The 56,762-nt window shown below is 49.1% G+C and carries 46 protein-coding genes and 2 pseudogenes; 34 read left to right on the top strand and 14 right to left on the bottom strand.

Features of this window, described 5'->3' with window-relative positions; all coding sequences use genetic code 11:
• Positions 1-114 precede the first annotated feature (114 nt).
• Positions 115-756, top strand: a pseudogene (locus NDI52_RS24995) (pirin-like C-terminal cupin domain-containing protein); the annotation flags it as partial.
• Positions 749-1,147 (top strand): hypothetical protein, encoded by a 399-nt coding sequence (locus tag NDI52_RS24990; protein ID WP_190774931.1) that lies wholly within the window; start codon positions 749-751, stop codon positions 1,145-1,147. The pseudogene NDI52_RS24995 and the gene NDI52_RS24990, both read left to right, overlap by 8 nt.
• 296 nt (positions 1,148-1,443) lie before the next feature.
• Here NDI52_RS24990 and NDI52_RS24985 read toward each other — a convergent pair whose 3' ends face one another.
• Entirely contained in the window at positions 1,444-3,189 is a 1,746-nt protein-coding gene (locus NDI52_RS24985; protein ID WP_242035563.1) for an ATP-binding protein, read from the bottom strand.
• Between the two features lie 429 nt (positions 3,190-3,618).
• On the opposite strand from NDI52_RS24985, the gene NDI52_RS24980 reads away from it, so the two are divergent.
• From NDI52_RS24980 to NDI52_RS24970, 3 genes are all read left to right on the top strand, one after another.
• On the top strand, positions 3,619-4,410 hold the full coding sequence (locus NDI52_RS24980) for a response regulator (protein WP_190774930.1): 792 nt from the start codon (positions 3,619-3,621) through the stop codon (positions 4,408-4,410).
• 417 nt (positions 4,411-4,827) lie between these two features.
• A complete protein-coding gene (gene cynS / locus NDI52_RS24975) occupies positions 4,828-5,277 on the top strand; it encodes a cyanase (protein WP_190774929.1) in 450 nt (149 codons plus the stop codon).
• 270 nt (positions 5,278-5,547) lie between these two features.
• Positions 5,548-5,970, top strand: coding sequence for a nuclear transport factor 2 family protein (locus NDI52_RS24970; RefSeq protein ID WP_190774928.1), 423 nt, complete (start codon positions 5,548-5,550; stop codon positions 5,968-5,970).
• Positions 5,971-6,182: 212 nt separating this feature from the next.
• Here the strand turns inward: NDI52_RS24970 and NDI52_RS24965 are convergent, their stop codons facing one another.
• A complete protein-coding gene (locus NDI52_RS24965) occupies positions 6,183-6,503 on the bottom strand; it encodes a hypothetical protein (RefSeq protein WP_190774927.1) in 321 nt (106 codons plus the stop codon).
• Between the two features lie 276 nt (positions 6,504-6,779).
• On the opposite strand from NDI52_RS24965, the gene NDI52_RS24960 reads away from it, so the two are divergent.
• Entirely contained in the window at positions 6,780-6,983 is a 204-nt protein-coding gene (locus tag NDI52_RS24960) for a hypothetical protein (RefSeq protein ID WP_190774926.1), read from the top strand.
• A 150-nt stretch (positions 6,984-7,133) separates the two neighbouring features.
• Here the strand turns inward: NDI52_RS24960 and NDI52_RS24955 are convergent, their stop codons facing one another.
• Positions 7,134-7,460 (bottom strand): winged helix-turn-helix transcriptional regulator, encoded by a 327-nt coding sequence (locus NDI52_RS24955; RefSeq protein ID WP_190774925.1) that lies wholly within the window; start codon positions 7,458-7,460, stop codon positions 7,134-7,136.
• 162 nt (positions 7,461-7,622) lie between these two features.
• Here NDI52_RS24955 and NDI52_RS24950 point away from each other — a divergent pair, with 162 nt between their 5' ends.
• Together NDI52_RS24950 and NDI52_RS24945 are read left to right on the top strand one after the other, a co-directional pair.
• Complete coding sequence (locus NDI52_RS24950; protein ID WP_190774924.1) at positions 7,623-8,360, top strand: SDR family oxidoreductase; 738 nt, start codon at positions 7,623-7,625, stop codon at positions 8,358-8,360.
• A gap of 7 nt (positions 8,361-8,367) precedes the next feature.
• Entirely contained in the window at positions 8,368-8,868 is a 501-nt protein-coding gene (locus NDI52_RS24945; protein ID WP_190774923.1) for an MFS transporter, read from the top strand.
• Positions 8,869-8,870: 2 nt separating this feature from the next.
• Here NDI52_RS24945 and NDI52_RS24940 read toward each other — a convergent pair whose 3' ends face one another.
• Complete coding sequence (locus tag NDI52_RS24940) at positions 8,871-9,584, bottom strand: LuxR C-terminal-related transcriptional regulator (protein WP_190774922.1); 714 nt, start codon at positions 9,582-9,584, stop codon at positions 8,871-8,873.
• Between the two features lie 97 nt (positions 9,585-9,681).
• On the opposite strand from NDI52_RS24940, the gene NDI52_RS24935 reads away from it, so the two are divergent.
• A complete protein-coding gene (locus NDI52_RS24935) occupies positions 9,682-10,389 on the top strand; it encodes a DJ-1/PfpI family protein (protein WP_190774921.1) in 708 nt (235 codons plus the stop codon).
• Between the two features lie 298 nt (positions 10,390-10,687).
• Here NDI52_RS24935 and NDI52_RS24930 read toward each other — a convergent pair whose 3' ends face one another.
• Positions 10,688-11,068 (bottom strand): hypothetical protein, encoded by a 381-nt coding sequence (locus tag NDI52_RS24930; RefSeq protein ID WP_190774920.1) that lies wholly within the window; start codon positions 11,066-11,068, stop codon positions 10,688-10,690.
• Positions 11,069-11,405: 337 nt separating this feature from the next.
• On the opposite strand from NDI52_RS24930, the gene NDI52_RS24925 reads away from it, so the two are divergent.
• The 4 genes and pseudogenes from NDI52_RS24925 to NDI52_RS24910 all read left to right on the top strand — a co-directional run.
• Positions 11,406-13,946 carry an ATP-binding protein gene (locus tag NDI52_RS24925; protein ID WP_190769907.1) on the top strand — a complete coding sequence of 847 codons (2,541 nt, stop codon included), beginning with the start codon at positions 11,406-11,408 and terminating at the stop codon, positions 13,944-13,946.
• A 20-nt stretch (positions 13,947-13,966) separates the two neighbouring features.
• Positions 13,967-14,380, top strand: a complete 414-nt coding sequence (locus NDI52_RS24920) for a pentapeptide repeat-containing protein (RefSeq protein ID WP_190769908.1) — start codon at positions 13,967-13,969, stop codon at positions 14,378-14,380.
• 405 nt (positions 14,381-14,785) lie between these two features.
• Complete coding sequence (locus tag NDI52_RS24915) at positions 14,786-19,033, top strand: PAS domain-containing protein (protein WP_190789174.1); 4,248 nt, start codon at positions 14,786-14,788, stop codon at positions 19,031-19,033.
• Positions 19,014-19,485, top strand: a pseudogene (locus NDI52_RS24910) (transposase); the annotation flags it as partial. The gene NDI52_RS24915 and the pseudogene NDI52_RS24910, both read left to right, overlap by 20 nt.
• A gap of 242 nt (positions 19,486-19,727) precedes the next feature.
• On the opposite strand, the gene NDI52_RS24905 reads toward NDI52_RS24910, so the two are convergent.
• The 3 genes from NDI52_RS24905 to phaA all read right to left on the bottom strand — a co-directional run bounded on the left by NDI52_RS24905 (position 19,728) and on the right by phaA (position 22,632).
• Entirely contained in the window at positions 19,728-20,573 is an 846-nt protein-coding gene (locus tag NDI52_RS24905; protein ID WP_190769910.1) for an alpha/beta hydrolase, read from the bottom strand.
• A 107-nt stretch (positions 20,574-20,680) separates the two neighbouring features.
• Positions 20,681-21,403, bottom strand: a complete 723-nt coding sequence (locus NDI52_RS24900) for an SDR family oxidoreductase (RefSeq protein ID WP_190769911.1) — start codon at positions 21,401-21,403, stop codon at positions 20,681-20,683.
• 38 nt (positions 21,404-21,441) lie between these two features.
• Entirely contained in the window at positions 21,442-22,632 is a 1,191-nt protein-coding gene (gene phaA, locus NDI52_RS24895) for an acetyl-CoA acetyltransferase PhaA (protein WP_190769912.1), read from the bottom strand.
• A 350-nt stretch (positions 22,633-22,982) separates the two neighbouring features.
• Here phaA and NDI52_RS24890 point away from each other — a divergent pair, with 350 nt between their 5' ends.
• On the top strand, positions 22,983-23,246 hold the full coding sequence (locus NDI52_RS24890; protein WP_190769913.1) for a hypothetical protein: 264 nt from the start codon (positions 22,983-22,985) through the stop codon (positions 23,244-23,246).
• Between the two features lie 173 nt (positions 23,247-23,419).
• Here the strand turns inward: NDI52_RS24890 and phaC are convergent, their stop codons facing one another.
• From phaC to NDI52_RS24875, 3 genes are all read right to left on the bottom strand, one after another.
• Positions 23,420-24,493, bottom strand: a complete 1,074-nt coding sequence (phaC, locus tag NDI52_RS24885; RefSeq protein WP_347279991.1) for a class III poly(R)-hydroxyalkanoic acid synthase subunit PhaC — start codon at positions 24,491-24,493, stop codon at positions 23,420-23,422.
• A gap of 132 nt (positions 24,494-24,625) precedes the next feature.
• A complete protein-coding gene (locus tag NDI52_RS24880) occupies positions 24,626-25,114 on the bottom strand; it encodes a poly(R)-hydroxyalkanoic acid synthase subunit PhaE (protein WP_190769915.1) in 489 nt (162 codons plus the stop codon).
• On the bottom strand, positions 25,111-26,121 hold the full coding sequence (locus NDI52_RS24875) for an SDR family oxidoreductase (protein WP_190769916.1): 1,011 nt from the start codon (positions 26,119-26,121) through the stop codon (positions 25,111-25,113). The genes NDI52_RS24880 and NDI52_RS24875 overlap by 4 nt, the downstream gene beginning before the upstream one ends.
• A 640-nt stretch (positions 26,122-26,761) precedes the next feature.
• On the opposite strand from NDI52_RS24875, the gene NDI52_RS24870 reads away from it, so the two are divergent.
• Complete coding sequence (locus NDI52_RS24870) at positions 26,762-28,483, top strand: R3H domain-containing nucleic acid-binding protein (protein ID WP_190769917.1); 1,722 nt, start codon at positions 26,762-26,764, stop codon at positions 28,481-28,483.
• Positions 28,484-28,810: 327 nt separating this feature from the next.
• On the opposite strand, the gene NDI52_RS24865 is transcribed toward NDI52_RS24870, so the two are convergent.
• Complete coding sequence (locus NDI52_RS24865) at positions 28,811-29,788, bottom strand: tyrosine-type recombinase/integrase (protein WP_190769918.1); 978 nt, start codon at positions 29,786-29,788, stop codon at positions 28,811-28,813.
• A gap of 569 nt (positions 29,789-30,357) precedes the next feature.
• On the opposite strand from NDI52_RS24865, the gene NDI52_RS24860 reads away from it, so the two are divergent.
• From NDI52_RS24860 to NDI52_RS24825, 8 genes are all read left to right on the top strand, one after another.
• Positions 30,358-30,855, top strand: a complete 498-nt coding sequence (locus NDI52_RS24860) for a hypothetical protein (RefSeq protein ID WP_190774278.1) — start codon at positions 30,358-30,360, stop codon at positions 30,853-30,855.
• Complete coding sequence (locus tag NDI52_RS24855; protein ID WP_199307559.1) at positions 30,816-31,559, top strand: hypothetical protein; 744 nt, start codon at positions 30,816-30,818, stop codon at positions 31,557-31,559. The genes NDI52_RS24860 and NDI52_RS24855 overlap by 40 nt, the downstream gene beginning before the upstream one ends.
• 265 nt (positions 31,560-31,824) lie before the next feature.
• Entirely contained in the window at positions 31,825-34,578 is a 2,754-nt protein-coding gene (locus NDI52_RS24850) for a hypothetical protein (protein ID WP_190774279.1), read from the top strand.
• Positions 34,579-34,991: 413 nt separating this feature from the next.
• Positions 34,992-36,326, top strand: coding sequence for an SWIM zinc finger family protein (locus tag NDI52_RS24845; protein ID WP_190774280.1), 1,335 nt, complete (start codon positions 34,992-34,994; stop codon positions 36,324-36,326).
• Complete coding sequence (locus NDI52_RS24840; protein WP_190774281.1) at positions 36,310-37,908, top strand: DUF5691 domain-containing protein; 1,599 nt, start codon at positions 36,310-36,312, stop codon at positions 37,906-37,908. Before NDI52_RS24845 ends, NDI52_RS24840 begins: the two co-directional genes overlap by 17 nt.
• A 132-nt stretch (positions 37,909-38,040) precedes the next feature.
• Positions 38,041-39,129 (top strand): AAA family ATPase, encoded by a 1,089-nt coding sequence (locus tag NDI52_RS24835; protein WP_242035564.1) that lies wholly within the window; start codon positions 38,041-38,043, stop codon positions 39,127-39,129.
• An 89-nt stretch (positions 39,130-39,218) separates the two neighbouring features.
• Positions 39,219-41,540 carry a DUF5682 family protein gene (locus NDI52_RS24830; protein WP_190774283.1) on the top strand — a complete coding sequence of 774 codons (2,322 nt, stop codon included), beginning with the start codon at positions 39,219-39,221 and terminating at the stop codon, positions 41,538-41,540.
• Positions 41,537-42,706: a VWA domain-containing protein gene (locus NDI52_RS24825; protein WP_190774284.1), complete on the top strand. Its 1,170-nt coding sequence runs from the start codon at positions 41,537-41,539 to the stop codon at positions 42,704-42,706. Before NDI52_RS24830 ends, NDI52_RS24825 begins: the two co-directional genes overlap by 4 nt.
• A 252-nt stretch (positions 42,707-42,958) precedes the next feature.
• Here NDI52_RS24825 and NDI52_RS24820 read toward each other — a convergent pair whose 3' ends face one another.
• Entirely contained in the window at positions 42,959-43,153 is a 195-nt protein-coding gene (locus NDI52_RS24820) for a hypothetical protein (RefSeq protein WP_190774285.1), read from the bottom strand.
• A 387-nt stretch (positions 43,154-43,540) separates the two neighbouring features.
• Here NDI52_RS24820 and NDI52_RS24815 point away from each other — a divergent pair, with 387 nt between their 5' ends.
• The 3 genes from NDI52_RS24815 (at position 43,541) to NDI52_RS24805 (ending at position 47,092) form a co-directional block, all read left to right on the top strand.
• Positions 43,541-44,332, top strand: a complete 792-nt coding sequence (locus tag NDI52_RS24815) for a hypothetical protein (protein WP_190774286.1) — start codon at positions 43,541-43,543, stop codon at positions 44,330-44,332.
• A gap of 147 nt (positions 44,333-44,479) precedes the next feature.
• Positions 44,480-45,175, top strand: coding sequence for a hypothetical protein (locus NDI52_RS24810; protein WP_190774287.1), 696 nt, complete (start codon positions 44,480-44,482; stop codon positions 45,173-45,175).
• Positions 45,176-47,092 (top strand): DUF1350 family protein, encoded by a 1,917-nt coding sequence (locus NDI52_RS24805; RefSeq protein ID WP_199307560.1) that lies wholly within the window; start codon positions 45,176-45,178, stop codon positions 47,090-47,092.
• A 47-nt stretch (positions 47,093-47,139) separates the two neighbouring features.
• Here the strand turns inward: NDI52_RS24805 and NDI52_RS24800 are convergent, their stop codons facing one another.
• A complete protein-coding gene (locus NDI52_RS24800) occupies positions 47,140-47,379 on the bottom strand; it encodes a glutathione S-transferase domain-containing protein (protein WP_347279992.1) in 240 nt (79 codons plus the stop codon).
• 288 nt (positions 47,380-47,667) lie between these two features.
• On the opposite strand from NDI52_RS24800, the gene NDI52_RS24795 reads away from it, so the two are divergent.
• From NDI52_RS24795 to NDI52_RS24760, 8 genes are all read left to right on the top strand, one after another.
• Positions 47,668-48,573 (top strand): pre-peptidase C-terminal domain-containing protein, encoded by a 906-nt coding sequence (locus NDI52_RS24795; RefSeq protein ID WP_190774288.1) that lies wholly within the window; start codon positions 47,668-47,670, stop codon positions 48,571-48,573.
• Complete coding sequence (locus tag NDI52_RS24790; RefSeq protein ID WP_190774289.1) at positions 48,570-50,870, top strand: hypothetical protein; 2,301 nt, start codon at positions 48,570-48,572, stop codon at positions 50,868-50,870. The genes NDI52_RS24795 and NDI52_RS24790 overlap by 4 nt, the downstream gene beginning before the upstream one ends.
• Before the next feature lie 41 nt (positions 50,871-50,911).
• Positions 50,912-52,270: a glycosyltransferase family A protein gene (locus NDI52_RS24785; RefSeq protein WP_190774290.1), complete on the top strand. Its 1,359-nt coding sequence runs from the start codon at positions 50,912-50,914 to the stop codon at positions 52,268-52,270.
• The gene (locus NDI52_RS24780) at positions 52,267-53,214 is read left to right on the top strand and encodes a galactosyltransferase-related protein (protein ID WP_190774291.1); all 948 of its coding nucleotides are present in this window, start codon (positions 52,267-52,269) and stop codon (positions 53,212-53,214) included. Before NDI52_RS24785 ends, NDI52_RS24780 begins: the two co-directional genes overlap by 4 nt.
• Entirely contained in the window at positions 53,114-53,878 is a 765-nt protein-coding gene (locus NDI52_RS24775) for a galactosyltransferase-related protein (RefSeq protein WP_190774292.1), read from the top strand. The genes NDI52_RS24780 and NDI52_RS24775 overlap by 101 nt, the downstream gene beginning before the upstream one ends.
• Positions 53,879-54,373: 495 nt before the next feature.
• On the top strand, positions 54,374-55,063 hold the full coding sequence (locus NDI52_RS24770) for a phosphodiester glycosidase family protein (protein ID WP_190774293.1): 690 nt from the start codon (positions 54,374-54,376) through the stop codon (positions 55,061-55,063).
• Between the two features lie 135 nt (positions 55,064-55,198).
• Positions 55,199-55,720: an exonuclease domain-containing protein gene (locus NDI52_RS24765; RefSeq protein ID WP_190774294.1), complete on the top strand. Its 522-nt coding sequence runs from the start codon at positions 55,199-55,201 to the stop codon at positions 55,718-55,720.
• A 621-nt stretch (positions 55,721-56,341) separates the two neighbouring features.
• The gene (locus NDI52_RS24760; RefSeq protein ID WP_190774295.1) at positions 56,342-56,554 is read left to right on the top strand and encodes a hypothetical protein; all 213 of its coding nucleotides are present in this window, start codon (positions 56,342-56,344) and stop codon (positions 56,552-56,554) included.
• Positions 56,555-56,762 lie beyond the last annotated feature (208 nt).

Raw genomic sequence — 56,762 nt, 5'->3', positions numbered from 1 at the left:
TGGCTCAAACGTGGGTGTTAAACGTTCAGCTTTTAGAATAGAAGCCTGAAAGCCAGTGATAACAGGGATGATAGAAAATATTAAGAAGCTCTCAAATGACCTTTAGAGGGCTGGGATTCCGAAGGCAATGCAGGGCTCCTGCAAGCTGGGGATGTGCAGTGGATGACGGCCGGAGCTGGAGTTGTCCATTCTGAAATGCCTGAGAATGAGTTTGCGCGTACTGGAGGTCGTTTGCATGGTATTCAGTTGTGGGTCAACTTGCCCCAACGTGACAAGATGATTCCACCCCGGTATCAGGAGATCCCAGCCTCTCAAATTCCTGTGGGGCGCACCAAAGATGGTTCCGTTACCGTGCGCGTAATCGCAGGTGAGTCTTTAGGCGCAAAAGCGGTCATTGAAACGCGCACGCCTATTATTTACCTGCATGTAACGCTCCAACCGGGAGCAAAGCTCGTTCAGCCTGTACCCCGCGATTACAATGCTTTCGCTTATGTTCTGGAAGGTTCTGGCCTGTTTGGTGCCGACCAGGAACGGGGAGAGGATGGACAGATGGTAATGTTTGCACCTGATGGCGATGAAGTGGCGATCGCCAACCCTCCCGAAGTTCAACAACCACTGGACTTACTGCTGATTGCAGGCGTACCCCTCAACGAACCCGTGGTACGTTACGGCCCCTTTGTCATGAACACCGAAGCTGAAATCCTCCAAGCTATTCGCGACTATCAATCTGGAAAAATGGGACGAATTTATGCCTAACACCCTGCAAAACCGGATCAACCAACATCAACTTCTGAGCGAGTTACGCATTAAACTGCTGCATCTTCACAAACAACTCCTGGATACCGAGCGCATCACCTACGAACAAGTACGCGGGCAAGTTTCTCCACGGGAGCTACTCCATCTCGCCATCAACCATGATCAATTCGCCTGGCTCCATCGGCTATCCGAACTGATTGTGCAAATGGATGATCTACTTCATGCCGACGAACCTGTGACAGCAGAAGCGATCGCCGACCTCATCGGTGATGTTCGTACCCTCCTCACCCCCGACACCCTGGGTAGTGACTTTGCTGTGAAGTACGATGCTGCCCTTCAACGTAACCCCGATGTTGTGTTAGCGCACGCGGATGTTGCAAACTTGTTGTAGCGATCGCCAGCTTGACTAAGAATACTGAGGGGTTGAAGACCCTTTAGTATTCTTATACCTTGCACCAAAACCCCTATTTTTTGGTCACTTTGTGACCGAAAATAGGGGTTTTGTGCAAGAGGTAGGTATTTCTATCTGGAAAGTGGGGTTGGCTTTGGATACCCTGCTTGGGGACGCGTCGCTCCCCAAACCCCTAGACTGGGGGAACGGGGCGCCGTCCCCCAGTCCCCCTTACGCTAAAGGGTTGTCGGTGGGAGGTGAATGTGGCGCTTCGCATCGGTGGGTTAGGATCAGGTTTACACAGAATTTTTGCCATGCATCGGTAACGTTACCCGAAATGTAGTTCCCTTGCCAAGTTGACTTGCTACATCAATCTGTCCACCCTGCAAATCCACAAATCGCTTCACAATATTCAATCCCAAACCTGTTCCCGCAATATTACTCACATTGCGCCCTCGATGAAATGGTTCAAATAAATAGGGCAAATCTTCTGGCGGAATACCAATGCCCTGATCCACAATACAAAAGGTCACCTGATCCTTCTGCTTGAGCAGTTTGAACTGAATACAACCTGGTGCAGGAGTGTAACGCAAAGCATTCGCAAGAATATTAGTCAGAATCGAGCGAAGCAACCGTGGATCAAGTGTGATGAGCAATCGTTTGAAGCGACACTTAAACTGAATTCGCTTGTCCTGATCATCATAAGCATTCTCTGTTTCACCTAGCAGAATTTCCGCAACCAGTTCCTGACAAAACGGAATTAAATCAAATTGATTGGGTTGAACTTCAATCCCTTTCGTTTCAATTCGGCCAATCATTAAAATGGCATCAATCATCTGAGTCATGCGCTCAACATTATTCTGGATGCCTGCCAGATAGGTTTCTTTTTGGTCATCTGTGAGCTGCATGTTATATCGTTCAAGTGATGATGCTGATAGAGAAATGTTGTTCAACGGATTGCGGAATTCGTGGCAAATCATTGTGATCACACGCGATCGCAACTCACTCAACTCCTTCAACTGCTCATTCGCCTGCTGTAGCTCAAGGGTGCGATCGCACACCCGCTGTTCCAATTCCTCGTTTGTACGCTGCAAAACAGCCTCAGCCCATTTGCGCTGGGTAATATCGCGAAACGCGACCACTGCTCCCACCAGCTTTCCCTGCTCATCCCGCATCGGCGTACTGATATATTCAACCGGAAAGCTCGTACCATCCTTGTGCCAAAACACCTCCTCTGCGACCCGATGGACAATTCCATCTTGAAACGCCGCATAAATCGGACATTCTTCCTGGGGATAAGGCGAACAATCCGGACGGGAATGATGCAAGATTTGGTGCATTGACTTACCAATTAACTCCTGCGGTTCCCACCCCACCATTTGAGCCCCAGCCGGATTCACAAATGTTGCATTTCCCTGCAAATCAACCCCGTATACCCCCTCCCCAATGGCATTGAGAATAAGCTGCTGCTGCCGACGTAGAGTCGCGATCGCAGGCCTGGTTGAAATCATCTGCTCGGTCTGCGTTAATCGAGTGTAGGCCAGTAAAAATTGCTGGCTATCGCAGAGATACACTCCTATTGAAGTTGAAATGACAATGGGTTCTGAAGCCATATTGGCATCTCGCATCAGCAGTTGCTCGATCGCCTCCTGTAAGGGCAATCGCTCATCCATCTGCATATAATCCCTGGCAATCTGCCACCAGTGAAATTGTTGCGGCAGGGATTGCTCCAGTACGCTTCGCCAGATAGAGCGGTGCGATCGCCACTCCATAACCCGTTGCCGCGATACCATGGCCAGGGCTACTCCGGTTGTCTCCCCATGAACTAGCACACCAGCTGCATCGTGCTGAGCCCGAAAATGACGGGTTAAATCTCGATAGGTTGCCTGGCTTGAAACCGCATAGGTTTTTAGAGGAAGCTGCGGGACAAGGTCATGAATCGTCAAGGAAACCTCTGCAAGAAGTGCATCATTGGCCGGTAGAACAGATGAGAAAGGCAACGAATCTGAAAGGTTGGCTAACTTTTGAGGTGAAGAACGCATACCATCGCCAATAAGTTCTACCAAAGAAGAGATTGAGTCATGAGTACCGTTGGTGTGAACGCGAGAACCATGGGTAAACCCGACAGACGCTGTAAGCTCAAATTACAATACTCTGGACAGTTTTTCTAAAACCTTTGATTTTGCGTGCGCGAAGCGCACGCAAAATCAAAGGTTTTAGAAAAACTGTCCGCACTAATGAAATTACAACTCGAGACGAATCTTGAAAAATATGTAGTCTCCTACACCACAGACATACTCTAAAAAAATTATCAAGGATAAGGGCTCAGTTAAAACCCGGCCTATTCCTGTCAATAAGTACTCTTAGTCTTGGATAGGTTCTATATCTTAGGTAACAAGGTTGGGCGATCGCCTTCATCCTAAAAATCTTAGTTTTCCAGCATCCATTTGTCCAGCAAACCAACAGCCGCGATGAAAACCATTTTGGTTATTGAAGATGAAGCACAACCCCGCGAGATTTTCTCGCGATGCTTACACTTTGAGGGCTTTCACGTTTTGACGGCAGAAAGTGGCACTGTAGGAGTCGAGTTGGCTCAGAAATATATTCCCGATTTGATCGTGTGCGACATCATGATGCCGGATCTGGATGGCTATCAGGTGTTGTCAACGCTGCATCAAAAACCAGCAACAGCCGCCATTCCCTTCATCTTCTTGACGGCGAAAGTAACGATGGCAGACTTGCGACAGGGTATGGAACTGGGAGCCGATGATTACCTGACCAAACCCTGTACGGTGGAGCAATTGCTGGCGGCCATTAATACCCGCTTAGCTCGCCAGGAAATGCTAAAACGCTGGTCAGCAAACAATCCTCAGACGAATGAAGAATTATCAAAAACGACGTCGAGCCCACCCTCCATATTTCCCAGTAACCCCAAACTCGATCCCGTTTTTCGCTTTATCGAAGCTCATTACACCCAACCCATTAGCCTCACAGACGTAGCTCAGGCAGCAGGCTACTCCCCAGCATACCTGACTCACCTGGTTCAAACGCAAACAGGCCGCACTGTCAAACGGTGGATTATTGAGCGGCGCATGGTCCAAGCTCGATTACTCCTGACAAGCACTGCTCAAACCGTCAATCACGTTGCAGAGGCCGTAGGCTATGCCGATGTCAGCTACTTCGTACGCCAATTTCGGCAGTTCCATAATGCATCTCCTCAAGCCTGGCGAATAGCGACAGAAGTTCAGGTTGCAATGTCGTAAACGCTTTATTCTCCGCTTTAAGGCTTGCTAATACGCTGGTGTTCTTGTGTCAGTAATGTAGCATGCTACATTACTGACACAAGAACACCAGCACTTGAATTATCTCTGATGAATTATGCGGATTATGCGGATTGCATCATGGGTAAGTGTCAACCGTACCCATCTCACTGCTTTTAAGGCTACTAATGGTAAATAAATATTCTGTATCAAAATACTCAATTTGACAAATTTTGTATTTCTAGAACATAGTAAATTTCTTTATAGCTATATGAAACAAGATGCTTTTTAAAAGCATCAAAAGAAAGTCCTACTCTTGCCAAAGAAGTTTCAATGTCTTTTCTAAAAAGTCTTGATAAGTTGTTTGCATGAATTTCGAGTTGTGCGAATTACACAGTCTGTATTTCAAGGAGATTAGTCATGCCTGCAATCGAAATTCCCGAAATCACGAAGAAATTACTTGCCGCCAAGGAAGCAACGGGTGTTACCTTTGCCGAATTGGAAAAGAAATTAGGTCGCGATGAAGTGTGGATCGCAGCAGTGTTCTACCGGCAGGCTAGCGCATCCATGGAAGAAGCTACCCAAATTCTAGAAGCTTTAGGCTTGAGTGCCGATTTAGCTTCTGAATTAATGGAATATCCTGCGAAAGGCTTAGGACCATTGGTCCCAACCGATCCGTTGATCTATCGCTTCTATGAAATCATGCAAGTGTATGGAATGCCTTTAAAAGATGTTATTCATGAAAAATTTGGCGATGGCATTATGAGTGCAATTGATTTCACATTAGATGTGGAAAAAGTAGAAGATCCCAAGGGCGATCGCGTCAAAGTCACTATGAACGGCAAATTCCTTCCCTATAAAAAGTGGTAAGACACTTAAGGACATGAATAGTTGTACACATTATCAACACAACTATTCATGCCATTTCACGTTCTTCTCAAGCATTGAGAAATTTCAGAATGAAGCGATCGTCAATTTAACGTAAACGCCAAATTAGCCTTATTGGCCGGGCATACTATATTAGTATTCTACTAATTCGCCCCTTAAACAAATACCACCAAACATAAGGGCTGATTTGAAGAATAATCCCGCTTGTTTCGTCATTATTTCTTCTCCAGATCGCAAGCAGAAAGTCTAGCTATGGAAAGTAAACCTCCCTTCCCTCCCTTTACCCTGGAAACAGCCAAAGCCAAAGTTCAGGCTGCCGAGGATGCCTGGAATACTCGCGATCCCGATCGCGTCGCTCTAGCCTACACTGAAGACTCTGAATGGCGAAACCGCGCCGAATTTGTTACCGGACGAGATGCTATCCGCGAGTTTCTCAAGCGCAAGTGGGCCAAAGAACTCGACTATCGTCTGAAGAAAGAACTGTGGTGCTTCATGGATAACCGCATCGCGGTGCGTTTTGAATACGAATGGCATGATGACTCGGGGTTCTGGTATCGTTCCTACGGCAACGAAAACTGGGAGTTTGCTGAAAACGGTCTCATGATGCGTCGCTTCGCTAGCATTAACGATGTTCCCATTAAAGAATCCGATCGCAAATTTCTTTGGGAAAGATAGCGGTGGGTGTGAAATTTAAAGACGTTCAACAATTTGAAACACGGTTCAACGATTGAGATTTCTGCTTGCTCCAACATGAATCTATTGAGCTTAGTAATCGGTTGTGCCTCAAAGAAGTGTGGGATAAATTGCGAGCTTATGAATTTTGAGATGTCCACAGAAGGAACATTGCATCGCTAAGATACCCTTGACACGATCAACCGATTTAAGTTTTAAGATTTCAAGATTTGTTCCCAGTTATGTTCTGTGTTGTCATTAGCTGGGAACAAACACTCAATCCTCAGTTCTTGCAAGGTAATGTCATAGGGAGTGCCGAGAGTAGCGATCGTTGAGAAAAACTCTAATTCTAGATCCCCTCGTTTGAGATGAACGGTTAACAGCATAGTATTTTGAGTTGTTCGAGCGGAAGGATGCCAAACCTCAGCAATGCCGGGATAACTCATCAACTCATTCAGTAATGCTTTGGATTGTTCGCTTTCACCCTCAGCGCTTCCTTCGGAGTTGCGCTTTGTGCTAATCGCTTCTCGGTGCAAGCGTTGTAGTAAATGACCTGAAAGATCGTCCCGGGGCGTACCATTGCATCAGCGAGCCACTTCTGTTGGGGAACGAATGCGGCAACTTGAACAGAACACAAATCTGATCACTCCACACATTAAACACGTTTGAAATCAAGCGCTAGATGCACCAATAGATGTTGAAGTAACCTGGATATATGGCGATCTCCATCCCTGCAATGTGTTGGTTGAAAAGGGCGTGATCACAGGCATATTGATTGGGGAGATATCACAGCAGGAGATTGTGCAACAGACTTGGCGGCAATCTGGATGCTCTTTGCTGATGCAAAAGTGCGTCAACAGATTACTGTAGAATACAGTGCTTCTGAAGCAACTCTGCAACGTGCTAAAGGATGGGCAGTATTCTTTGGTGCCATCCTACTGGATACGGGATTAGTTGGTAACCCACGGTATGCTGCGATCGGAGATAAGATATTGCGGCGTATTGCTTCTTTGTAAATGGAGCGATCGCCCCTGTCACAAGCAGAACACATTGCCATAGTTCTAACTGCTATTGGGTTATTGAGCGACAAATTGCTTCCCACAAGCGCTACAGAGATAGCACTGCTCACCCCGACAATTACCATTTCTCGGATTGATAGTATTGCTTTATTGACTACGCTTCAAGTGATTTTCTCCCCAATTACAAAGTACTTGCAGCACAGGTTTGAGCGTCAGACCATACTCTGTAAATGAGTATTCTACTTTAGGTGGCACTCCTGAATAGACATTGCGATTCACAATTTCATCTTTTTCTAGCTCTCTCAATTGTTGAATCAACATCTTTTCTGTGATTTCTGGCATCAATCGTTTGAGTTCACTAAATCGCTTTTTCTCATCTTTGAGATGCCACAGGATCAAAATTTTCCATTTTCCACCTAACACTTTTAGGGTGGTTTGTACAAACACAGTGCCTTGGGTGGGTGCATTGGTCATCTAGGCTACTTTCCGATTTCTTAAGGGAGCTTACAAAAAAGTAAGTACTTCCGAAAAAGTTAGTAGGAGTATACCCTGGTCATGGTCGTTGGTCATGGGTCTTGCTTGCTCAGGATGGCAAATCACCAATGACAAATAACATCCCCATGAGGATAAGACACAATGCAAGTTCAAGGTGCGATCGCATTAGTGACCGGTGCAAACGGTGGCATTGGGCAATACTACATCCAAGGCTTACAAGCGGCTGGAGCCAGTCGAATTTATGCAGGGGCACGCAATCCAGATAGCTTGAAGGACATTGTTGCAACAGACCCCGATCGCATCATTCCCATTCCCCTCGATATTACGGATGAAGCTTCGGTTGAGACCGCAGCTAAGACGTACTTGGATGTGAATCTTCTCATCAATAATGCCGGAGTGGGGTTCAATCAGCGGTTAGTTGCGGATATTAACTTTGACAAGGTACGATCGGAGATTGAGGTCAACTACCTCGGTACATTGCGAATGTGTTTGGCGTTCGCTCCAATTTTGAGAGCTAACGGGGGTGGGGCGATCGTCAATATGCTCACCATCCTGGCAAAGATTAATTTTCCGTTGAATGCGTCTTACTGTGCATCTAAAGCAGCAGCTCTACTGGCAACACAGGGGCTTCGAGCTGAGCTTGCCTCACAAAAAACATTGGTGGTTGGGGTGATGCCCGGAACAGTAGACACCGGGATGAGCAAGGATTTTCCACCGCCCAAAGTCGTGCCTGAAGAGGTCGTGCGGGCAGCACTTCAGGCAGTTATTGATGAGGTTGAGGATGTTTATCCTGGTGAACAAGCACAGGAGATGCAGGCTCAGTTACTTCAAAACCCGAAAGCTGTTGAAAAATGGATGGCAGGCATTTTAGCAAGTTAATCCATTTATGCCCCTCAAAGCAAACACTCTTCTTGTCAAAGCAACGCTGCTTTTGAGTAGTAGCCTCACAGTCATGGCAGGAGCGACGATCGCCCTTGCTACATTGCTTAGTGCGGCCAGTGCCATCGCTTACAAACAAATCAAGGCGAGATTGTCATTCATAGGCATTTACGCGATCGCATTTCTGGCAATGGCGGTTGGCTACCTCGTCATTAGCATTTCGCCTACCTACGCAATGGTTTTAGTGGGATTAGCCATTGCTGGAGCGGGGCTAGGCTTACTGATGCCCAATATCAATGTTTGCTTAACCTCAGTAGCTCCTGCAAGTTTCAGAGGTCGAGTGTTGGGCGGATTAACGACAGCATTTTTTCTCGGTCAGTTTGTTTCGCCCATTCTCAGCCAACCTTTGAGCAGCGTTGTTGGTTTAGATGTGACCTATCGATTGGCAGGTGGATTGATGGCTGCAATGGGAGCGATCGCACTGGGATTCGGTTGGCGTTGGCAGTAAACTTATTCTTGCAGGATATCTCTCAACTTTGCGACCATTTCTGTACGGGCAGAAACCTCTAGCTTCCGAAACATCCGCTTCAACGCCTGTTTCACCGAATTCTGAGTAATCCAAAGTTCTGCCCCAATCTCAGCATTGGTTAACCCTTTAGCAACCAGCTTGGCAATTTGAACTTCGCGTGGCGTAAGACGGTGGGATAAGCTTGAAGGGGGTAAGGATGGTTTTCGTAGCCCAGCAAGACAGGTAGAGAGATGGGTGCAAACAGCTCCCAAGTTTGCCAACTCGTGAAGATTAAAGGCAGGTGTATGCCCTACACGAGCAAAGTGAACTGTACCAATCAACTGACCATTTCCCACGATTGGTCCTGTCATGATGTGCTCATGGTCATACTCAGCACAACATCGCTGATATAGTTCACTTTGCTTCCACATCCCTATTGGTAACACTAACTCCTCGTGGGCTGGAGCGTGATTCTCCAGAACGTACTGCAATACTGGATCAACGGTTCTGCCAATTTGCTCATATCGCTCTACAAAAGCGTCAGAAACCCCAACGACATCAAAACTGGCTAGATGCTTCTCATCGTCTAGAAGGTAAATGCCCCATCGTTGCACCCCAAAATAGTCGCTAACGCCATCCATAAATTGATGGCGCAACGCCGCCTCGGTAGAGGCTGTGGCGATCGCTTGAAACAAAGGGTGTAGAGAACGCGCCATTGTTGTACTGAAAGTGTACCCACTTGAGGACTATCTAAGCCGAGAAGCTCTCCCTACAATGTTTCACAATCAAGACACCTTAGGCAACTGTGGAATCATGAATCAGCTACAAATCGGCTTTTTGATCTATCCCGGAGTCATTCAGCTGGATGTGATGGGTGCTTATCAAGTTCTGGCATTTCCACCCAATACGCAGGTGCATCTCATTTGGAAAACATTGGCTTCTGTGGTCAGCAATGAAGGGTTGATTCTGACTCCAACGACGACTCTAGCGGAGTGTCCACCGTTAGACGTGATTTGTGTTCCTGGGGGTGGCATTGGGCAAGTCGAGGTGATGCAAGATGCTGAAATCTTAAACTTTTTGAGGCAACAAAGCATCACAGCCCAATATGTTACGAGCGTCTGTACAGGCTCACTGATTTTAGCGGCGGCGGGTCTACTGCAAGGTTACCAAGCTACGTGTCATTGGGCATTTCGAGAACAACTGGCGATGCTCGGCGTTGAGGTTGTCCCGCAACGAGTGGTGATCGATCGCAACCGAATCACAGGGGCAGGAGTCACTTCAGGGATTGATTTTGGCTTGACCTTATTGGGGTTACTGTGCGGAGAGCAAGTTGCAAAGATGACTCAACTCATGATGGAATACCACCCTGAACCACCTTCTAACGCGGGTACTCCGGAGACAGCAGGTGAGGAGGTTGTGCGATCGCTCATACAGCTTGGTAAACCGCTTCTGGATACGTTCTTGGTTCAGACACAGAAGGTTGCTGCTCATCTAAACACGGAAAACAAATTGAATCGTTGAAATCTATTGGCGATTAACAGATTACTCCTCTGGAAAAGGTTCTAGAGCTTTGAACGCGATCACATTCGCATCATCGTTATTAACTCCCAAAGATTTGAGAATTAACTTTGTCACTTGTTCTGGATAGTTGGGTTCGCTATGTCCTTATAGCATTGAGCGCTCGGCCTGAAACAACGAGCTTTTTCTGCGGTGTTCCGGATTCACAGCAATTGCGTAACAGATGAACGGTCAACAGGTTTTTTAGCGATTCCGCAAAAAGATTTCCGCCCAGTCCCTCATTCAACAGTTCACCTTTGAATCAGTGAGTAACTTGTGTAATAGTGGGGTCGGGAAAAATCACCCGATGCGTCAGTCTTGTCTCAGAAGGCAAATTGTTTTCTACCGCCGTCTGCTTCAAATAATCCGGATCAAGGTAAAGGGTGACGTACTCACTCGCCTTCTCCCGATGATGCCATACAAACTCGCGATCGCTATACAAAAACGCACTCCCCGCAGGCAAAGCAGTGGTTTGTTTTCTGCCATCAACAGACCATGTAACGCGATCGTGCGGGATAAATGCCACACTAATCGCGTGTTTGGGCATGGCAAACTCAAAATCTCCCACGCTCTCGAGCAGACCATATTCAACCGTAATGTCCTGCCACTCCTTCTTGAGGAAAAGGGAAGGTTGATCCGTCATCTGGCACCACTTCAGAAAACGTTACTGCCCCTATCCTATCGAAATACGTTTCATTTGCTGATAACTCTAATGCTTTTAACTCAATTTGGATACCTCTAAGGGAGGAGGAGCACTGAATTGGAAAAAAAAGTGGGGTATGCCTTTGCTATTTGTTCAGGTCGCTCTCAAGGCTGACCAGAAGAACATTTTGGCCGTGAAAGAATATGGAGAAGGGGAGATGTTTTCTTTAAAGACACTCGCTAAATTAACTAGCATTAACGTTCTTTAACGTTATTTGCTGTTGCCAGGGGTTTTCTGTTTTACTGAATGCCTTCTCATTAGTAAACTGTATGGTCTGATGATACTCCATGTTCTTGATGCTCTTTCAGATGGTATTGCAATCTGCGATCGCACCTGGCGTTTAAAGTTTGTCAATCAGCGAGAAGCTAACATCATTGGTCGTCTGCCTGAGGAGCTTTTGGATCAAGTTCTGTGGGACGTCTACCCAGAAGCGAAAAACTCAGCTTGTTTTCATGAATTAAATCGGGTTTTAACAGAGCAAGTAGCGGTTCGTTTTCAGTCTTTTTATATGTCCTCGGGGTATTTAGAAGTACGAGCATATCCTATCCCCGAAGGTATTCTCATACTGCACCAGGACATTACTCCTTGGAAGCAGAAGGAAACCGAATTGCAGCAAACTTGTAATGTGCTATCCCAGCAAATTGCAGAACAAGTGGTTCAACTTGAGCACACTCGCACAGAACTAGAGAAACAAGCTCTGCAACGACAGCAGGCAGAAGAAGCCCTACAAGCGACAAACGAAGCCTTTGCTTTCCTACTAGAAAGTATTACCGATGGATTTTATGCCGTTGATACTCAATGGAAGTTCACTTATATTAATCGTCGGGCTGAACAATTATTACAGAAGCATGCCAGTGAATTGCTCGGTCGAGGAATTTGGGATGTTTATCCGTCTCTAATAGATTCAGAATTCTATCAAAGCTGTTACGAGGCTGTTCATCAGGCTACCTCTTTGCAGGTAGAAACTGTGTTTCCTGGCTTAGATCGTTGGTTTGAAGTTACCCTCTATCCCTCCAATCGGGGGTTGTCCATCTTTTTTCAGGACATCACCGCTCGCAAACATATGGAGCAGGAGCGGAGCAAGCTATTGCAACAGGCGCAAGCGTCTCGTAGCCAGGCTGAATTCGCCCATCAGCGTTGTCTATTTCTTGCCCGTGCTAGCCAAGTCCTGGCCAGTTCTCTCAATTACGAGACAACGCTGACGAATGTAGTACAGCTGACAGTTCCCCTCCTGGCAGACTTCTGCCTTCTTCACAAATATGAGGATGACGGTAACCTGCATCCTATCGTTGCCTGCCACAGTAATGAGTATAAGCAATCCCTAATTAATGGCCTGGAACCTGGCCTGGTTTCTTCTAGAAATTGCAGCACTGCCATGAAACAGGTGTTGCAAACTGGAGAACCCTTGTTAATCTCCGACCTTTCGGACCTGGAGTTATTGGCGCATGATGCTCAAACTTTAAACATTTATCATCAACTTGCACCACAATCGCTGATGATCGTGCCCCTCATTGCACGAGGGCAAAAATTTGGTACCCTGACGCTGGCAATGGCCGAGTCAGACCGCCAATACGATATGCTCGACCTGGCCGTGGCAGGGGATTTAGCGCAGCGGGCCGCGATCGCCATCGATAATGCACATTTGTATCAGCAGGCCCAGGAGGCCAGTCGACTCAAGGACGAGTTCCTGATGACCCTCTCCCACGAACTGCGATCGCCTCTCCACGCAATTACTGGATGGGCGCAGATGCTTCACCATCGCCAACTGAGTCAAAGAACAACGGAACAAGCCCTGGAGGTGATTGAGCAGAAGGCAGGAAAACTGACCCAACTCGTGTATGACCTGTTGAGCCTTTCCCGAATTGTGACTGGCCAATTGCAATTGCGGCCCGGTTTGGTCAAATTGGACGACATCGTTCAAGAAACCCTCCAATCCCTAAACCTTGCAGCAGCCGTTAAAAGGGTTGAGTTGGTCAGTGATATTGATGAAGAATTGGCTCCAATTCAAGGAGACGGACGTTATTTGCGTCAGGTGATCTGGAATCTTGTATCTAACGCTATTAAGTTCACGCCACCCAAAGGTCATATAGAAATTAGTCTACGCCCCGTGGAACAAGCTCTACAGTTGACAGTGCGCGACACGGGCAAAGGCATTTCTCCAGATATTTTACCGTATATTTTTGATCCCTTCCGACAAGCGGATAGTTCCAAAACGCGCTCCTATGAAGGGTTGGGTGTGGGGTTGTCATTAACGCAGCATCTCATCGAATTGCATGGAGGAACAATTCAGGCATGGAGTGAAGGAAACGGCAAAGGAGCTACATTTGTGGTCAACTTGCCTGTTATAAGCCATCTCGCCATTCCTGAGGCTTCTGTAACGACCATTGCCAATTCAATCCATGAGCCGCTGCTAGCCGAAGAATCTCCTATTCTGGAGGGTCTTCGCGTTCTACTGCTGGATGACGAGCTCCAACAGGATGATCTCTTTATGCAACTGGAGCAGGATGGAGCTGAGGTGATGGGTGTCGCTTCGGCAGCTGATGGGATACAGATTTTAGAACCCTTTAATCCTCATGTTCTCGTGGTTCATTTACGACAAACGATTGGGCCTGGGGAAGTGAAGCTGCTGGCTAAGACCAAAGTTTTTGCCGCTGAGCGGGGTAACTGTTTGCCCGCGATCGCCCTTACCGCTTGTAGCAGCAAACAACGGGCGCAGGCATTAGCGTTAGGTTTTCAAGCGTGTCTTTCACGGCAGAGCCCAGCAGAGGATCTGGCCATGATGGTTGGAGCGATCGCGAGACAAAGCCAAGATATGTAGGTGCAAGGAGCAAGTGATCCATGACTAAGGAAGAGTTATTACAACGATATGCCGCTGGAGAACGAGAGTTTGAGGCGGTTAACCTGGCAAGGGTTGATCTATCAGGCGCAGATTTGGCAGGAATTAATTTGAGCCGTGCAAACTTGGCAGATGCCAACCTGAGCCGTACCAATCTTACCCAGGCCAACCTGCGGGAGGCCAATTTGGCGCGAGCTAATTTTACGGAAGCAAATCTCGAACGTGCCGTCCTACTGAAATCAAACCTGACGGAAGGACAACTGAGTGCAGCGAGACTAACAGGTGCCATCTTGCTAGAAGCTAACGTATGTCATGCCTTCTTGTTTGAGGCTAATTTAGACGGGGCTAACCTGACGGACGCTTTTCTGCTTGGTGCCACCATGCCTGATGGTTCTCAGTGCAACTCAATAGCCTAGTAGGCTGCGGCCTAAGTTCACAACCTATGTTTTGTGTGGGGTGCGAAGCACCCCACACAAAACATAGGTGATGGATTTCCGCCTCAGCGTATTAGGGTTTTAAAAGTCATTTTTTAGGAGAGGGGCTAAGCCGCCCCCCTTCTTAAAAGGAATGGCAGGTGATTCCATATCTTGCACCAAACTCAGAACCGTTGTTTTTTAGTCGTGAAGCGACGAAAAAACAACGGTTCTAAGTTTGGGTTTTAGAATACGAGATGTGAGTAGAGTACTTTTTTCTGGGTAGAGAAAGCCGATATCTCTCCTTAGGTAGTCGTTGTAGGTCTGCCTAAAGTCATAAATTATCCCTTATCTCTATTTTTTCCCTCTAAAGCAATCAAGTCTCTTCACTAGATTGCGCCCCTTAATATGGCTCAAAACAACCGTTTCGTCTCCCTGGCGAACCTCCTATCGCTCCTCATTTATGGAACAGGGCTGCTTGGCTTATCACAACTGATCGCTTCTGGGTGCTCCTCATCAGATTGGCTAATTGTCTTAAGTAGTGGAGTCGGCGCGATCGGATTGTTTGGCCTGGTGACAACAATACTGCTTCTACGTCGCATAAGCGCTGCTCCTACACCACCTGCTGTGCTTAATGAAAAGGTACAGTCCCTGAGCCATCAGCTTTTGTCTGTGAACCAGCAACTCCAGGACAGTGAGGCGCGATTTCGCACCTCCATTGAGACGATGCTGGATTGCTTTGGAATTTACACTGCCATCCGGGATGAGCAGGGGCAGATCCTGGATTTTCGAGTCCAGTTTGTGAACCAGTCGGCCTGCTTGAATCATCAAATGACGCTTGAGGAGCAAGTGGGAAAAGGGCTATGTGAACTGCTACCCGTCCATCGAGGCAGCGGCCTATTTGACGAGTATTGTCGGGTTGTTGAGACTGGGCAGCCACTCGTGAAAAATGCTCTGTTTTATGAGGATCAGGATGGAGAATGCCGTTTAGCCCGAGCCTTTGACATTCGAGTTGCAAAACTGGGAGATGGTTTTGTCGCGACTTGGCGGGATGTGAGCGCTCGCCAGCAGATTGAGGAGGAATTGCGCCACAGTGAGGCTCGTCTGCGCTCCATTCTAGAAAATATGCCCGTTATGCTTGATGCCTTTGATGACGCTGGCACTATCATTGCCTGGAATCAGGAATGTGAGCGTATCACTGGATATACCGCAGCAGAGGTCATTGGCAATGTTGGCATTATGGAGCAACTTTATCCGAATTCTCAATATTGTCAGCAGCAAACTGCCCAATGGAATCAACGCGGAGATGACTACCGTAACTGGGAGTGGGATCTGACCTGTAAGGATGGCAGTACTCGGACAATTGCCTGGTCGAATATTGCAGCCGCATGTTCTGTACCCGGATGGGCAACCTGGGGTGTTGGGGTGGATGTGACAGAACGCAAACAAACTGAGCAGGCTTTGACTCAAGCCAATGAGCGGTTTCGTTTAGCCATGGCAGCCATTAATGCGGCAGTGTATGACTGGGATCTGGAACACGACCGGGTAGACCGCAGTGAGGGGATGAGTCATTTGTTTGGCTTCTCGGAAGAGGCGATCGGTGCAGAAAGCGCGTGGTGGATGCAGCTTATTCATCCAGAAGACGTCGAGGCTACCAGACACAAATTGCAGCAGGCTCTCCAGCAGGACGAACGTTATAGCCTCGAGTATCGAGTTTGCAATCAGCAGGGCGAGTATATCGATGTGCATGATCAGGGACTGATCCTACGGGATGCAACGGGACGAGTGGTGCGGGTCGTGGGTAGCACGACCGACATTCGTGAACGGAAACAGGCAGAAGCGGCTCTGAGGCAAAGTGAGGCAACAGCACGAGCCAGGGCAGCAGAGCTAGAAGCCTTTATGGAAGCAGTTCCAGCGGGTGTTTGGATTGCTCATGATCCTCAGTGTCATCATGTCACGCCAAACCGAGCTGCTTATGAAATGATGCGGCGATCGCCCGATTCCGTGATGACAGCGACTCCATCCGATGGTGAATATCCTTTCCAGTTCAAAATTCAACAGGCTGGCCAGGACGTTGGTCCGAATGACTTGCCAATGCAATTAGCAGGACGTACGGGACAATTAGTTTCAGGGGAATTTGAGTTTGTTTTTGAAGACGGTGATGTCTGTTCCCTCTATGGCAAAGCTGTTCCTGTCAGATATGAATCCGGAGAAATTCGTGGCGTAATTGGTGCATTTCTGGACATCACATCCCGCAAGCAGGCAGAAGCTGCGCTTCAACAGAGTGAGGAACGGCTACAACTGGCCTTGAGAGGCGCAAAACAAGGCATTTGGGATTGGAATTTACAAACACAACAGTTAACCTGGGACGACCGCTGTAAAGAAATTTTTGGCTTTCCATCCGATTTTCCCATTACGTATGAAGGGCATATCCATGCCCTTCATCCAGACGACCGTGAGCGCGTTATTGCGGCCACACTGGATGCGTTACGTAACAGCGGTGAATTTGAGCAAGAGTATCGCACCTTTTGGCCAGATGGCACCATGCGATGGATATTGGCACGGGGGCAATGCTTCTGTAACGCCGCAAAAGAACCGTATCGGATGTCAGGAACAGTAGCAGATATTACTCAACTGAAACGGAGCGAAGCGATCCGGAAACAAGCGGAAGCATCTCTGCAGGAAAGCCAGGAACGTCTGGAACTCGCCCTTGATGCGGCTCGTATTGGTTGCTGGGATTGGGATTTACGCACCAATGCAGTTATTTGGACGCCCTACCATGAAATGATTTTGGGATATGAACCGGGAACCCCACAACGAACTTATCAGGAGTGGTGCGAGCGGGTACACCCCGAGGATTTATCGGCTGCTAAGCTCACGCTTCGTCAAGCAATGGAGGAAAAGCGGGACTATTCGGATGAATATCGGGTGATCTGGCCCGATGGAAGTGTGCATTGGGTATCGTCCTATGGTCGTTTTCATTACGGCAGTAATGGGCAACCCAAGCGTATGTTAGGAATCCTGTTTGATATTAGCGATCGCAAACAAACGGAAGCGGCTCTACAAGAGAGCGAATTTATGTTCCGTACCCTGGTAGACACGATGCCCCAACTCTTCTGGGTAATTCGGCCAGATGGGTATCACGACTATTGCAATCAGCGTTGGTACGACTACACTGGATTGTCGTTAGAACAGGCCCATGGCACTGGGGTGCATCAAATGATGCATCCAGATGATGTTCCCAATACCATCAAAGCTTTTGAAGATGCTTTGGCAACAGGTACGCTATTTGCCACCGAGCATCGTCTACGTCGAGCAAGCGATGGGGAGTATCGCTGGCATTTATCCCAGGCTCTGCCGCTTTGCGATCAGAGTGGCCAGATGGTGAAATGGTTTGGGTCTTCGACTGATATTCATGATCAAAAATTATTAATCGAAGAACGAGCCCGAGCCCTCGACCGTGAGCGGGCAGCCCGTATGGAACTGGAACGGGTTAGCCAGATGAAGGACGAATTTTTGGCGGTGGTTTCGCACGAGTTGCGATCGCCCCTCAGTGCAATTCTGGGATGGTCTCGCCTGCTCCGTACCCGTGCCTTTGACCCCCAGAAAACAGAGCAGGCACTGGCTTCCATTGAGCGAAATGCTCAAGCGCAAACTCAGTTAATTGAAGACTTACTCGACATCTCCCGTATCATTCGTGGAAAGATTCGGCTGGATCTCCGTCCAACGAATTTGATCCCCTGTATTCAGGCAGCGATGGATACCATTCGTCCGGCTGCCGCAAACAAATCCATTACCCTCGCATTTCACTCGACCCGCGATCTGGTCATTGTTTCTGGTGATCCTGATCGATTACAACAAGTGGCCTGGAATCTGCTTTCGAATGCTGTCAAATTCACCCCTGCTGGCGGTCAAATTGATGTACGTGTTGGTCTTGCTCATCAGACGATTCAGATTCAAATCGCTGACTCGGGTAAGGGAATTTCTCCAGACTTTTTGCCGTATGTCTTTGAACGGTTCCGGCAAGAGGATGCAACCACGACGCGTACCCAGGGTGGGCTGGGATTAGGATTGGCGATCGTGCGAAATTTAGTCGAATTACATGGCGGCAGCATTTACGTTGATAGTGCTGGAGAAGGGCAAGGGGCAACTTTCACGGTTCAATTACCCCTTCTAGCCTCTATTCAGGATCAGCCAACGAGTTACCAGGGGCTGTATCGTCAAACGATCATTGATGCACCGTTTGATCTATCTAATATCCGAGTGCTGGTCGTCGATGACGAAGTGGATACGCGCGAGTTTTTACAGGCGGCTTTGGAGCAATATGGCGCAGGGGTTACGAGTGCAGCGTCTGCTACTGAAGCCTGGGAGTTACTGCAAACTTATAAACCTGACGTATTGCTCAGTGATGTGGGAATGCCCGATGAAGATGGGCTAACGCTCATTCGTCGTATTCGATCGCTCCCTCCAGGCTGTGGTGGGCAAATTCCTGCGGCTGCATTGACTGCCTATGCTAGAGAAGGCGATCGCCTACAAGCATTAGCGGCCGGCTTTCAAATGCATATTCCGAAACCTATCGAACCCATTCAACTACTAACTGTCATCATGAGGCTACTTGAGGATCAGAAGGAGTTGAAACGGTGGCAAAAAGGTTAAAGGCCGTAAGCGGCATATCGTCGTCGATTCTCAAGGATTGGTGATTGGACTGTTGGTGAGAGGCTAACACCTCAGAGCGATTGGGAGCCGTCCTTGTTTTAGATCAGGCCAAAGAGAAACTCTCCAAGTTATATCATGTCGTGTTAAATGCACACAACAAAAAGCAAGGTGACGCAAAGCGTCACCTTGCTTTTTGTTGTGTGCATTTAACCTTACTTGTTATTAGAAGTGCTCTGGGTGGATCAAGGGTATTCAGGGAAGAACTTTGCCAAGGCTGTACAGCAAGTGTGTGGAGAGGGGGTGTGAGTGGAGGTAATTGAGCGAACAGACAAGACCTTTGAGTGTTTACCGAAACGGTGATTGTGGAACGTACCTTTGGTTGGCTTAATCGCTTTCGACGCTTGAGTAAGGACTATGAAGCTCTATATTTAATGCATTTTTCTTGTGTGTGATGTGCTTCGCACACCACACACAAGAAAAATGCGTAACTCTTGAGTTGAAAGATTTTCTCTAAGACTTTGCAGTGGCTCTTTCCAGTCTTTATAAGCCATAACCTTTGTGTATGAGAAGTATCGCAGCACAAAGTACCGCAATACTAAAGTTGGGTGTGGTGTGCAAAGCACACCACACCCAACAAGCCTTGAGATGTTTTTTGTGTGCAAAGCGCACGAAAAACACCCGTAGAGCATCGATATTAAGTAAGTTTGCTCAGGAATTCGTCGAGGACGGTGGCAAAGTGGTCGGGCTTCTCCAGGGGAGCTACATGGCCGCAATCGGGAATGATGCTGAGGTAACCTTGGGGAATGTGTTTGACCGCTTCTTCGGCCTGAGTTCTGGGATAAATCAAGTCCTGCTCACCCCAAACTAGAAGCGTTGGCATTTGGAGCTGGGGCAGAGATTCCAGCATGACCGTTCGTTGGTTCGTAGGAGTAAGTTGGGCACGGAGGGCGGATAGGGTTGCTTCCAGGAAGCCAAAGTTTTGGGCTAATTGTTGCTGCTCGGCGTACCACTCCCTGGGAATTTGGTCGGGATGGGCAAATTGTAAAGCGGCACGGGAGCGCGATCGCATCACAGCTCCCACCGGAGTTTGGCAGCCAGCCACAGCAACCTCCCCGAATAACGGCAGGGTTAGTGATGAAAGGAATGGACTGACCTCTTCTCCTAGTCCTGTGCTATCCACCAGAATCAAACCTGCCACTTGCTCAGGACGGGCCAGGGCAATGTTTAGGGCAATCAATCCACCCAGAGAGTTGCCACCGATGACAACGCGATCCAGGGCGATCGCATCCAAAAAGTCTTTGGCAAACTGCGTGAAAAGCTCAATGCTATAGTCTCGAATTGGTTTTAAACCATAACCCGTGCCGGGTAAATCGGGGGCATAAACACGATACCTCTCGCCCAGTTTTGGCAGCACCCAGGACCAATCCAGAGCGCTCTCACCGGTTCCATGGAACAGTACCAGAGGCAACCCATCCTGGCCAGTCTGGAAGAAACGGGTTGGGATGCCATTTAAGTTGATGTGGTGTTCTTGAACGGTCATGGTTGGTTACGGCAGTGGGAGTGACATTATTTCTACAAGACAGGGTATTGAATACCTGAATGGGGCAATTCTTTTGGAGTGGCAGAGGCGAATATTCCGCCCAAGAGTTAAGTATGATGGGCACCATTCACCCGCAATACTTCCCCCGTAATATAGCGACTGGCAATGGGTGAGAGTAGAAAAGCGACGGCCCAGGCAATTTCTTCCGGTTGTCCAAATCGACCGAGAGGAATTTCAGCCAAAATTCGCTCTTTTACCTTGTCAGGGATTGCCTGCACCATTTCGGTTTCAATGAAGCCAGGGGAAACGGCATTAACCCGTACCCCATAGCGAGCTGCTTCTCGCGCCAGAGATTTCGTTAATCCGATAAGGGCAGATTTAGAGGCCGAGTAGTTTGTTTGTCCCAGATTTCCTCGTTCTCCAGAAATAGAGGTGATGGATACCAGAGAACCTTCACCCTGTTCATAGAGTTTAGGAATAATGGGTGAAAAGGTGTGATAAACACCTTTCAAATTCGTGTCAATTACTGTATCCCAGTCATCACTAGTGATTTTGTGAAAGAGGCGATCGCACGTTACTCCTGCATTGGCGACAACGCCATAAATCATGCCTAACTTCTGCTCAACCTGTTCAATAACCATCTCCATGGCTGTTTTATCGGTAACATCTGCCTGTACCGCAAAGGCTTCTATTTCAGGATGAGGTTCGTTGCGATAGGTATAAGCAACTTTTGCCCCTAAGCTCTGTAATAGATGGACGATCGCTGCTCCAATGCCCCGGTTTCCGCCGGTTACCAGGATGACTTTGTCTTCTAAACCTAAGAATTTCATTCTGCAAACACCCTTGCATCTAAATAACTAATGATGGTTTAAAGCCGCTCAACGGCGATTGCAGTTCCGCCACCCGTACCATGACAGACGGCAGCTAATCCCATGCTTTCTCCCCGCTGTTGCAGCGCGTTCAACAAGGTCACAATAATCCGCGCACCGGAGGCCCCGATGGGATGACCAAGGGCGATCGCGCCGCCATAGACATTCAACTTCTCATGGGGAATGCCTAGCTTTTGGTGAAACAAAACACTGCTCAAAGCAAAGGCTTCATTGTTCTCGAACAGGTCAAAGTCATAGATTCGCAAATTGAGTTTTTCGAGCAGCTTGTTGACAGCCAGGATGGGCACTTCTGGAAACCGCCACGCTTCTCCCCCTACCCAGGCGCCACTAATAAATCGGGCGATGGGCTTCAGGCCATACCGTTCCACCGCTGTACGACTGGCTAACACCAGAGCCGCTGCGCCATCAGAGATCTGACTGCTATTGCCTGCGGTAAATACGCCATCCTCCTGAAAGGCCGGTTTCAGTTTTGCCAGACTGTCCAGAGTTGTTTCAGTACGAATGCCTTCATCCTGGTCAATCACCTGAGTTCCTTTTTTACTCGTTACCGTAACGGGTGTGATCTCAGATTGAAACCAGCCTTGTTCGGTGGCGATCGCTGCTCGCTGTTGCGAGTTGTACGCCACTTCATCCAAATCTGCCCGTGTGACCCCATAGGCAGCGGCAAGACGTTCTGCCTGAGTACCCATGCCTTCGGCAGTTGTGGGATCGGTGAGGCCGTCGTAGAGCAGAATATCTGTGACAGGTTCTGGCGTTCCCATCAAGGTCTTGTACCCCCAACGGGCACGATGGGAGAGGAAAAAGCCGGCCTGAGACATTGATTCCATGCCCCCAGCCAACACAATTTCTGCATCTCCTGACCGAATAGCGGTCGCGGCATTAATCACGCTCATCATGCCTGATGAGCAGACCATATCAACGGCATAGCCATTGACGGTGTTAGGAATTCCTGTCTTAAAGGCCGCCTGACGCGGCAGAGATTGTCCATGTCCTGCCCGCAACACATTACCCAGGATGTAGAGATCGAGGGCTTCTTTAGGAACTCCGGCCTGCTTCAGGGCTGACTCCATCGCGATCGCCCCCAATTCCACTGGAGAGAATTCGGCTAAAGCTCCTCCAAACCGACCCAGAGGTGTCCGTACGGCTGAAACAATGTAGGCTTCTTGCATTCACATTTACCCTGCTGTTGTTGAATGATTTGGGATACAGTTGCCCTGGAAACGGGCTAGATTGTGAATAGATAAAGCCTGTCTGTTGTAAGTATTAAACAGACGTTTAGCAAACACGAGAATTTTAGGAGATAAGGGGGTTAGTCCCCCTTTAGGAGCTATGGAAATTGGAGCGAGCGACTGATATTCTTAAATGCTTTGACTACCCCAATTTGATTATTTTCAGTGTGAACATTTCTCCTATTCCAACTCATAATTCCTATCGAGAAGGATTGCTGAACATGGGTTGCTATTCTAATATGAGGGTGAACGCCGGATGACCTTTATCCTTAGAATAAGGAGCTATCTTTATGAATTGGTATACCAGTGCCAGCCAATTTCTGGATCAGGTTACGGAAGCACAAAGACAGTTTTTTCAAGGAGCTACCTCTAACATTCCAGGTATGTCAGGCTTCAATAATGAAAGTATGCGGAAAAACCTTGACGACAGCCTGAGTTTCCAAGAAAAAATTGTGAATGATACTTTGGCATTTCAGGAGAACTTAGCTCGATTAACCCTTGAAACTCAGAAGCAATTTTGGCAAAATTACTTCTCAATGTTGCGGAATAAGTAAGCGCAATTACTTATCTCTAAAAAGCCTCCAGGAAATCTTCTTGGAGGGTTTTTTAATGCAGCCTCTTCAAGAATAACTTGATAAATTTCCTCCTTTTGTTTTAATTTTTGCTAATACTCACGACTAAATACTAAAGCGTTGGTTTTCCCCAACCATCTATCGAATGAAGGAGTTTAACCGGGCATAACGTCGATAATCTCATTTCGATCTTTGAGCCAATCAGCGATCGCCCTCGGTAAATCCTTCTGCACTTTACTACTCACATAAATTCCGATATGCCCTGTTGAAAAAGACCGTATTGTGTAATCTTGGCTACCAATATAATGTTCAAGTGCTTTAGAAGATTGAGGTGGAACCAGATGATCATATTCCGCACAAATATTAAAAACAGGAATATGAATATCTCGTAAGTTAATAATCTGTCCTCCCACTTCAAATTTTCCCTGAATCAATTTGTTCTCTTGAAATAGATCTTTAATGAACTGTCGATAGGCTTCTCCCGGCTGATCTGGGCTATCAAAAATCCACTTTTCCATGCGTAAAAAGTTCAATAGTTTGTCTTCATCCTCTGCCATATCCCACAGGTTCAGATACTTCTCAAACCCAAGCTGAAATGGTTTGAGCATGATGAATTCAGAATTCAGAAATTCACCGGGAATATTGCCAAATGCATCAACTAATAAATCCACATCAAAAGCCTGTGTGCCCAGAGTGGAACCGCCCCAGAGGTTCAAAAGACCCCCTCCCACATGAAAATCGACGGGGGTAACCATGGTGATTAATGTTTTGACTTTCTGAGGATGTAGAGCGCTATAACATAGACTAAAAGTACCCCCTTGGCAGATGCCTAACAGGTTGATTCGATCGCATTTCAGGCGATCGCACAGTACATCCACACAGTTTTTTAAATAGCCATTAATGTAATCATCCAGGGTTAACCAGCGATCAGCACGACTTGCATATCCCCAATCAATCAGGTAAACATCAAGACCTAGTTTGAGAAGATTCGCCACAAGCGATCGCCCTTCCTGGAGATCCACAATATAAGGACGGTTCACTAAGGCATAAACAATCAATAGGGGGATTCTTTGAGAAGGCTCCGTTTCTGGAACATAGCGGTACAATGTAACCTTATCTTCCTGATAGATAACTTCCTTCGGAGTCACTCCAATCTGAATATCCTCCTCCGCTACATTTCCGAATGCTTGAAAGCCCTTGAGTATTCTTGCAAAATTAGCCTGAGTCACCGGATTTTCCATTAATTCATGACTTGTAAAAACTCATTACTCAACGACTAAGGGTGTTTTAAAGCTGGTTAAAGGGTTATTATCTATAGACTTTAGAAACGGGAAAACAACCTTTAACCTTTATCGCTGTGCTTAATCTGAGCGGGGTTCTATGAAGGCTTGCTTGAGTTGTTTCATCTCCTTGCGTAGCTCATAAATATTGCGATGAATTTCATCTATCTCACTGCGTGTAGGGAGGTCATTCCATTTGAGAATGACATCGAGCACTTGCTGCTGCTGCTTTTTCAAGGTGGCAGCAGCCGTTAAATACTGTCCCCGTATCTGGAGGGCATCGTCGGATTGAAACGTTTGAGCAAACTTGCGATCGAACGATTGGCTCCACACAGATAGCCATTGTTGCCAGTGCTGCATCATTTGTGGGTTGATGGATGCTGCCCCTTCTTTACCTAGGGCGAGCATCTGCAAAAACTCCTCAGCGGTTTTGATCCAAACCTCCAGGAGAACCCGTTGATAATTAAAACTCGCCTGCTGCCAATGAAACCAGGCTTCCACGCTCTGCCATAGTTGGTAGCTCAGTTCACGGCTATCACCCAATTCCGGGTGCTGGAAAAAGGGAATCATCGAGAACCTTCCCGTAGCCCTTGCGTGAGGGTAAAGATGGCAGCAACCCCGGCAACTGCCCCCCATTTCAGCACTGGGTTCTTATCCACCCAATCCAGGATGCTTGGCACCACCATGTTGCTGTAATCCCCATCAATGCGAGTTTGATCCGGCACCGGTTCGTACAAGTTATTGGGATCATGCTCTGATTTGGGATCGTCAGAGCGTTGGAGCGGAAAACCAATCTGAAGCAGAATAGCATCCACCAGTGCAGGCGAGAGCCGCTGCAACGCATCAATCACTCTGGCTGCATCCCCCACAAGAAAATCGCGGGTGGGATGGGTGGCGGTATACAGCACCGCATCCGCGACCAGGCGGGGATCGTAATAGGGTGGAATCCCGGCAGGCTTAACGCCCAGGCGAGTCATGCTGTTATTCCAGAAGGGGGTGTTGATTACCGCAGGGCGAATGCTGGTAACACTGATAGGTATCTTCTCATGTTGCAACTCCACCCGCAGCGCTTCCAAAAAGCCTTCAATACCATGTTTGGCTGCTCCATAGGCGCTTTGTAGGGGAAGCGATCGCCTTCCCTCAATGGAAGACATGTGGATGAGTGCCCCGCGGCCTTCCCGCTTCAGATGGGGCAGGGCAGCCATGGCTCCATACGCTTGCCCCAGCAAGTCTACTTCAATAATGCGCTTGAATTCTTCCGGTGTAATTTGATCGAAGGGGGCAAACAAACCTGTTCCAGGAATATGCACCCAGGTATCAATCCGCCCGTAAGTGGCAACGGCTTTATCGGCGATCGCGTTTACCTGATTAAAATCCGTCACCTCTGCGATGGTAGGAGTTATTTCTCCTTGCAGGCTGCGAGCTTCATCTACCAGCGAAGCCAACTTTGCTTCATTACGACCCGAGGCCATCACTTTGGCTCCCTCGGTGGCAAACTGAAGAGCCACTGCACGTCCAATTCCACTTGTTGCACCAACAACTACGACGACTTGATCCCGAATTGGCTTCAATTGCATGAATGCGGCTCCTATCTTCTTGCCCGAAGACTAACAATAGATCTGATGTAAGACTTCTATCTGATGAAGGATCTACAGAAATAGAGCTTTCTTTTAGAGCCTTATGCTATGGGTGCTGGTCAAATACGGGATGGAGTGCTACTCGTCTAAAGTTATGTTTAGCAAGCTGAGCGTTTGATAAACAGCAATTCTCAGTATGGGCATCAAAGCCAAGAGTTCACGCCCGTAGGGCGTGAACTCTTGGCTTTGATGCCCGAAAACCGCGCGCCTTTGGCGCGCGGTTTTCGGGCCTGATTTCAAAATGGGAATTGCTGTTTGATAAAGCTACCTACCCAGGATCATTTTTTAGTGCATGAAGCGCACAGAACAGTGACTCTGGGTAAAACAAGTCTGAGATAGGTGGTTAGAACCGATCAAAAACATCGGTTTTCTGGATTTCATTTAAGGCTTAAACCGCTAGAGTATAAGTATTGGTGTAGAACACCTTAGCGTTGCATTGTGTGCGAATAAAGCATTGCGATCTTACTCAACGAAGTCATGCTTTAATAATCCCGCTACACCGTGAAGAGAGCTAAAAAAGCTACACAAAAGTAAGTTTTCAGTTTTTCTTTACTGTCATTCGTTGCGTTATTCTTCAACCATGCACAACACTAACGACCTCCAAAGGCTTTTGGAGATCTTGCCTCACGATATCCAGCAACGCTTAGAACAACATCCGCAGCGTGATGTCCTGGTGGAGGTCGTGCTGGATTTGGGCCGGTTGCCAGAGGCCCGTTTCCCAGGGCAGGCCGAGTACCTGTCTCAAGACGCGGTGACCCATGAACAATTGCAGTATTGCATTGAGCGTGTGGGACACTTTGGAGCTGACAATCGGGCTGGCATTGAACAAACTCTGCATCGCATCAGCGCCATTCGGAATCGCCAGGGGCAGGTCATTGGCTTAACCTGCCGGGTTGGCCGCGCTATTTTGGGCACGATCGCCATGATCCGTGATCTGGTTGAAACTGGCCAATCCATTCTCATGTTGGGTCGCCCCGGAGTCGGTAAAACAACTGCCTTGCGTGAGATTGCACGAGTGCTAGCCGATGACCTTAACAAACGTGTGGTCATTATTGATTCCTCCAACGAGATTGCAGGAGATGGCGATATTCCGCACCCGGCGATCGGGCGAGCTCGACGGATGCAGGTAGCGCACCCCGAACTGCAACACCAGGTGATGATTGAGGCTGTGGAAAACCACATGCCTGAAGTCATCGTGATCGATGAAATTGGGACGGAACTGGAAGCCTTAGCCGCACGGACGATCGCCGAACGAGGTGTACAACTGGTTGGTACGGCTCACGGAAACCAGTTGGAGAACCTGATCAAAAACCCAACACTTTCGGACTTGGTAGGTGGTATTCAGTCTGTCACTCTGGGTGATGATGAAGCCCGGCGACGTGGTTCTCAAAAGAGCGTGCTGGAGCGCAAAGCACCCCCAACCTTTGAGATTGCTGTCGAAATGCAAGAGCGACAGACGTGGACGGTACATGAAAGTGTGGCCGACACCGTTGATCGCCTCCTGCGAGGACAACAACCGAATCTACAAACGAGAAGCATTAATGAGCAGGGGCACGTCACCATTATGCGGGAAGTACCAAAGGTACCCCTGGAGCGGCGTCCTCAAACGGCTCAAACAACACCATTCTCAGCCAACCGGCCTCAACCACCCAAACGAGTTCTGCAATTTCCTCAGCATGGAGAAGTCGAGTTCCTGACGGAACGGCAGAGCCCAACGTTACCATCTGCTTCCCCTGAGCGTTGGGATGATTGGGAGAGGGAAGCAATTCCGCCTGCTCAAGATACGGGAGAGCGAGGATTGGCAATCTATCCCTATCAAATGAGCCGTAATCTGGTTCAACAAGTGATCGCCCAATTGAACCTACCTGTCCGTATTGTTGGTGGGGTAGAACGAGCTGATGCTATCCTCACCCTGAGAGCAAACCTGCGGAAACATCATAATCTGCGGAGTATGGCCGAGGGGTTTGGGGTGCCGATTTATGCCGTCAAGGCCAATACCATTGCTCAGATTGCGAATACCTTGCAGCAAGCATTGGGAATGGAAACCCAAGAGACCCACTCGTATGACCGAGTAGGGGATGTGGTTGAAGGGGGCGGTGATGGAGAGAATGAGTTAGATGCCCTTGAAGAAGCTCGGCTGGCTGTTGAACAGGTCGTGATTCCGAAGGGGCAACCTGTGGAGTTGTTGCCGCGATCGCCCCGGGTTCGGGCCATGCAGCACGAGCTGATTGAGCGCTATCGCCTCAAATCCAGTAGCTTTGGCACCGAACCGAACTGTCGCCTGAGAATTTATCCAGCTTAAGAATTGATCAGCAATTCTCATTTTGAAATCAGGCCCGAGAACCGCGCGCCTTTGGCGCGCGGTTCTCGGGCATCAAAGCCAAGAGTTCACGCCCGTAGGGCGTGAACTCTTGGCTTTGATGCCCATACTGAGAATTGCTGAGAATTGATCGGTGAAGTAGCGCAGTAGGGTAATATCCCTACTGCGCTTTATTTTGCGTTTGAGTGCCGTATGTTGTGCAGCGCTCAAAAACGTTCTTGATCTGGCTCCTTGGGTCTGTACATTACATCGCACCTATCAAGATTGGTGGCCTGCCAAAGCCCTTGTAGTAAACGACGAGAGCCTGCTTTAGGGGTCGTTTTTTCCAGCCTCTGCTGCAGCCTGATCTGCCGCTTTGGTATAGCGCCGAAAGTTTTGTACCGATTGATGGCGGGTTAGCGTCATTGCGTGATGAGGATTCATCCCTCTCAGAACCAAGTTTGTTGCAAAGGTGTGCCGGAAATGATGAGCGTGGAAGTTAATCCCAGTTTGCTCGGCAATCTGATCAATGAACTTCCGAACCCCGTCATACCCGAGACGCTGTCCGCCATTCCGGCGCGAGTAGGAAATGAATAAAGGAGACTCCGGAGCCAGGGTTTCTCCACTGTCTCGTCGCCATTGGAGATAAAGGTCTAGATCTTTTTTTCCTTGAGGAGCTAAAGGGACAAATCCTTTGCTATCTGCTTTTGCTTCGCGGATTCTCAAGCGCTGTCCGTCATAATCATCCAAGTTTAATGCACATACCTCCTCGGCTCGGAGCCCATGCAGCAGTACAGAAATTAGAGCCATGTTACGTTCAGGCAGAGAACTGAGCGCGACTGCGTCATATATTTGGGCAACCTCATCATGGGTTAGGTTCTGGGCTGCAGGCTCTTTTAGCTTGGGCAACTGGACTTCTACGGTAGGGTCAACCGTCACGTAGCCCGATCGCACCATCCACCCATAAAAGTTTTTCAGCGTTCCCAAAATACGCCGAACGGTTGCATCGGATAGTACGCGCCGTCCGGATTGAGTGTCATCTCGCAGCAGATACCCCTTGAATTGGGCAATGCTGCGAGGGGTAATGTCTGCCCACCCCTTATCGGTCCAGTTCAGAAAATATTGCAAGTCTTGCCGATAAGCCTTCTGGCTCTTAGGGGCCAGCGATCGCGCCTGTAAAAATTCATCTACCCGTAGCTTTCTCAACTGATCGGGTTGAAGTGACTGGCTAGGATGAACTTCCCCTGCCCCCGGAACAGTCTGAAGGGGAAGGATAATCGGATCGGGAACGGACTTGCGACGATTCATACGGCGATCGATAAGCAATAGTACAAAGATAGACGCAAATCTTGTGCCTATCCCCGAACCCTCATTTTTCGCGCGAAACGACGAAAAATAAGGGTTCGAAAATTGGTTTTAGAACGGTGCCAGGCATGAGTAGAGTTTTCGGTCAAATCGAGCGATCGCGAGTCAGCAGTTCTCATTATGAGCTTCAAAGCCAAGATTGCGCGCCCGACGGGCGCGCAATCTTGGCTTTGAAGCCCGAAGACCGCTTGCCTTCGGCAAGCGGTCTTCGGGCCTAATTCCATACTGAGAATTGCTGATCGCGAGTGCAAAGGATAGTCACCCGGTCGTATTTCTATCCTCAACGTGGCTTCAGAGAACTATTATCCGGAATATGATGGATCTCAGACGAGTTTATACTTTAGGTTGATAAAGAGGGTTATAATGACGGCAGCCTAAACCTTTGGCGTCCTTAATGGCTTTATGAGGATTGCGTTTTGAGCGTGATGGGCTGGCGTCGCAGGAGAGGGCAGTTACTTGAGGGGCGATCACTCGTTGCTTGAAGGGGTAGAGCTGCGTTCTAGAAAGGGTTGATGGCTAAAGCGTTACCGGAAAAATGTCGCAAGTGTGCCATGCTGCCGGCTCAACAAGCACAGGCTTTGCATGGGGCTGATGGGGATGGGTGTTGGAATCCATCTGTTTGTTATAGTCGGCGATCTTATGCGCGGCATCGCGATCGCATCAATCAAACCCGCAACCGTAAGCGGAAGGAACAAGAACCAGAGCACATTACAGTTCCATTTGAGCCGTTGAGCCAATTGGTGTTTGGGGTGCTGGTGGTGTATCGCGAGGTAGGAGCCGATACGCCTGTGCATGCGATCGCCGCTGAAATTTGGCAAGGACAAGAGAAGGTTGCGATCGTACCTCCCGTCCACTGCGCGGGAATGGTACCCAGCCAAGTGCATACTTATGTGGGCAAGATGCTGAGCATGTTGGAGCAGCGCTACGGAGTTCGGAAGTTTGCGAGCCAAATTCGTTTGGATCCAGGGGGATGCCCTCTTCGGCCCTGCCCGTTGAAGGTGGAGGTGTAGGAATGGGGCCGGTGGAGCAGCTGGAGTTGCCTCTATGGGAGGTGCTGAGGGAAGCAGCGATCGCCCCGGATGACGCTGATGTGCGGCAACTGCTCAATGTGCTGGAAGAATCGTTGGCTGACTTGGATACGGTTGGGCAGTTACAGGTAGCCGCAGAGGCGATCGCCCAAATTGTGCAAGTGTTTCAAGATCGCTCTATATTGGCGTTTGAAGAATTGGAGGCGACCGCAAGCGACGATGGACCGACCATGCCTGAAGACGCGTTCGATCGCTACGTGCGACAGACGATGGAAGTAGATTTTGATCAATTCATCGAACCATTGGAAAGCTTGCCTCGAAAGTTGCCAGAACGTCGGGCGGACTCGCTTGAAGCTGTTTCTATCGTCGGTGGATTGGACCAATCAGCTCTCCTGCAAGCATTGGATGAGCAGATGAAAGAGCATCCCGAGTGGACAGAGGTGGAGGCGTTTAATCAGGCGTTGGCGATCGCCCATGATGAAGATGTGTCTAGTTGGGTGGAGGCGATCGGCCAATGGATGGGAAAAAAACAGATTGAGATGATTCCTCTCGTGCAGCTTCAGCAGGCCATTGGGATGCCACTGATTCAACTATGGTTGGCATTGCTGTTGGGGGGATTTGCGATCGAGCAAAGGGGAGAATTCTATGAAACCCAGCAAGTCTGGGTGTTAGGGCAGTTTCGGTAAACTTCTTGTGAAGAAGGTGCGTTAAAGCTGGCTGCGGGGTAAAAGTTTTTAGGAAAATATCGGAGAGAATTCTCAAGGAGTTGATTTTTTGCGCGCAGTGTACAAAAAATTAACTTCTCGAGAATTCTCCAAATTAGTAAATTCCTTCTGAGGTGCCTTTGCGAATTCCTAATCGATCTTAATTTTGTATTGTGGCAACGTTGATAACGTTGGTTACGTTATTGCTTCCAAATTTACCCCTGTACCTCTCGCATCATCAAATGTAATGGATCATTACTACTCAGCAACGCTTAACACCCCGATTCAGTATGACCTCAATCCGGAAGGAGGCTCTAATCCGGGAAACATTATTGATGTCAACGGTACGCTCTATTTCACGGCGACCAATAGCAATAATGTGAACGAACTGTGGAAGGTTGACCCCACGATAGGAGAACCAGTCCGTGTTAGAGAAATAGCTACAGGCGAGTTCTTCCCCCGTTTCGCCAACGTCAACGGTACACTCTATTTCACGGTTTATAACTCCGAAGGAGCAGGAGTCGCTGAATTGTGGAAAGTGGAACCCACAACGGGTAATCCAGTTCGTGTGGCAGAGCTTTTATCGGGTAATGATGCGTCGTTTGCCCCTGCTTTAACTAATGTTAACGGTACGCTTTACTTCACGGATGGAAATAGCAGCAGTGGCAGAGAACTGTGGAGAATTAACCCAACAACGGGCAACTCAGAACTCATCGATGTTGAACCGGGCGATCGCCCCTCCAACCCCGAAAGCCTAACCTCGATTAACGGTATCCTTTACTTCACGGCTGAAACCAGCGATCGTGGCAGGCAGTTGTGGAGGATTAATCCAACGACGGGTAATCCAGAATTCATCGAACTTGAACCCGTTAGTAGTGGATCGAGTCCCTGGAATCTGACCAACATTAACGACACGCTCTACTTCACCGCTTATACAAGCGGTAATGGCAATGAACTGTGGAGGATTGACCCCACGACAGGCAATCCTGTTCTACTCGAAATTGAATCGGGTCCTGCTTCATCGAATCCTGATTCCCTAGCCAATCGCAATGGTACGCTCTATTTCACAGCAACCACTAGCAGTCATGCTAAAGAATTATGGAGGATTGACCCGAGCGTAAGGATACCCATACGACTGACAAATACTACATTTGATAATGTCCAGTTTGATATCCAGGAACTGACGGAGATCAATCGTACGCTGAATTCACCCGTACAGATCAGTCGGACAATTTATTTTCCGATGCAGTTCATTAGTGGCTACGAACTCAGCAAGATTGACTTCAATACGGGCGAATTTGTTGTACTTAACATCGATCCTGACCCTGAATCGTCGCGTCCCTATGAGCTGACTAACGTTAACGGCATACTTTATTTCAGAACCTACACCACCGATAATGGCTTCGAACTCTGGAGAGTTGATCCAGATACAGACAACCCAGTCATGCTTGATATTAAACCGGGTATTGAGTCGTCCTTTCCGAGTCAGTTAACTAATATCAGCGGCACTCTCTACTTCACCGCTGAAGATAGCATTAATGGGAATGAGCTCTGGAGGATTAATCCGGTTACAAGTAATCCAGAATTGGTTGCAGATTTTAATCCTGGATCCAATGGCTCATTCCCATCTATTTTGGGCTACCAGGATGGCAAACTTTATCTCTCTGCTGACAACGGCGTTAACGGACGTGAATTATGGGTTTTGCCACTGACAAACGATACCCCGAACGTGATCACGGGTACGGTCAATGATGATAGCCTTACAGCAACCCCCGAACAGGATCAGATTTTGGCCGATGCAGGTAACGATACCGTAACCTCCACGGTTAGCAATGCCCAGCAAAACGACCTGTTTAACGGGGGAACTGGAGTTGACACTCTCGTGATGTCTGGAGGAAGCGCATCTACCCTTCTCACTCTAAATTTAGGGACAGCCACCAATCAAGTGAGCGGGATACCAGGTTCGGTGATCCAAAACTTTGAAGTGCTTAACTTTGATGGTTTCCAGGGAGCCTTGAATGCCATCGGTAGTGCAGGCAACGACACCATCATTGCTGGGGTCGGTAACGATATTCTCAATGGCAATGATGGTAATGATACCCTGATGGGTAACGCAGGTAATGATGCTTTGGATGGTGGCTTTGGAACCAATCAATTGGTGGGTGGCGCAGGCGATGATACTTACATAATCAGTACGTCAACCAATACCCTTATAGAGGAAGTTGATGGTGGAGTGGATACTGTTGAAGTCGCGATCGCCCACAGCCTAGCCGCCAATATAGAAAACCTAACCCTTACAGGAACAGCGGCTATTGATGGAATAGGTAACACCTTAAATAATCGTTTGAGGGGTAACAGTGCGAACAACAGCCTTCATGGTGGAACGGGTGATGACACATTGATAGGCGGCGTAGGGAATGATAGTTATGGTGTCAATTCCAGCACTGACCGTGTAGTAGAAGCTGTGAACCAGGGAGTTGATACCATCAGATCGAGCATTACCTGGGGGTTAGGAGTGAATGTGGAAAATCTCCTTCTAACCGGTAACGCTGCCATTAATGGCACAGGTAATGCCCTGAGTAACAGGCTGACCGGCAACCGTGGCCGTAATACCCTGGTTGGTGGGGGCGGCAACGATGTGCTGATAGGCAATGCAGGTGCTGATATTCTACTGGGCGGCAATGGCAATGACGTACTGAACCTGGGGGCCGATAAAGCCGTTGACACAGTAGTGTATAACATTGGCCATGGTCGTGATACCGTTAACCAGTTTGCGCGCGGTAGAGGGGGAGACTTACTACAATTCAATGGCATTCGGTCTATTGATGTCGTTACCTCTGGCACGGGCACTCAGTTCCGCCTGGGGGATGAAGTGAAAGGAAACAGTGGATTTGGTACTGGTGCACTGCTGTTAACACTTAAAGGGGTGACTGGATTCACATCTACCAATATCGCTGTCAATGTAGGTGTTGGTACATCAACAATGTTTAATTTCAGTTAGTACCACGGCTGTGCACTGCACATTGCGCTTTACAAGCTTGTACAACACGCACTATATCTACCTGCCCGAATTAGTGTGATGAAGTAATAGAGTCTGTTTTAGAAGTTGTTTTTTCGGGTGCAAAGTACCCGAAAAAACAATCTTTCTAGCGGGCTTTAAAGCACGGTCTAGCAATATCCATGAGGTTGCTGATCAATCATGAGCACCAAAACTCTACTCCCCAACCAGTAGATGCTTCTATCGGGTCGTGGACTGTAGAGCCTAAATGCTCAGTGCAGGTAATTTACTTTTGTGATGATTTACAGTACATTTGAACTATTATTTCTGTGATGGATAGAGACACGGATGACATACCGTAAAGGAAAACGTTACGACAGCATAGATATGTTGCATGAGATTGACAGGGAATTGCTATGCCCGCTCAATGGACGGTAGACCAGGTGTTGGCCCTCGCACCCGATGCAGCCTCCGCAAAAAATGGGCGTGGGTTAGCAACCCGTCAGAAATGGGTTTCTCTGGGTTGTCAGGAATCTGTGGTTTGGGGGGAATGTCGGGGTAGTGGCAAGAATCCTTATCAGACGCAAATTGACCTGAGTGAGCCGGCCTTTCGCTGTAGCTGCCCCAGTCGTAAATTTCCCTGCAAGCATGGTTTAGGGCTGTTTTTGCTACTGGCAGAGCAACCGGAAGAGCTGATTGAAACAGATCCCCCGAGCTGGGTTGCCGATTGGATTGCGAGCCGATCGCAGCGAACCGAAAAGAAGGCAGAAAAGCAGTCCAAACGGCAGGAACAGGCCGCCGATCCCGTTGCCCAGGCAAAGCGAGTCGCAGAACGACAGCGAAAGGTGAGTGCCGGCATTCAGGAGTTGCGCCTGTGGTTGGAAGACCGCGTGCGCCAGGGATTAGCTACGCTGCCCCAGGAGCCTTACGGGATGTGGGATGGAATCGCCGCTCGGATGGTCGATGCTCAGGCTCCCGGTTTGGCACGGCAGTTGCGTGAACTGGCAGGAATTGTTCACTCTGGGGCAAACTGGCACGATCGCGTGTTGGAGCGATTAGGGCGGTTGTATCTTATCATCGAAGGTTTTGAGCGCATTGAAACGCTGCCCACCGCTGTACAGTCAGACCTCCGAACTCAGATTGGCTGGTCGCTGGGTCAAGATGAGGTGCTGGCGGGGCTGGCGCACTCAGACCTGTGGCTTGTCGTTGGGCAACGCACGGAAGAAGAGGAACGGTTGCGATCGCGCCGCACTTGGCTGTATGGAATTACCAGCCAGATGCCTGCCCTATCGCTGGATTTTGCGCATGGGCAGCAGCCATTTGAGCAAAGCCTGATGCCGGGAACGGGGCTAGAAGCAGAGCTAGTGTTTTATCCCAGTGCTTATCCCGTGCGTGCCTTGATGAAAACGCGGCAGGAAGCGGTGATGCTCTCAAAAGCTCCACCGGGTCGTGAGTCGATTGGGGAGGCGATCGCCCATTACAGCAAAGCTTTGGCAACCTGCCCCTGGCTCGAACGGTTTCCGTTGTTGCTGGCAGATGTGACTCCCCGCTGGGAAGCCCAGAGCTGGCTGCTTCAGGATCGACAGGGTGCCGTATTACCCCTTTCCCCCCGCATGGAGCCAAATAAGGGATGGCAACTTCTAGCTCTGAGCGGCGGACAGCCCCTCACCCTGTTTGGTGAGTGGAATGGGGCTTCTCTATCGGTATTCAGCGTTTGGGCGGAGGATGCTTACTATGGCTTCGGCAACTGATTCCACGGATTCTCTCTGGCAGGCCATTGGTTCTGCTGCCTTGTTGGGTACAGGCCGCCAATCGTTTCAAATACCCAATGCCTCTGGCAATTTGGTGCAATGTTTGTCTCAACTGAGCGATCGCCCTCCTGAAGTTGCCCTCCTGTGTGCTGCTGGAATGGTGGCGCTGCATCAGCGGGTTGGCTGGCTTCCTGTAACACAGGCGATCGCTGAAGTTGAGTCCTGTGCATCTACGGATCTACCCCGATGCAGTCCTCACGCGGCCCGCTGTTTACAACGAATTTTGGAAGGGCAGTTCCCACAGCAACTCCCCCAATTATTGGGCGAATGGTTAACGAAGGCCCAAATCAACGGACTGCGTGTGCCTGAAATGCTCTTGCCTGCTTTGATGGATAAAGGGCGATCGCAGCGAGTATTACGCCCCGCCATCTCAGCCGTTTTGGGCCAGCGGGGGCAATGGTTAGCAGCACAAAATCCAGATTGGAGCTATGCGATCGCTCTGGTTGGAGAAGCCGACTGGGAAACGGGGACGCCAGAAGCACGCTTAGCCCTGCTACAAAATTTGCGAGCCAACCATCCCGCTCATGCCAGGGATTTGCTGCAAGCAACCTGGAGTCAGGAAGCAGCGGGCGATCGCACCCAATTCTTAGAAACTTTTCGGGTTGGGTTAAGTCTGGCAGATGAGCCGTTTTTAGAAGTGGCATTAGGCGATCGTCGGAGTAAGGAAGTGAGACGGGTTGCCGCCGATTTGCTGGCAAGCCTGCCTGATTCCCGCCTCAGTCAGGAAATGGCAAACCTCCTCCAGCCTTACATTTTCTTCTCCCCTTCACCTGCCTCGATCAATGTTCAGTTGCCGGATGCCCTAACCCCTGAGTTGATGCAACTCGGAATCGAGGCAAAGCCATCGCGGCTCTCGTCCTTGAAGCTGGGCGAAAAAGCAGGATGGCTTCTGCAAATGATCGCGGCAACACCACTGTCTTTCTGGAATCGATGGGGCATGACTGCTGAAGAACTCGTGGCACTTGCGCAGCAGAGTGAATGGCAAACGGTGTTCTTTCAGGGATGGGCCATTGCCGCGCAACGACAGGGCGATCGCCCCTGGATGATAGCTTTACTCCACGGTGGGATCGTCACGGCCCAATCAGAGCAAAACCCGGTTCTAAATCATGCTCTAGAGCAGTCACAGGCTGCAACGTTGTTCAGGCTCTTATCACCCGATCAACAAAACGCATTTCTGTTGAGCTGGATGCGATCGGGGATAGACGTTATTACCCAGTCCTTCACGATCTCGCTGCTGTCTCAAAGCTCTGATCAATGGAGTGTTGAACTGACACAAACCGTTCTAACTAGTCTGGAACGATACTTTGCTAATACTTCTGATCTCCGCAGTATTGCGTGGGAACTGCGGACTAACTTGCACCAATTCGCCCATTTTATCCCAGTCCAATTTTTACCTGATGTTATGCAATTACAAAATCAAATACCGGCAAATTCACCCTGGCATCACAGCGTAGAAGCGCTTTTGTCGCTAATGCAATTTCGGCGGGAAATGATACGAGCATTTGAGAGAAATGAAAAATAGAAAATCAACAAGATAGCTTTGATAAGCACTCAGTATCGATTCGATTAACAGTTTTATTAATAGTTCACGAACAGTAAGACAACAATTATGGCGACCCAAAACTCAAAATCTAAGAATTCTGATGCACAACCCATGCCCTCCCAATTCGCCCTGCTTCGTGAACATGCTGAACATCAATTTGCCCATGAACTCGATGAACTGGCAAAAGCAGATACTCGCCAACGCCCTCCGAACTGGAAGCTTTCTCCCTGGGCCGTCTGTGTTTATCTGCTGGGTGGCGCTCTAGATAACGGCTTTGAAGTGTCAGCCAAATACATTGGGAATCGCCGCTTGATGGAAGTGGCGATCGCTACCCTGGCAACCGATCGCGCCCTGTTGCTGTATGGTGTTCCGGGAACCGCAAAATCCTGGGTATCAGAGCATTTAGCCGCTGCCATTTCAGGCGATTCGGCCCTATTGATTCAGGGGACGGCAGGCACCAGCGAGGAGGCCATTCGCTACGGCTGGAACTATGCTCGGTTGCTGTCGGATGGCCCCTCCATGGACGCTCTGGTCGCCAGTCCCATGATGCGGGCCATGGCAGATGGCAAGATCGCCCGGGTCGAAGAACTAACGCGCATTCCCTCGGATGTGCAGGATACGTTGATTACCGTTCTGTCGGAAAAAACGCTGCCGATTCCCGAACTGAATATGGAAGTGCAGGCCACGAAGGGATTTAATGTGATTGCAACGGCGAATAACCGCGATCGCGGCGTAAACGAAATTTCCAGTGCCCTAAAACGCCGATTTAATACGGTAATTCTGCCAGTTCCTAAGACAATTGATGAAGAAGTGAGCATTGTGCAGCAACGCGTCACCAGCCTGGGACGCGCCCTGGAACTCCCGGCGGAAGTTCCGGCACTGGAAGAGATTCAGCGTGTCGTCACGATCTTTCGAGAGTTGCGAGAAGGTGTGACGATGGACGGCAAAACAAAACTCAAATCTCCTACAGGAACCCTCAGCCCTGCGGAAGCCATTTCAGTGGTCAATAGCGGGATGTCTCTAGCTGCACATTTCGGGGATGGCTCGCTATCCGCAAGTGATCTAATTTCGGGGTTGGTGGGTGCGATCGTCAAAGATCCTGTTCAGGATCAGGTGGTTTGGAAGGAGTACCTGGAAACGGTGGTGAAAGAACGCGACGGTTGGAAGGATTTGTATCGCGCCAGTCGAGCCATGCTCTAGGCCGTTCTAATGAATTTTTTGTGTGCGAAGCGCACGAAAAAACCACGCTTTCAGGCAGTCTTGAAGCATGCTCTAGGGGCGATCGCACTATGTCAGTTCACGTTTTTGGAATTCGCCATCATGGGCCAGGTTCTGCCCGTAGCCTTTGTCAGGCACTGACGCAACTCCAGCCGGATATGGTGTTGGTGGAAGGCCCACCCGATGCGGAAGCTGTCCTACCTCTGCTGGCTCATCGGCAGATGCGTCCACCTGTAGCACTGCTGATTTACGCTCCGGATGATCTGCAACAGGCGGTTTACTATCCCTTTGCCGTTTTCTCTCCAGAGTGGCAGGCCATTCATTACGCCCTGACTCAGCAAATTCCTGTCCGATTCATGGACTTACCTCAGGCTCACCGATTTGCCCTGCGGATGAAGCATCAAGAACAAGTCGATGATATCGAGGAAGAAAAGACAGAATCATCAAACCCTCCTGCTCAACCCCCAACAGTTGATCACCTATTGCCCAATCCCTATGATGACCCCTTGAGCCTGCTGGCACAGGCAGCTGGATACAGTGATGGAGAACGTTGGTGGGAACATCTGGTTGAACAACGGCAGGATAGCACCCAGTTGTTTACTGCTATTGGGGAAGCAATGACGGCGTTGCGATCGCACATCGAAACTCATTCCCAATCCCCCCGCTCCACTCCCCAATCCTTGCTGGAACCCCACCGGGAAGCCTATATGCGGAAGACCATCCGGGAAGCCACAAAGCAGGGATATCAGAGAATTGCGGTCGTGTGTGGAGCGTGGCATGCTCCCGCCCTGGAAACTCTGCCCCCAGCGAAAGAAGATGCTGCGCTGTTAAAAGGACTGCCCAAAGTCAAAACTGAAGCCACGTGGATTCCCTGGACTCACGGACGGCTAGCGATTAGCAGCGGCTACGGAGCGGGCATTGAGTCACCAGGCTGGTATCAACATTTGTGGGATGAGGGTAGACGTAGACAATCCGCCCAAGGCACAACCCAAAGCACGACCAGTAGTGTCATTCGCTGGATGGCAAAAGTCGCACGATTGCTGAGAAAACAAGATTTGGATGCCTCTTCGGCCAGTGTGATTGAAGCCGTCCGGCTAGCCGAGACGTTAGCCGCTCTGCGCGATCGCCCCCTCCCCGGTCTTACCGAATTCAATGAAGCCACACAAACCGTCTTATGCTTCGGCGATCCGCTGCCCATGCAGTTGATTCACCAGCAGCTCATCGTGGGTGAACGGTTGGGTAAGGTGCCCGCCGAAACGCCCATGATCCCCCTGCAGCAGGATTTGCAGCGGCAGCAAAAACGACTGCGGCTTAAACCGGATGCCGCTCAAACCACGCTAGATCTTGATCTCCGCAAACCTTTAGACCTGGAGCGATCGCACCTATTCCATCGGCTCACCTTGTTGCAAATCGACTGGGGACAGCCGCAGACTACCGGCAACACCAAAGGCACCTTCCGCGAGTCCTGGCGGCTCCAGTGGCAACCGGAGTTTGCGATTCGTCTCATTGAGGTGGGCATCTGGGGCAACACGCTCGAAACGGCAGCAACCGGGTGGACGTGCGATCGCGCTAACAAAGCCAACCTGCCGGAACTGACCCGTCTGATCGATCAAACCCTACTGGCCAATCTCCCCCAGGCGATCGCCCACCTGATGAATCGGCTGGAAGCGGAAGCAGCCCTCGCTAGCGATCTGGCACATCTCATGAATGCCTTACCGCCGCTGGTGAATGTGCTGCGTTACGGCACCGTGCGTCAGTTTGAGACAACCCTCGTCAGCCATGTCGTTGAGGGATTAATTACCCGCGTTTGCATTGGTTTGCCAATCGCCGTTGCCTCCCTGGACGATGATGCTGCAACTCAGATGTATCGGCAGATTGTTGCGGTGAACGGGGCGATCGCCCTGCTTCAGCAAGCCCACCCCTTAGAGCAGTGGCAACAGGTTCTCCTCCAGCTTGCAGACCAGCAAGGGTTACATGGGCTGGTGGCGGGGCGGTGCTGTCGTTTGCTGTTTGATGCAGGGGTGTTCCAGTCAGAAGATGCTGCACGGCGGTTGGGATTGGCCCTCTCGACGGCGATCGAACCGGCTCAGGCTGCTGCCTGGATTGAAGGGTTTCTAACGGGCAGTGGGCTGTTGCTGATTCACAATCCGGCACTCTGGCAGGTGTTAGACGATTGGGTAACGGAGTTATCGAGCGATACGTTTACCGCAATTCTGCCCCTGCTGCGTCGTACCTTTTCAACCTTTGCAGCTCCCGAACGTCGTCAGATGGGGGAGCGCGTGCGGCAGGGAAATTCCCATACCCCGGCGATCGCCCAATCTGGTCGTTTTGATGGCGATCGCGCTGATACTGTTCTCCCACTTCTTGCTCAATTACTGGGGATTGCACCATGACAGAGGCTCCTGAACAAGAAAGACTGCGACGTTGGCGGCTGATCCTCGGGGGTGGAGCTGCCGATGGCATTACAGGTTCAAGTCATGGTACAGGGGATGATGGCTTTAGCTTGGGAGCGTCGGATCAGGCGATCGATCAGACACTGGGTGCGCTTTATGATGGCGATCGCCAGGGTGGACTGGGTGGCTCTTCTCCCAAAGTGGCACGTTGGCTGGGCGATATTCGCACCTACTTTCCAACATCTGTCGTGAAAGTGATGCAGCAGGATGCCTTAGAGCGGCTAAATCTACGGCAGATGCTATTAGAGCCAGAGCTGCTGGAAGCGGTAGAACCCGATGTCCATCTTGTTTCCAATCTGTTGTCCCTGAGTGGCGTGATGCCCGGTAAGACGAAGGAAACGGCTCGAATTGTAGTCAGACGCGTCGTGGAAGACCTGATTCGTAAACTGGAAAATCCGACGCGGCAAGCAATTCTGGGTAGCCTTAACCGCTCGATTCGTAATCGTCGCCCCCGCCATCATGAAATCGATTGGCATCGCACGATTCGTGCCAATCTGAAACACTACCAGCCCCAATACCGCAGCATTATTCCCGAAACGCGCATTGGCTTTGGGCGCAAACGCTCTGCATTGCGAGACATCATTCTCTGTGTCGATCAAAGTGGCTCGATGGCGACATCGGTGGTTTATGCGGGGATTTTCAGTGCTGTGCTGGCATCGCTGCCAGCCGTTCAAACTAAGCTGGTCGTTTTTGATACAGCAGTGGTCGATTTGACCGACCTGCTGCAAGATCCAGTCGAGGTTTTGTTTGGAACACAGCTAGGGGGCGGCACGGATATTAATCAGGCATTAGCGTACTGTCAGGGATTAGTGCGTCAACCGCAAGACACAATTCTGGTGTTGATTAGCGACCTGTATGAAGGAGGCAACTCGGATGAAATGCGAAAGCGTATTAGCGCTCTTGTAGCTTCAGGCATTCAATTCATCACTTTGCTGGCCCTAAATGATGACGGTGCGCCCTGCTATGATCACAGCAACACAAAATTCATGGCGTCTTTGGGGATTCTGGCCTTTGCCTGTACACCCGATCGCTTTCCCGACTTAATGGCAGCCGCGATTAACCGCCAAGATCTCAACCAATGGGTTGCAGCACAGGAAACGAGCTAGGCACGACCATTGTTACAAACAGCCTGTAATATCATGTCGGGTCAAATACCGATAATAAAAAGTGGTGCGACGCTTTGCGCCGCACCACTTTTTATTATCGGTATTTAACCTTACTTGTGATAGCCCGAATATTACATGCATTTCGCGTACCTAATATCCGGTTCCAGCCTCTGGGCAAGATGTAGATTTCCCCAAATGCTTGCCAAAACTGCTGATTCTTGAATGTAGGCCTCGTCTGTCCTCATAAAGGGGTCAGGAGGGATGAGCCTCGCTTTCGTCGCTTTCCTTAGCCGGTGCTTTACCCAAGAGCACTCTCAAAAAATCGTTTGCGACCCATGCAATACCTGATAACAAGAGTACCAGCAGCAGCGGAGCCAGCCCCGCAAATGGGGCGACCACAAACAGTAGTAGCGCCGCTGTTACCAATAATCGAATGACAGAGTTCATAGTCGTTCTCAAATTCACCTTTCTACACGCTAGGTTCTGTTGGCATAAACGACCTCTAACAGAAGCTATATTTCTGGCTGTGAATTCTGCTCAAGCTTAACGTCCCTCTTCACCGGGCGATCGCACTGAGTCATAACTTGGAGGTCTGTTCATATCTTGATGGATTGATGAATGCCATTAGGAACTCACGCAAGGGTATAGAGCCAGATGCTTCTGCACCAACTTTCTGGAGTTCGTTGCGGTGGAATAAGGTGCAACTATTCTGGCCCTACCGAAACGGGTGATAGAACCCTAAACAGCCGTTTGGATAGAAGTACACGAGCGGGTACTGCAGTCTCCCTTAATTAATGAATATGGTGGAATCAAATTAATTCAAGGCTATTCTTTATGCTGGTTTCGACCTTTGAACTACTCGTCAAACCCATTACACCTCCTGATGCCGGGCCTGCTGCTTTAGCTCGCAAAGTAGTCCAGGGTTACTTCCTGACGATCGCTAATACCAGTAATGTTCCTGCTTCCTTGCGGTTGACCTTTGCAGCTACCACCCCTGAGCTAAACATAGGCTCTACTATTGTCATTCGAGACATCACAGGTGGAAATGAATTTGGTGATCTGGTTCCTACCGGAGACCCAAAGCGGTTGAACTATAACATCACCATTCCGGCCAATGATACAGCACTGGTCATTCTCCAACCCGATGTTACGCGACCAGAGGTACGAGACGGTGAATTAGAAGTGCGGGGATATGTGGAGATTAATGCCAACCCCAGCTTCATTCGCACAACCTACGAGCTGTTGGTTACACCAGAACATCGAGGTACCTTCTTCTCCGGTTCCGCAACGGCTCCCGCCACCGACATTGATCAGTTGGTATACAGCCTACCAACTGCTACAGGCAAATCTCAGTACAGCCTTACTCCCGCACTTATCCCATTTCCGCTTCCAATTCCGCCTAAATCCATCGTGAAGGATGTGACGGATGGTAGTGTCGTTGTGCCTCCCCCATCGAAGGTGCCAGAAGTTCCCCCCAACCCAAATCCACTCGACAATATCCAAGCCATGCTACTAATGATGGCTCAACGAATCGAAGGATTAGAATCTCTTGTGACTCAGGGGCAGGCCTTTATTCAACCCTCTGAGCGCCCAGCAGTGGGGATGCCAGCCAGAAACGGAAATTAAGAAGGTTGTTTTTTCGTGTGCTTAGCACGCGAAAAAACAACCCTTCCAGCGAGCTTTCAAGCACGTCTTAGAAGACTCTTCTGGACAAACTCGCTCCCACCATATCTGCAATTAATGCCACGATAATCAACGGAGTTGGTAGCACGCATGCTGTTACTTGTTGCCAGCCGCTATGACCAGGCTGCCCAGAGTTTTGTAAACCAATGGGCTGATCACGGAGTAGGGTTGTTGACCAGCCAGGATTTATCTATGAAAGGTTGGCACTATGAACCCGGCAATCCTCAAGAATCTGTAGCAGTAGTCAGTGGACGGAAAATTGCAGTTCACCAGATTCGGGGTGTACTCACTCGGCTTCCGGCCGTAGTTGAGGCAGAATTGCCACAGATCGTGCCGCACGATCGCTCCTATGTCTCTGCTGAAATGACAGCATTCTTAAGCGGCTGGCTCAGCAGCTTGTCCTGTCCCCTGCTTAATCGTCCAACAGCAACCTGTCTCCTTGGGCCAAACTGGTCAACCCAAAATTGGCTTCTAGCTGCGGCTCAATTAGGAATTCCGATACAGCCGATTCATCAAGATATTCGGCTGGGGTCTCTACCTTCTCATTGTGCTACGGCCGGGGATGCTGCTGTTACTGTGATTGGCGATCGCACCCTGGGGGATGCAGACCCTCATCTGCACACTCATGCTAAACGGTTAGCAGCGATCGCAGGTGTGAATCTTCTCACAGCCCATTTTAGTAATCCTACAGCCACTGCAAACCTAATCGGTGCTGAGCCGTGGGCCGATATTACCAATCTAGCGATCGCAACTGCCATCTGGAACCACATTACAGGAGAGCTCTAAATGTCAATCCTGCTTTGGGGGCCAGCCACGGATCCACCCCTGCAATCGGTTTATAACGAACTGCTTCAGTTGGGAGTGCCCACTATTCTGGTGGATCAGGAGCTTGCCTTACAAACATGCTTTCAATGGCAGGTAGAAAACTCCATCCATGCCTTTGTCGAAGTCGGTACACAGAAGATTGAACTGGAGCAAGTGAAGGCCGTCTACCTGCGCTCCTATGATGCCAGCCAACTTGCTGCCGTTGCCGCCGCCGGAGTTGGCAGCTCTGAATGGCAGCATGCGATCGCATTAAATCAAGCCGTCATGACATGGGCAGACCTGTCTCCTGCCCTGGTGCTTAATCGTCCTTCCGCAATGATGGCGAACCACTCCAAGCCATACCAACTGGAACAAATCCGGCGTTCAGGCTTCCGGGTGCCACACACTCTGATCACGACCGACCCGGATGCGGTATTGGCTTTTTGGCAACAGCATGGCGATGTCATTTACAAGTCTCTCAGCGGTATTCGCAGCCGAGTGTCGCGTTTAAGTGCAGCCCATCAGGAACGCCTGGCGAATATTCGCTGGTGCCCGACTCAATTTCAGGAATACATTCCAGGGCATGACTATCGGGTACACGTCGTAGGTGAGCAGATATTTGCCTGCGAGGTAACTTCAAGCGCAGATGATTATCGCTATGCGGCAACGGTAGACGAAGCACCTATCTTACGTCCTGTTGAGCTTCCACCTGAAATCTCCCAACGCTGTCTGGCCCTATCCAGAGAGCTCGATCTACCCTTAGCCGGTATCGATCTCCGCCAAACGCCAGCAGGAGAATGGGTCTGCTTCGAGGTCAACCCTTCCCCTGGCTTCACTTACTTTCAACAAGAAACAGGGCATCGCATCAGTGCGGCGATCGCCCACCTGCTTGCTTCTGCTGTCAATCCACCTGCTCCACCCCCGCTTCCCTCGCCTCTAACTCCCTCATCTCCCCCGTTACCCGTAAATCCTATGAGTTTGTCCTTACAGTTCCGTCCTTTATCCCATAGTTGGGTAGCCCTTCATCCCCGTCCCAAGGGTGTGGTCCAATTTATTGGAGGTGCTTTCTTTGGTACATTTCCAACCCTGTTCTACCGTTTCTTTCTGAGTCAGTTATTTGCTGAGGGATATACCATCGTGGCATTCCCCTTTCGCTTTAGCTTCCGTCACTGGCCCATTGCGGGCAGTCTGTTCAGTGAGCAAGCGCGCTTGCGATCGCTCCTGGCCGAGGAAGCCAAACGACTGGGCTATGAGGCAGATATTTATCACGATGCTCAACACTATAGCTGGGTTGGCCACAGCCTGGGATGTAAGTATATTGCTCTGTTAGAACTACTCAGCGATCCGGAGTGGCAATCACTCCTGCAAACAACTCTTGGAGCCGATGCATTTGAGCGGATTGAGCGATCGCTCAGCACTCCCGGACAAATCATTTCTATCAAAGGGCAGCCTTCATTGCTGATTGCGCCTAACATCAGCGATACAAAAAGTGCTATCCCTTTGCGCTGGTTGGCAAGCAAACTGGATGCACTGAAGCTAGGCGTTTTACCAACCCGTCAACAAACCCAAACATTGATTGAGAAGAGCCAACTATTCAACCTGACAGGCTTGATATCGTTTGACTACGACTCAGTAGCAGGTAGCCAGGTGAATCCTGATCTCAGTGAGAAATACGGCAATGGTAATGATGTTGTCTGGTTTGTAGAACAGTTAAAACAAAAACGATTTCCTCTTCTCACGCAAGAGTTTTTAGGAAAACATTTAGAACCTTTGGGGTTATTCTTCAAACACACCACGTGGAATCCTTTTGGATACTTGAAGCACAATCTCAAGCTGCGTTTTCTCGAAAAGGGCGCTCAGGATTTTCTCAAAGAACTCAATCAAAGAGCAAAGCTGTAATTTGATCTCCGGTTAAAGAACCATAGCAACCGGCCCAATATCGGATACTAACCAGCCAGCACTTTCTTGACGTTGGGAATCTGGCTTGTCTGCTCCCACCACGTGCGTACTTTGGGTGTCTGAGCGGTTATCTTCTCAAATTCGGGAGTTTGAGAGAGATAAGCGAAGACAAATATTACGTAGAAATCGGCGATTGTGAATTGATTGCCAAGTAAGTACGGGCTACCCACCATGAGAGATTCAATTGTCTCGAACGCCTTTTGAGCAAGTGGTACTGCACTGTTGATTTTCTCCTCGTTGGGTGTTCCCCCCTAGCTGGGCACAATTAACCGTTCAATGGCAATAGACCCAATTGCAGGGCCGTACAGGTAATTGTCCACAATACTGGGGACTAATTTTCCCCGTTAAAAATATCAACGCTCTTGAGAGCGTAGTCTACGCCTTATTTTTTGTAAACTATGCAGGCTGAATCAGCTTTATTGGGAATTTTATATTGGCGACGTGTCTGCAAACCGCAGCAGGATTGTCATAAATAACAACTTATCTGTAAGAGTAGAGGCTTGGGTATGGGAGAAATGAAGCTTACACATCAGCAAATTAGCTGTTCTGGGCTACTGCTGGCTTCTACAGTTGGCGCGTTGTCCCTCGTACCCCCCGCAGATGCAGAATCAGTTTCATTTCAAGAATCTAAGCAGAATGATTCCCAAGTCTTGCTGCAACAGCAGGGACGGCTAGAGCAAGGCGATGCCGTTCTTCCATCGGATGGAAGTATTTATGACCAATACACCTTTGATGGTCAAGCAGGACAAGAGGTTACCGTTTCTCTTTCCAGTAACGAGTTTGATACCTATTTAGCCATCCTCGGGCCTGACGGCGATGTGGTTGGCGAAAACGATGATAGTGGCAATAGTACCAATTCAGAAATTACTGTTACCCTATCTGTCACGGGCACCTATACGGTCGTCGCCAACGCCTATGATACTAACGGGCGGGGACGCTACACGGTCATGGTGACGGCTCGCGATCGCGTTGCAACAACACCCCGGCCCGACCCTAGCTCTCCCCCGAGCGATTGTCCGGAATATTCTTATGAAGGATTCTACGCTAGAGTCACAACCCGAGACGGCGATAATGTTAGGGTTCGTGCCACTCCAAATGGTCGCGTGATTGGTTCGATCCCAAGTGGATGGGAAGTGATTGTACAGGAAAGGGATTCAACGGGTAACTGGACAAGAGTGACTTCTCACTATGGTGAGGGGGATATAAATGTCTTCGTGTCTGCTCCAAACTTTGAAAATGGGTGGGTATCAACTGCCTTCTTAACGGATTTGGGATACTCGTGCGATAAACCAAGCGCACCCTGGAGCCTGCTTCAGCCTCAACTGTTTGGCCAACGAGACGCCGTTGTCGGAGAGGACTGGATTGCCAGAGGCGATCGCATTGCTCAGGTTGTCCGAACCAAACAAACGAAAATTCAGTGAGCCAAGTTGCATCGCTTCAACGTATTTTGCAGATCGCGGCCACGACCCCAGGAAACTGGAAACGCTTTCAGGCGGCAGGTTTGCTATCTGCCGATACTGGGAATGGAGCTATCCTCTTAGCGGAGGATTGGCAGGAACGTTTCTTGCATCTACCCGTGGTCGATAAGGGCACTATCCGCCAAAACCCTGGACAATTTCTGGCCTCTGTAGACGACATCGTTTATCGCGGCACGACCAGTGGTACAGAGGGACGGCACTTTGTCTACTTCGCGGATAGCCAGTGGGATAGAATGCGGCTCCAGGCACGGCGGCGTTCCCTTGCATGGTGGGGCATTGACGATACTATTCCCATTATCAATGTTTCCAGTCGGCTGTTTCCGGTGCGCCCCTGTGATTTGGCGATCGCCGGAAAGCCCTCCTGGGAGCTTGTCGATCGCTTACTCGCGCAACTTTCCATGGGTCCGGCAGTGATTCGTGGCTATCCTACTCGCCTTTGTGATATTGCGACTGCCGTGGCGGGGAAAAAGCTTCCGTTTACAATCGCTGTCATTGCTACAGGTGAACTCCTATTCGACTTTCAAAAAGATCTGTTAGAACGAGTTTTTGGGGCTCCCGTCATCAACGAGTATGGTTGCCAGGAAAGCGGAATTTCAGGCTTAAGCTGCCCTGAATTTGGGCGGTTACATTTGGATAGCGATCGCTGTTTCTACGAAAGTATCGATGATCGGGTGGTTACGACCGACCTGTTCAATCAGGTCATGCCGATGGTACGGTATCAGTGCGGTGATGCCTTAACGTTGCATCCTGAACCCTGCCCCTGTGGGCGGCCAGGGCCTACAGCGATTCTTCTAGGCCGCGTGGACGATTGGGTTCCGGCACAGGGGCGCAAGCGCTATGTCGGTGAGGTCGAGATGCCCCCAATACCCGGTATCTCGACCTATCAAGCTATCTGTAGCGCCAACCAAATTACACTACACGTTGTTCCTGAGGTGCCCGATCAATCGCTCAATCTCCAACCCCTAATGGGTTGGGCTGCGGCGAGCTTTGGTCATAGGACAACCCAGGTAACGATACGCGAAGCGACTCTCGCCCCCGCTCCAGGCTGGCAAACCTGTGAGCCATCGGCCTGGATTAATGCCATTACCCAGGGTTCTTGGGAGACCTGGCACCCTCAAGCCAGAATGCCTCAGGGTGAACTCGAAGCTACAGCTCAATTACTCTACCAATTGAGCCATCCTGGTATCCTGAGCATAAACCGTCTTCCCTTATCAACGTGGACGCAGCTTCAAACGGTTCTCCAGCAACCATCCAGCCAAGATGGGGCGATCGCCCAAATTACCGCCCGAATCCTGCTGTTTGCCTGTAGTTTTATGGCACAGGACCCATCTGTGCATCAAATCTATCAAAACGCTATACGACGGTTAACAGGCTCTGTACCTTCATCAGCAGCAGACCCGCCAATCCATACGCTCGACACTCTCATTCCAACGTTATTTCTTCCCACATCAACAGGGTTAGAAATTTGGCAAAACTGGCTCCACACGATGGATCACGATCCCATTCGCCCAGTTTCCAGGTGGTCTGTTGATACTCTGACAATTCAACATCTTCTGCACGCTTTTGAACCTGCCGTACAGCATGCTTACCAGCGATCGCACCCCATGCTTCCAGCTTTGCGGCCCCTGGTGTCTGTGCTACTGGGAGATCTTACTTTCTTCGCGGCTCAGCTGGGGCCGTGGTTGCTGGCTTACTGGTTTGAATTGCTGCACCAACAATCCCTTCCCCCATCCCCATGGCTGCAAGCTCCTGACGATTTTGCCAGAACCTGGCTCACCTGGCGGCAACAATTGCAGAGTGATCCACAAAACGCATCTTTTGCAAGCCTGCAACAGTGGCAAGAATATCGTTCTGAAAAAACAGCGCTCACACCCGAACATCATGAACGCATTCACTTGGAACGAGGTTACGGGTTGTTGGTGCAACAGAAAGCTCTAGAACCCGGTGAGTGGCTTCCTTTGCTTCAGACTCTTCAGCAGCCTCAGGGATTATCTCACCATGAAATTGACCCGACGCCCTGGCATCCTATTTTGAAGGCTCTGGTCAAACCATTATTTACTCAAGGTCATTACGATTTGGCCTATGCCTGTCTCGTTGCATTTAAGCCTCCAAATTCACGGTTTTCGGCCTTTGAACGACTAGCATCTGAGAACAATTACAAACAACCCGTACTTCTTAGACGTTCAATCGCTGAACATTCTATGCTTCAGCCTGACAACTCTGATCTCTCAGTGCAGTAGTGCTTGGCTCAAACTTTTGAATCACAAACTTCTACTTGGCTATGTCTCCTCTACCTCTAACCATCATCATCGAATCTCAAGACGAAACCAGTACGGTGGAGATGAAGAAATGCCTCCAGCCACTTTGGCAGCAAATTGAGTGTGTCCTATTGCTAAGGCACCCTATCACAGGCCAATCCATATCCAACTCTGGATTACCAGATGACGTGAAGTGGCAGTATGTAAACCCAATCGGGATGGATGAGGCGATCGCCCAAATTTCAACACCTTTAGTCGGCTATATTCCGGCAGGTGGCTTACCGGCTTCTCAACTACCTGCCCTTTCCGGCCATTCTTGTATCGCTCCCTGGCTGCTAGAACAGACACTTCCCCTTGAAACAGCTTACGAAGAGGCGATCGCAGGTTTACCCTGGGTTGCCCATACGCATCTTCTGAAAGCTGCCCATTCTATTTATAGTTCTGAAGATTGGACATTCCTCAATTTGGTTCACCATTTGGAGAAACAACAGATTCGTTTTTGCTGGGGAACGGCAAAAGCCAGTATTCAGCATTGGAACGTTGAAGCTGAAAGAAAACGGAATGAGGAAATAACACCCACCGTTCTTGCGCTAATTCCCCACTACCATTGTGAGCGCTGGTTAGCTCAATGTTTGCAATCCTTAGTAGATCAAACTCATCCATTGGATGGCATTGTTGTCATTGATGATGGTTCTGGCGATCCTCCTACCCATATCGTTGAGCAATTTCCGTCTGTCACATTAATGGCCTCAAACCAACGAGTAGGCCCTTATCGTTTGATTCAGCAGGTGATTCAACAGACCCATTACTGGGCCTATCTTTTTCAAGATGCTGATGATTGGTCGAGTTGCGCTCGCTTGGAACGCTTACTTCACGCGGCTACACAAACCGGCGCAGAACTAATCGGTGCCCAGGAACTTCGCATTTTAGAAGAAACCAACATTCTCCCTGTCCGCTATCCTCTGGATGTTAATCAAGCACTGTCAGAAAAACCTGGGCACGGGCTGCTACACCCATCCAGTTTGGTAACTCGCGACCTGGTCCTGCGGCTTGGCGGATTCGCAACCGGACTACAGTTTGGAGCCGATACTGAATTTTTGCTCCGAGCTATCTTTGCTGCGCGGATTGCCAACATCCCAGACTATGCGTACTTTCGTCGCAAACGGCCTGGTTCTCTCACCACTCATCCTGATACAAGTTTAGACTCTCCAGCCAGACTGACTCTCTTGCAAGAGTGTAAAGCACGGGCTAGAGCTAATTACGCAGCTTTAAAGTCAGGCCAAACGCCTGATTTGTCTCCCTTAGTCTGTTCTGGTCCCATTCACTTGGATCACATCACAGGTCCCATTCTCTTTCACAGCTATTCGGAAGCGCACGTATGACCGTCTTTGATGTAATTATCCCTGTCAAAGCACGACCCAGTGTTGTGTTGTGCATTCAAAGTCTATTGTCATCCAAGTGGATAAATCGTATTTTAGTTTGCGATGCAGGCTCTGCTTCTGGAGGCTCTGAGGCACTGGCACAGCTTAACGAGGTCTCATTACACAATGTAGAAAACGTTGATGTATTCCACTTTCCAATGTCAGGCTTCAATAAGGCCAAATTGATCAATAATGGACTTTTGGCGGCAACCGCAGAATTTGTATTGATTTCTGATGCTGACATCCTCTGGAACCAGGAAACACTAGAGGCATTACACAGCAAGACAGTTTCTCAGCATCAGACAATATGTTGTGTTGCCGATGTGCAGGAATCAAACTCAAATACCCTGGCTTTGAGCCGCGATCGCTATACCTACAGCATTACTCATGATTCTCACATAACCCAGCTAAAAATTGAGCCGGTTCGTGAGCTGGGACCCAGTAAACGCCCTGGTTGTGGATTACTTTATGCTCAACGAGCAACTTTGCTTAGCCTCGGAGGATACAAAGAATTCTTTCGGGGATGGGGATGGGAAGATCAAGACTTACTTATCCGGGCTCAGCTTTTGGGCATTGAGGTTACATCCGCAGGAGAAGTTATCCATTTATCCCATGACGACCATCACCGCAATCAATTTCATCACTCTCTATCTCCTGGCGATACGCGAAATTATAATATTTTGATAGCAGCAGCAGCCCTTGCTCAACATCAGTTTCGAGGTAATCTAGCTACTTTAGATTATCCTTTTTTAGAACCCCAAAACTTACAAATTGATTTGCCATACGCATTAAGGAAATGGCTAGATGAACAAATCAGTAAAGGCATCGCTGATCATCCCCTATCGGCAGCGAGAAATACACTTAAAGACACAATTGGAATGGTGGAAACATCAGAAAGACAATGATTATTCTAATAACTTTGAAATTATTTTAGTAGAAGCTAGCGAAACTCCCTCAACATGGATACAGTCAGCTTTTCAATCAGAAAATTTGTCCTACATACACTACCCCTGCAAAGGCACATTTCATAAAACAAAAGCTCTAAATTTAGGACTTAACCTGGCTCAGGGTGAGTTCGTCGTACCCTACGATGTAGATTTGCTTCCTGTAAGGGATGTACTGCTTCAACACCTATGGGTTGCTGAGCGATCGCCAGAACTACTCATCACCGGCTATCGCATCATGTCCAACACCGAAAGCATTGCATTTGAAGAAGTAGCCTCAGTCCTGGAGCAAACATCCATCGCTCCTGAAGACCAACCTACGGCTTTATGGAAACACTTAGTTCTCCATGAGAAATTCGGAATCATGCCCTTCTTCAGGAAGGACAGATTACTCAAAATAGGAGGGTGGGATGAGCAATTTATCGGTTGGGGCGGAGAGGATCAAGATGTTATTGAACGGTATTTAAAGACAGGCTGCCACCTATGTCGTTGTCCTGAGCTTGTCTATCTACATCTCTTTCATCAGCCTGACACTCACTGGACCGAACCCCACATTGTTGCCCAAAACCGTCAGCATTATTACACCAAAGCAAACCCAAATTTCGATGAGGCGTTGCACAAATAGGACGTTGGGTGGTTGGATACATCCCACTTTTGCAGATTGAAATCCCAGTTTTGTTAATGTGGCGGGCGAAGCCCGCCACATTAACAAAACTGGGATGCACCGGGGTGATTTGGTCACTTTGCGGCTAAACCACTCAGGTTAGGGAGGTAATTTCGCTATGGGAAATCTCCTGAGAGCTCAATCACGATTACTGGCCGCAAGTTGGTTTAACCAACTTGTCAACGGCTATAACAGATGATGACTCAGCTGAGCCGTTGTCATACGTTTTGCACTGAAGCTGATTGATTAAGCTATAACCGATCTAATCCCGATATTAAAAGGCAAAAGATTTGCTGTTGTACAATGAACTTAAAATTACGAGCTCTCTACCTACCGCTAATGATAGGGATAGGATGCTTGTGCCTCATAATATCCTGCCAACAGGAACAGAGAGTAAATCAACGAACCGATTCAACGATCGCTTCTCCAACGCCTCAGGTTGAGCAAACTCCTTCATTGCCTATAGTTCCAGCCCAAAATTGGAAAACCGTCCAGTCAGGAGTGGCATGGCAAACCAGACAAGTGGGCATTGATAGCATCGCACTGGTTCGCATCGATCCTGCTCAAGTTCGTATCCGGGTTGCTTACGACCCCCAGGCTCCTAAAAAGTTGAGCGAGTGGGTGAATGTGCTCCATCCCCTGGTTGCAATTAATGGTGGGTTCTTTGAATCCGATTACAGAGCTACTGCCCTCACCATTGCAGACGGGGTTACGTCGGGGGCCTCCTACCAAGGCTTTGGCGGAATGCTAACGGTCAACTCAGACGGAAGAGCTGAGCTCATTTCCCTTATTGATCATTCAGGCTATCCAGGTAAAGACATTCTTCAAGCAATCCAGTCTTTTCCTCGCCTCGTTTGGGATGGAGAAGTCATTCCTGAATTGGATAATGAACAGCGAGCAAGACGAACCGCAGTGGCGATCGATGATACAGGTCACCTTCTGCTGATCGTCAGCGAAATGCCTATGTGGACGTTGGCTGAGTTGGGCCAATGGCTAGCAGATTCTGATTTAGGAATCGTGCGGGCTCTCAATTTAGACGGTGGCCCCTCAACAGGACTTGCAATTCAAGCCCCTGGCTCGACCGTTTTGCTTGATTCTCAAGGGCCACTGCCACAGGTTCTTATGTTCGAGGAAAAGGAGTCCTAACAAAGGTTTTCATATCCACTCCTGACTAGAGGCTTCAAATCTTTAGATGGGATGTGGGACGTACCCCCTTCACATGCCTAGAACACTACCGGCTTAGAACCCAGACATTTCTGTATTAGAGAACAGGATATTTCTATGAGCTACATTATGGTTGATGTAGAGGCTGATGGCCCCATTCCAGGAGATTATTCCATGATTTCCTTTGGAGCTATCGTCGTGGAGCCTTCACTCAACAAAACATTTTACGCGCAGCTACGACCCATTTCAGAAAAATGGATTCCTGAAGCCCTGCAAGTCAGCGGGTTTACACGTGAGGACACACTCACCTTTGAGGAACCGCAAACCGTCATGGAGAAGTTTTCTACATGGATTGAAGCCGAAAGTTCAGGGAGAGCGTTCTTCATTTCGGATAACAACGGCTTCGATTGGCAGTTCATTAATTGGTATTTCCATCATTTCTGCGGGAAAAATCCCTTTGGATATACGTCAAGTAACTTAGGTTCTCTCTATAAAGGTCTTGTGAAAGATACCTTTGTCAACTTTAAGCATCTACGAAAAACAGAGCATACCCATAATGCTTTAGAGGATGCTCGGGGAAATGCGGAAGCTCTCCTACAGCTCAAGGAGGAGTTTGACCTCAAAATTAGCTTGAAGTGATGGTCCCATCATCACTAACAACGTAATAGGTACCGTTTGTGTTGCCCCATGGTTGCTGCTCACTCTCGACATTCGACAACGGATGTTCATCAATTGTGAGGGCATTCTGAAGTTTGGGACAAAATTTGGCTCTACTTAGAGCTTGTCCCAATCAGACAGTACTTTTCCATTATTTTATAGCCGAGAAGTATCTGTATGCATGTTGGAAGGGTGCGATGGTAGCACCCTTAAACTTTCAATGTGGTCACGGTGAGGCCTTTATGAGAAAGGAAACATTAATCAATCTTTAAGTACTTTTCTTAACATTGACTTCATCTTCAAACAAATAGTAGTACACTTCTTGTAGCGAAAGATACTCCCAGGGCTTTCATTTACCGCTTCTTCGAATGGAAACGCCTATGTTGACTTATCCCTGTTTGATCTCTCATGAAGGTACTTGCTACGAAATTCTTGAAATTACTCAAGGTACGGTAGCACTCCGGCCTGTAGGTAGAGGAACCATCATTGCTTACAAGCTATCTGATATGCCAATCAGGTTTGAGATGGAGTGCTCCCTCTCTCGATGAGGGATGGCTACTTTATGGCTAGAGTAACGTTTCAAAATGAGCCCGGAGCCCTGTGATGAGAGTTCTAATTATTGAAGAAGGTTTTAGTGACTGCCCCAATGTGGAGGCTATTTTGCAACAGAGCCACAAGGTGGTCACTGTTGCTACGGTAGAAACAGGATTGAAATTTATTCGAAAAGAAAGGCCAGATATGGTTTTTTGGGGGCCTCATCTAGCAGAGAAACAGGCAGATGCAGTCCTTGCAACACTGTCTGCGTTTAACAACTAACTCACTACGCTATAGTTTTTCCTAGAGCAAACTGAGAGCCATGCAGGCTTAACTCGTCAGGTTAGGTTTTCTACTTGAGGGCAATTACCCCAAATCTAAGTACCGGACAAAAGCTTGCAAAGATTGAGTAGGAGAGGGTTTCATGAGAATTACCACATTCATCCACGAAACCCTCATGAACCAGATTACTCTAATCCGAAAAACATTG

Source organism: Leptolyngbya sp. PL-A3, from assembly GCF_039962325.1.
Classification (GTDB): Bacteria; Cyanobacteriota; Cyanobacteriia; order Elainellales; family Elainellaceae; genus Vacuolonema.
The sequence above is the reverse complement of the archived record's forward strand: the minus strand, read 5'-3'. Positions and strand labels throughout refer to the sequence as shown.

What these genes read in the sequence shown, in the direction of transcription:
- NDI52_RS24870 (WP_190769917.1), top strand. Translation starts at nt 26,762, where the DNA reads ATGCACAACACTAACGACCTCCAAAGGCTTTTGGAGATCTTGCCTCAC.
- NDI52_RS24950 (WP_190774924.1), top strand. Translation starts at nt 7,623, where the DNA reads ATGCAAGTTCAAGGTGCGATCGCATTAGTGACCGGTGCAAACGGTGGC.
- NDI52_RS24860 (WP_190774278.1), top strand. Translation starts at nt 30,358, where the DNA reads ATGGCTAAAGCGTTACCGGAAAAATGTCGCAAGTGTGCCATGCTGCCG.
- NDI52_RS24925 (WP_190769907.1), top strand. Translation starts at nt 11,406, where the DNA reads ATGATACTCCATGTTCTTGATGCTCTTTCAGATGGTATTGCAATCTGC.
- NDI52_RS24835 (WP_242035564.1), top strand. Translation starts at nt 38,041, where the DNA reads ATGCCCTCCCAATTCGCCCTGCTTCGTGAACATGCTGAACATCAATTT.
- NDI52_RS24985 (WP_242035563.1), bottom strand. Translation starts at nt 3,189, where the DNA reads ATGCGTTCTTCACCTCAAAAGTTAGCCAACCTTTCAGATTCGTTGCCT.
- NDI52_RS24915 (WP_190789174.1), top strand. Translation starts at nt 14,786, where the DNA reads ATGGCTCAAAACAACCGTTTCGTCTCCCTGGCGAACCTCCTATCGCTC.
- NDI52_RS24865 (WP_190769918.1), bottom strand. Translation starts at nt 29,788, where the DNA reads ATGAATCGTCGCAAGTCCGTTCCCGATCCGATTATCCTTCCCCTTCAG.
- NDI52_RS24900 (WP_190769911.1), bottom strand. Translation starts at nt 21,403, where the DNA reads ATGAAATTCTTAGGTTTAGAAGACAAAGTCATCCTGGTAACCGGCGGA.
- NDI52_RS24945 (WP_190774923.1), top strand. Translation starts at nt 8,368, where the DNA reads ATGCCCCTCAAAGCAAACACTCTTCTTGTCAAAGCAACGCTGCTTTTG.
- NDI52_RS24795 (WP_190774288.1), top strand. Translation starts at nt 47,668, where the DNA reads ATGAAGCTTACACATCAGCAAATTAGCTGTTCTGGGCTACTGCTGGCT.
- NDI52_RS24760 (WP_190774295.1), top strand. Translation starts at nt 56,342, where the DNA reads ATGAGAGTTCTAATTATTGAAGAAGGTTTTAGTGACTGCCCCAATGTG.
- NDI52_RS24940 (WP_190774922.1), bottom strand. Translation starts at nt 9,584, where the DNA reads ATGGCGCGTTCTCTACACCCTTTGTTTCAAGCGATCGCCACAGCCTCT.
- cynS (WP_190774929.1), top strand. Translation starts at nt 4,828, where the DNA reads ATGCCTGCAATCGAAATTCCCGAAATCACGAAGAAATTACTTGCCGCC.
- NDI52_RS24930 (WP_190774920.1), bottom strand. Translation starts at nt 11,068, where the DNA reads ATGACGGATCAACCTTCCCTTTTCCTCAAGAAGGAGTGGCAGGACATT.
- NDI52_RS24785 (WP_190774290.1), top strand. Translation starts at nt 50,912, where the DNA reads ATGTCTCCTCTACCTCTAACCATCATCATCGAATCTCAAGACGAAACC.
- NDI52_RS24970 (WP_190774928.1), top strand. Translation starts at nt 5,548, where the DNA reads ATGGAAAGTAAACCTCCCTTCCCTCCCTTTACCCTGGAAACAGCCAAA.
- NDI52_RS24990 (WP_190774931.1), top strand. Translation starts at nt 749, where the DNA reads ATGCCTAACACCCTGCAAAACCGGATCAACCAACATCAACTTCTGAGC.
- NDI52_RS24825 (WP_190774284.1), top strand. Translation starts at nt 41,537, where the DNA reads ATGACAGAGGCTCCTGAACAAGAAAGACTGCGACGTTGGCGGCTGATC.
- NDI52_RS24850 (WP_190774279.1), top strand. Translation starts at nt 31,825, where the DNA reads ATGGATCATTACTACTCAGCAACGCTTAACACCCCGATTCAGTATGAC.
- phaA (WP_190769912.1), bottom strand. Translation starts at nt 22,632, where the DNA reads ATGCAAGAAGCCTACATTGTTTCAGCCGTACGGACACCTCTGGGTCGG.
- NDI52_RS24765 (WP_190774294.1), top strand. Translation starts at nt 55,199, where the DNA reads ATGAGCTACATTATGGTTGATGTAGAGGCTGATGGCCCCATTCCAGGA.
- NDI52_RS24980 (WP_190774930.1), top strand. Translation starts at nt 3,619, where the DNA reads ATGAAAACCATTTTGGTTATTGAAGATGAAGCACAACCCCGCGAGATT.
- NDI52_RS24840 (WP_190774281.1), top strand. Translation starts at nt 36,310, where the DNA reads ATGGCTTCGGCAACTGATTCCACGGATTCTCTCTGGCAGGCCATTGGT.
- NDI52_RS24820 (WP_190774285.1), bottom strand. Translation starts at nt 43,153, where the DNA reads ATGAACTCTGTCATTCGATTATTGGTAACAGCGGCGCTACTACTGTTT.
- NDI52_RS24815 (WP_190774286.1), top strand. Translation starts at nt 43,541, where the DNA reads ATGCTGGTTTCGACCTTTGAACTACTCGTCAAACCCATTACACCTCCT.
- NDI52_RS24955 (WP_190774925.1), bottom strand. Translation starts at nt 7,460, where the DNA reads ATGACCAATGCACCCACCCAAGGCACTGTGTTTGTACAAACCACCCTA.
- NDI52_RS24775 (WP_190774292.1), top strand. Translation starts at nt 53,114, where the DNA reads ATGAACAAATCAGTAAAGGCATCGCTGATCATCCCCTATCGGCAGCGA.
- NDI52_RS24890 (WP_190769913.1), top strand. Translation starts at nt 22,983, where the DNA reads ATGAATTGGTATACCAGTGCCAGCCAATTTCTGGATCAGGTTACGGAA.
- NDI52_RS24845 (WP_190774280.1), top strand. Translation starts at nt 34,992, where the DNA reads ATGCCCGCTCAATGGACGGTAGACCAGGTGTTGGCCCTCGCACCCGAT.
- NDI52_RS24880 (WP_190769915.1), bottom strand. Translation starts at nt 25,114, where the DNA reads ATGATTCCCTTTTTCCAGCACCCGGAATTGGGTGATAGCCGTGAACTG.
- NDI52_RS24920 (WP_190769908.1), top strand. Translation starts at nt 13,967, where the DNA reads ATGACTAAGGAAGAGTTATTACAACGATATGCCGCTGGAGAACGAGAG.
- NDI52_RS24830 (WP_190774283.1), top strand. Translation starts at nt 39,219, where the DNA reads ATGTCAGTTCACGTTTTTGGAATTCGCCATCATGGGCCAGGTTCTGCC.
- NDI52_RS24855 (WP_199307559.1), top strand. Translation starts at nt 30,816, where the DNA reads ATGCCCTCTTCGGCCCTGCCCGTTGAAGGTGGAGGTGTAGGAATGGGG.
- NDI52_RS24780 (WP_190774291.1), top strand. Translation starts at nt 52,267, where the DNA reads ATGACCGTCTTTGATGTAATTATCCCTGTCAAAGCACGACCCAGTGTT.
- NDI52_RS24905 (WP_190769910.1), bottom strand. Translation starts at nt 20,573, where the DNA reads ATGACCGTTCAAGAACACCACATCAACTTAAATGGCATCCCAACCCGT.
- NDI52_RS24810 (WP_190774287.1), top strand. Translation starts at nt 44,480, where the DNA reads ATGCTGTTACTTGTTGCCAGCCGCTATGACCAGGCTGCCCAGAGTTTT.
- NDI52_RS24935 (WP_190774921.1), top strand. Translation starts at nt 9,682, where the DNA reads ATGAATCAGCTACAAATCGGCTTTTTGATCTATCCCGGAGTCATTCAG.
- NDI52_RS24805 (WP_199307560.1), top strand. Translation starts at nt 45,176, where the DNA reads ATGTCAATCCTGCTTTGGGGGCCAGCCACGGATCCACCCCTGCAATCG.
- NDI52_RS24875 (WP_190769916.1), bottom strand. Translation starts at nt 26,121, where the DNA reads ATGCAATTGAAGCCAATTCGGGATCAAGTCGTCGTAGTTGTTGGTGCA.